The organism is Nitrosomonas supralitoralis (assembly GCF_003011925.2).
Classification (GTDB): Bacteria; Pseudomonadota; Gammaproteobacteria; order Burkholderiales; family Nitrosomonadaceae; genus Nitrosomonas; species Nitrosomonas supralitoralis.
This window is the reverse complement of the sequence record NZ_PXXU01000012.1, coordinates 1-57,671: the sequence shown is the minus strand read 5'-3', so window position 1 is coordinate 57,671 and position 57,671 is coordinate 1. Positions and strand designations below refer to the sequence as shown.

Here is a 57,671-nt window from a genome sequence, read left to right as displayed (position 1 = left end):
AGAATCACAACGCCAAACGCTATTGATGTGAGAACAAAGAGTGTAAAACGTCCTGCCGCCCCAAAATAACCATTCTTCATCGCCGTCAACGCTACGATGCTGTAAATAAAGGCGCCAATGAATGTCGATAGCGCATTTTGTGATCCATCATCACTGATAACCAGACTGAAAGCACGCGGTGTTGCAGAATTGCTTGCCGAGGCATAGGCTGACACCATGGAGGTCACTGCGAAAGTGGCAATGACCAGCATGCTTGCGGCCATAATGGAAAGCATGGTTTCAACAGGTTCGGGTTTAATTGCAGGAAGGATTGATCCCAGCTCAGTGCCGTCTGCGAGTTTGGCGGCGAGAGCTGCAGAGATCGACAGCAGGCAAGCCAGCAACGGCTTCACCCAGAGGCGTTCATGCAATCGATTGATCAGAAATCTGAGTTGGTTTGGCGAAATAATAGATGGCATCTTGTGCTCCCTTGTGCAGTTGACGACGTCGTAGCTAAACCCGATATTTTTAGATTTGAATTCACATGCAAATAAATTCATTATAACGCCGAAAGCCTTCGTGTTTTGTAAGTTGTTTAGTGCTGTACAATTTCAGTATTTACTCGTCAATTGCGCCAAAGCAATCTTGCCCGATCAATTTTCTGAATATTACGAAAATAGAGATTTATCTGGAATTTTATCATTCCGAATCAACTGGAGATTAGTGGTTAGGCGTGCGTATGCATACGGACAGACTTGTCGTAAGCATGGATGTTTCTGTTATGAGTCCGAGACATGACTTGTGTCATTTTAATCGCAAAGATTTGACATCTCTATGGTTTTGAGCTGATCAAGCACGCTTATATTGCTTTGTGTCGTGTCGAAAAACGAAACCTATCCTAATCAGTCCTTAACAATCTATACCGGCTAAAAACCAGTCGGCTCATGTCGTTCGATACCATTGAGTTCATGGCGAACACGCGAAGAAGTTTCGTACACTGCTTTTCGCACTCGATTAATTCCTCCCAGCGGTTGATGATCAAGCACGGCGTGCCAGGGAGTGAAAGATAGATCTTCGCAGAATTTCTGTTGTTCGGGCGTATCGAACGTTTGTGCTGGAATGGTGATTTTTGCTACAGGAATAAAGGAGGAATCTTGTTCGTTCCATTCGATGGTGGGGTCTTCGATGGGCATTTCTAATGGTTTGGTACGTAATTGCACCATGAAATCAAAACATGCATCATTGTCGCTCAGTTGTTTTTGCATATTGCTACGCAAAAAATTAGGAGAAGTGGTCTCGGCAGATGAAGAATGAATGGCCTTGGCGCAAGGACGTGCAGAAAATTTTATGGCAGTATCACCCATGCGGTAAGGCGTTGTGCTCCAATACTGAGTATCCAGCGGATTGTCAACTTTCCTGCTGCGGATTGCGATGGCAATCGCAAGTTCCTGTAGGCGGAAATTCAATGGATTAAAACCAGGGAAAAAGAATTTGTAAGCGGCATCCTGCGCAACTGTTTTTTGAAATTCAATATAATCTGCTGCATTTTTAACGAAAAATACCGGATGGTTGATCATCACGAAATCTTGTGTGCCGGATTGGCTGGATTTAACACCCATGAGTTTAATGGCCATTCCACGACCATCGCCGATCGAATCATCCTGCACTTTCCCGGAGGCATTGGAATAACGGATCCAGGCAGGATACTTGCGTGCTTCAGCGAAGATTCCAACGCTTAGCGCATCAGGTAGAGTGAGGATACTGAATTCCGCTTTCACACAGCCATGAGCTTTAAAGTGGACATCCCGGTGAGCAGAGCCATTATTCTTGGCTTCAGTTCGAATAGTTTCCTCAACGATCTGTGAGATCTGTTGTATCGCTAATGCTTCATTCTTAGGTACCAGCTCATTATTCAAGGCACTTATTGGCATAGAAAGTAGCAGAACCAGGAACAAAAATATTCCTTTGATTAACATTGCAATGTGCCTCCTGAATAGACACAGAAGCAATCGTGAATGATTGTATTCATTCACGAATGACTTGCTATGTTGTCATTACATTATTGAAATAATAGCGTCATTAGTAACTTAGGCATCAGTGAAAACTATGGTAAAAGCTTTGCGTCTTATTTGAGATGCAGGCTGTTTTTCACAGACTTAACGCCGCCAACACTTCGCGCTACTTCCACTGCTTTGTTAATACTGGCTGAGGAACTTACAAATCCGCTTAATTGAACGACGCCTTTGAAAGTTTCTACATTGATTTCAGTAGCTTTCAGCGTTGGTTCATTCAGTATGGCGGCTTTTACTTTAGCGGTAATGACGGTGTCATCGAAATATTCACCCGTTCCCTCGCGACTCTGCGTTGATGCGCATCCCATGGCGGTTACCAAGGTGAAAGCCAAAAAAGAAGCAAAAAATAATTTCATAAAATATTTCATGATCAAATCTCCTATTAATTGTTATTAAATAACTATCCTTCCATTCATACTACATCAATAGCAATTATCATAATATACTGATATTCGTCATGGGCTGACAGCTTCAATGCCTTTTTTAAACACTCTGCAAACTTGGCAAAGATTCCCCGATTCCTTAATTGGGTTAATATATTAATCTGCCAACCAATTGCAGTCTGCGCGGTAGCGTACATTAGAAGCAAAATAAATCGTTTCTATTTCTTTAAGTCAAGGTTTTTGCTCTGAATTGAATGAGAGAGTCTGGTTCCAAAAATCAGCGGTGACAAGCCTTACTTGTTATCTCTCAGCTTTTTCTACAATCTAACTAGCAATAGCACAATACAAGCAAAATTCGCCTGCTAAATTTATCATTGTTTTCTTTGTGTAATCATCAATTTGATACAGCAAGTCGATTATCCACTGCTGCTCTGTTTGTGTATCATAATCGTGGCATTATTCAGACAATTGCTGCGGTGTGACACACTATTCGTAAGAGGAATTTGTGATGTTCCAATCTCAGTTCAGTGACATATTCTGGTCAAAGCTCTTGCGAAACGTAATAAAAGCGCTTTCTGCTAAAGCGCCCAATGAGCAGACTTGAATATCCTTGAACTCGGGGTAGAATGTTTAAACAATTTTTTCTCAACTCAGAATCTTCGGTTACCGGCTGGCCGACTTGTTCCTGTTACAAACTATTTCGCTGGTATTATTATCACAATAATCTGAATGTTCCTATTGTAAAGCCATGATTGAAACCTTTGCTGCATTAGCACGGTGGTCACAGTTGACTGCCAATTTAATCTTATTTGGAAGTTGTGTTTTTCTGGTAATTATTGGTCAACAGAAAACATTAGTTGAAGCCACGTGGATTGCTCGACTGGAAAAATGTTTTCCATGGATGGCTGGTGTCGTTTTGCTTGGGTTGATTGGCATTCTGTCCACCACGACGGGTGAAGCAACAGGAGTTGCTGCTAACGTATGGAACCCATCAGCCTGGATGGAAATCGTGCTGAAAACACAGATTGGTTATATTTGGGTGGCTCGTACGCTACTGGCAAGCGTATTATTGATTTTTATTCTTTATTTCAGACGTGGTAAGCGGGAGCGATGGCATTATTTTTTATGGGCTGTTGCCGCTTCGCTGCCTTTGGTAGCGGGTACGCTGATGAGCCATTCCAGTGCGGATGAGATGTCATTTGCTGCGATTGCTCCGTATGCGTTGCATATATTGCTGGCAGGTGCTTGGTTCGGCGCGTTACCGGCTGTTCTTTTTATTTTATACAGCAATCACAAGGAATCCGATAAAGCGCAGAGTTTGACAACTGCAAATTATCTGAAAAAATTCTCTGCTGCTGCATTGCCTGTGATACTGTTACTAGCCATAAGCGGTCTGATTGTGACCGATCGCCTGGTTGAAACTTTTTATCATACCCTGGTTGCCAGTACTTACGGTTGGTTGTTACTCGCCAAGTTGAGTGTTTTGGCGATCATTCTGGTGATTGCATATCAAGCACGATATCGATGGCTTCCCATGCTTTCTAAGAATGATTCTGAACTAAATAATCGCAGTGCCAAACATTTAAAACATTGGATCGGTATCGAATTCTTTTTGGCATTATTGCTGGTGCTGCTTGCAACCGTTTTGGCCAATACGCTGCCTGCCAAGCATACGATGATTGAAAACTGGCCTTATCCGTTTCGTTTTTCGATCAACGCAACGTGGGATGAGCCGTATGTGCAGGAAATGGTATGGTCTGGGTTTGGGTTGTTTTTCATTGCATTGGGTACTATTTGGCTGGGTAAAAAGAATCACTGGAGCAGGATGGTTAAGATTTTAGTGCCAGGTTTGCTGGGCATTAGTTCGATGGCGATTGCTTTGCCGCCTTTGGCCATTAAAGCTTATCCAGAGACTTATCTGAAATCGACGGTTCCTTTTGATGCGATTTCCATTGCTAATGGTTCCAAGCTGTTTGCAGAAAATTGCGCTAACTGTCATGGTCCGCAAGGCAAAGGCACACAGCCTGTTGCTGATCTCGACGCACGTGACCCTACCGATCTATTGACGCAGCAACATACGGCAAAATATACCGTAGGTAACGTTTTTCATCTGCTAACGCATGGTATCCCGGGAACGCAGATGCCGGGTTATGCAACAACTTTATCCGAAGATGATCGCTGGGATTTGATTAATTTTCTCCATGCATTGTCGCGTGGTTTTGATGCGCGCTTATTGGGAAGCATGATTTTACCTCAGATGCCTGTCATCGCATCGCCGGTGTTTAATTATTCAGCGGATGATGGTTCTAGTGGCAATTTAAAAGATTTTCGTTTACAAAAGAATGTGTTGTTAGTGTTGTTTTCATGGCCCCAATCGAAAGATCGTTTTTTTCAATTGGCTGCCTCTTATGACAGAATCAAGGCGCTTGATACCGAGATTCTGGCGGTTCCAATTCATGACCTGAAGCAATCGGATTTGGAGCAAGTTGCTGAAATTGCAAATTTCCCTGTGATTGTAGAAGGCTGGTCAGAGATCAAAGATACTTATTGGCTCTACCGGCGGGTTAGAGCCGTTCCAGATTTGTCGGGCAAAGGGATGTTTCCTGGACACATGGAATTTATTACCGATCGTTTCGGCTACTTGCGTGCGCGATGGGTGGTTCAATTCGAGGGATTCGGTTGGCAAAATCTGGATGCTTTGACACTGCAATTGAAGCAGCTTAATCAGGAAGATGAAATCATGCCACCGCCAGGTGAACATGCGCATTAATGTTTTTACAAGGAGCCTAAGATGAACGATATGAAATGGAAAAATTTAAGGCAGGGTTGTTTTATTCGAAGCTTCATGTTGTTTTGGATTGCCGCGTTATTATGTATTGCGGCATCGCACGGATGGGCTGGCGGTTCGGAAAAGCAAACTTTAGAAACGGTTGAAATTGAGGGGATTTCAATTAATACGCCACTGGAAAAGATTGCGGGCATTCTACAGGCGCGAGATTACACGCAACTTAAGGAATCGCTGTATACAAAGCAGGAGTATGCGGATAAAGGACGGAGTACCATTTCTCGTGTGGAAATCGATGAAAGTCCGGCATTTCGTCAAATCACCTACTATCGAGGCATGAGTGGCGGGCGGATCAAAAGCCCCACATCGCGTGATGCGCCGATACCTGAGTCCGATCTCGATATGGCACAACAACTTTATCGTTTAGTTTGTACGAATGTTTCAGAAGCGCTGAAAGATGAAAGAGCTTGCGACCCTCTTACTCTGGCCAATGTCAGATTCGGTCATGGACAATGGGTTCAAATAGACGAGCATTTTGCAGCTATATTGATCGCATCGGATTCGAATGCTACTATTGGAGTAAGATTTGCAAGAGACTGATATCAAATAATTATTGTATCTTTTGAATGGATGTGGTGCATTTTTTATTGTTCCCCTCAATTCATTTACTTACTTCGAGTAATGGTTTGGCATTAATCCACAACAAAATTTATTTGAATGGCTTGTATAAAACACTGTTACTAGAGTATAGTTCGCACTCAGCCATTTGAAGTCCAAGCAGGAGAGCGCGCTAATTATATTGAAGCGCCGCCGAAGGCGTAACCCCCCCGGAATCGCTCAGGCATGGTCAAGTCAGACTTGTTCCTTAAGAACCGCTTGTGACGGGCAATCTGGAGAGCGCCAAAAAATTATCGTTGGCCACCGAAGGGGCACACAGATGCTATCTGTAAATCTCTCAGGTAAAAAGGACAGAGGGGTACGAAGTCATCTGAGATGACTTTTTTTTATTTCCGGGAGAATAATCCGTGCTGAAAATGACACCCCTTAATCAAACCCATCGCGAAATGAATGCCAAAATGGTGGATTTTGGTGGCTGGGATATGCCATTGCATTATGGCTCACAGTTAGACGAACACCACAAAGTCCGCCAGGATGCGGGTATGTTTGATGTCTCACATATGTTGTCAGTTGACATTAAAGGCGATAATGTGCGCGATTTTTTACGTCGACTGGTGGCAAACAATGTTGATAAATTGACGCTTCCTGGTAAGGCGTTATATTCCTGCATGCTGACTCCGCAAGCAGGAATCATTGATGACCTGATCATTTATTTTCTGTCCGAGACCTGGTTCCGTATCGTGGTCAATGCTGGCACAGCCGATAAAGATGTCGCCTGGATGCTCAAAAAACGTGATGAACTAGCGCCCAAATTAGAGATTACACCAAGACGCGAACTTGCCATGATTGCCGTGCAAGGCCCGAATGCCCGCACCAGAGTCTGGCAAATCATCCCAGGTTCCCAATCAGCAACCGAAGAATTAAAGCAATTTCAATCCGCAGTAGTTGATCAATATTTCATTGCGCGTACGGGCTATACCGGCGAGGATGGCTTTGAGATCATTCTGCCCGCTGCGGATGCGCCAGTATTCTGGAAAGCGTTGCATGCTGCCGGTGTCGCTCCTGCCGGATTGGGAGCACGTGATACGTTACGCCTGGAAGCCGGCATGAATTTATACGGTCAGGATATGGATGAAACCAAGAACCCGCTGGAATCGGGTCTGGCTTGGACGGTCGATCTGAAAAGCGAACGAGATTTCGTTGGCAAACAAGCATTGTTGAGTACTGCCGTGACACAACAGCTGGTTGGGTTGGTATTGGTTGATCGTGGAGTGCTGCGAGGCCATCAGCAGGTTGTCGGACAGAAAGACGGCATTGAATACCTGGGTGAGATTACCAGTGGGGGATTCTCGCCTACCATGAATCAATCAATTGCTCTGGCACGCATACCGGTGCAAATAACTATCGGTGATGAAGTCGATGTCGTGGTGCGCGATAAAAAGCTGCGTGCCAAAGTGGTAAAATATCCCTTCGTGCGAAATGGCAAAGTATTGGTTTAACTAACAATTAATTAGAAAATATTACATTACCTTAATCTGGAGTGAAAACAATGAATATTCCAACAAATTTAAAATATAGCAAATCTCATGAATGGGTGAAACCTGAAGCTGACGGCACTGTGACTGTTGGTATTAGCCATCATGCACAGGAATTACTTGGGGATATGGTGTTTATTGAATTGCCAGAAGTAGGGCGGGTCCTTAAACAAAAAGAAGAATGTGCAGTTGCAGAATCAGTTAAAGCAGCTGCAGATGTGTATTCGCCCATTTCAGGTGAAGTCACTGCGGTGAATTCTCCATTGATCGACGAACCGGGAAAAATAAACGAAGATGCCTATTCTGCCTGGCTGTTTAAATTAAAACCGAGCAATACGGCAGAACTGGATGGATTACTGGATGCAGCTGCTTATACCGACTTGGTTGAGCACGAAGATCACTAAAATCATCCTGGAATCGAAATGTGTTTTTGTTCGACTATTTTAATGCCTTATTTCTTAAAGTTTTTTAGATAAATCATGCCGTTTATTCCACATACCAAAGAAGATGTTGCCGAAATGCTTGCTAGCATTGGTGCGAAAACAATTGAAGAGCTTTTTGATGAAATTCCAAAAGAATTAATCAGCGGCGAGCTAACAGGCGTTCCTCCCGGACTCAGCGAGATGGAAATCTCTCGACTGATGATGGAGCGTGCCACCCAGGATGGGTTTTATCAAAACTTCATTGGAGCGGGCGCTTATGAGCATCACATACCCGCTGCGGTGTGGCAAATTACCACGCGCGGTGAGTTTTATTCTTCCTATACACCTTACCAGGCGGAAGCCAGTCAGGGAACCCTGCAGTTATTGTATGAATATCAATCGATGATGGCTTCACTGACCGGCATGGATGTCTCTAACGCCAGCATGTATGACGGTGCTACTGCTTTGGCTGAGGCCGCTTTGATGGCGGTTCGTTCACATAAAACGTCACGCCGCATTTTGATTCCTAAAACTGTGCATCCGGTATATCGGCAAGTGGTTCGTGCTATTGTCAGTAATCAAAAGATTGAAGTGATTGAAATGCCGTTTAATACGCAATCTGGGCAAATTGATCCGAAATCGTTATCCGATTTTGCCAGTGAAGACTTTGCCGCATTGGTGATCCCGCAACCCAATTTCTTTGGGGTATTGGAACAAGTTGATGCATTGACCGATTGGGCGCACAGTAAAAATGCTTTTGCTATCGGTGTCGTCAATCCAACCGCACTGGCATTACTGACTCCTCCGGGAGAGTGGGGTAGCAAAGGTGCCGATATTGCTGTCGGTGAAGGTCAGCCACTTGGAATACCATTGTCCAGCGGTGGCCCGTACTTTGGATTTATGGCCTGCAAGAACGAATTAGTGCGCCAGATGCCGGGGCGTATCATTGGCCGTACTACGGATTTGGATGGCAAAGAAGGGTTTGTGTTGACTTTACAAGCGCGCGAACAACATATCCGTCGCTCCAAAGCAACATCCAATATTTGTACTAATCAAGGATTGATGGTGACTGCCGCCACTATTTTTATGTCATTAATAGGACCGGAAGGATTGCGCAGGGTGGCAGCACAATCTCACGCCAATACGTTGGAATTGGTCGATCAACTGGGGAAAATTGATGGCGTAAAAAGAGCTTTCAGTGGGCCCATATTTCACGAAGCTGCACTAGTATTGTCCCAACCTGTTGCAGATGTTCTGAACAAATTGAAGCAGAGAGGCATCCTGGGAGGATACAATCTGCACGGACATTATCCCGAATTGGGTAATGCTCTACTCGTTTGTGCGACGGAAACCAAGATTGACTCGGATTTGCAGAATTATGCTGCTGCCATGCAACAAGCACTTGGCTAATTAGTTCCGCTTTACTAAGAACCTATTACTTTTCAACTTTATCGTTAAGGAAAAATTATGGTTACTCTCAAAGGAAACCCCATCAAAATTGAAGGTACTTTCCCCAAGGTCGGTCAAAAAGCGCCGCCTTTTTCATTAGTCAATCGAGATCTGCAGGATACTACATTGGCTGATTTTGCCGGTAAAAAGAAAGTTTTGAACATTGTGCCCAGTCTGGATACGCCGGTATGCGCGATTTCGACACGCAAGTTCAATCAGCAAGCGAGCAATATGGACAATACCGTAGTATTGATCATTGCCGCTGATCTGCCTTTTGCCATGAGTCGATTCACCGATGCCGAAGGGTTGGACAAAGTGATTACACTGTCGACCATGCGCGGTGCCAATTTCATGAAGGATTACGGTGTTTTGATCGCCGATAGCCCATTCGGAGGTATTACAGCACGTGCGGTAATTGTGTTGGACGAATCTGACAAAGTAATTTATGTCGAACTGGTTCCGGAAATTGCGGACGAACCTAATTATGAAGCAGCCTTGGCTGCCTTAAAGCAATAAATTGAGATTGTGAACCCATAGACCATGTTGATATTTGAACACTCGCGCCCAGGGCGTCTTAATTATTCCCAATCACCGGCAAAACCGGCAAGTAAGACTGCGATTCCGGAGAATCTGCTGCGCAAATCGAAAGTGCTTCTACCGGAAGTTTCCGAGATGGATACGGTACGTCATTTCACCCGTTTATCGCAAAAGAATTTCTCGATTGACACCGAATTCTACCCACTGGGTTCTTGCACGATGAAATACAATCCGCGTGCGTGTAACTCGTTAGCCATGTTACCGCAGTTTATATCCCGGCATCCGCTGGCACCGGAAGATACCGGGCAGGGTTATCTTGCTTGCATGTATGAATTGCAGGAAATTCTGAAATCAGTCACAGGTATGGCTGGCGTCAGTCTGACGCCGATGGCGGGTGCGCAAGGAGAGTTGATCGGTGTCATGATGATTCGCGCCTATCACGAATCGCGCGGCGATTTTGACCGTACCGAAATTATCGTACCCGATGCGGCGCATGGCACTAATCCGGCGACAGCCGTAATGTGCGGCTTCAAAGTGGTGGAGATTGCCACCGATAAAGATGGAAATGTCGATCTGGCCGCACTGAAAGCTGCCGTTGGACCTAAAACGGCCGGATTGATGCTGACCAATCCATCTACATTAGGCGTGTTCGAAAAAAATGTCGCTGAAATGAGTCGTGTGGTGCATAAAGCCGGAGGATTGCTGTATTACGACGGTGCTAACTTGAATGCGGTATTGGGTAAAGTGAAACCTGGCGATATGGGATTTGATGTGATTCATATCAATCTCCACAAAACCTTTTCGACTCCACATGGCGGTGGTGGCCCAGGTTCTGCGCCGGTAGGAGTGGCCGAACGCTTGTTGCCTTTTATGCCGATTCCAATTGTTGCCAAGGAAGGCGATTCCTATCGCTGGGTGACTGAGAAAGACAAACCGCAATCCATTGGCCGGCTATCCGCACACATGGGAAATGCCGGGGTGTTGCTTCGGGCGTATATTTATGTTCGCTTGCTGGGATTGGATGGCATGCATCGTATTTCCGAGTTCGCAACACTGAATGCTAATTATTTGATGGCAGAGTTGCGCAAAGCAGGATTTGAAATTGCTTACCCTAATCGTCGTGCCAGTCATGAATTCATTGTTACGCTGAAAGATATCAAGGATAAAACCGGCGTAACCGCTATGAATCTGGCCAAACGCTTGCTCGATAAAGGATATCATGCGCCGACAACGTATTTTCCGCTGCTGGTGCCCGAATGCTTATTGATTGAACCAGCCGAGACAGAATCTAAAGAGACACTGGATGCTTTTGTCACATCGATGAAAGAAATTTTGCATGAAATCGAGTCGCAACCTGATATGGTGAAAGGTGCGCCGCATACCATGCCGGTGCGTAAATTGGATGATGTCAAGGCTGCGCGTGAGCCCGATTTAGCCTGGAAACCGGATGCTTGATTCAATAATTCGGCATTGTTAATCGAAGTGGAAACCGAATAATGCGCACATTGATATGTGGTTCTATCGCGTACGATAGTATTATGGTTTTCCGTGATCGTTTTAAGGATCATATTCTGCCGGAAAAAATTCACGTGTTGAATGTTGCATTTCTGGTACCTGAAATGCGTCGCGAATTCGGCGGTTGTGCTGGTAATATTGCATACAACCTAAAGATGCTGGACGGGAACCCCGTCATGATGGCCACCGTAGGGGATGATTATGCGCCATATGCAGCGCGTTTTGAGCAATTAAGTCTGACTCAGGAGCACGTGCTGCATGTTGCGGGTACCTTTACTGCGCAAGCTTTCATCACTACTGACCTGGATGATAATCAGATCACCGCATTTCATCCCGGTGCAATGAACTTCTCTCATCTCAATTCGGTGCAAGAATGCCGCGATATTCGGTTAGGCATTATTGCGCCAGACGGACGCGATGGCATGTTGCAACACGCCCGTGAATTTCACGAAGCCGGTATTCCGTTTGTTTTTGATCCAGGGCAGGGGCTACCGATGTATAACGGGGAAGAACTGCTCGATTTCATCGATAAAGCCGATTACATTGTCGTCAACGATTATGAAGGCCAGATGTTGCAAGACCGTACAGGAATCAATCTTGAGTCTTTGGCGAGCAAAGCCAAGGCACTGATCATCACTCTGGGAGCGCAAGGCTCCGTTATTTACGCTGATGGCAAGAAATTTGAAATTCCCAGCGTTAAACCGAAGGAAATCGTTGATCCAACCGGTTGCGGCGATGCCTATCGCGCTGGGTTGTTGTACGGCATCTCTAATAACCTGGATTGGCAAACCACCGGGCAATTGGGTTCCCTCATGGGTTCGTTAAAAATCTCCCAGCGCGGCGGGCAAAATCACCAATTTTCTCGTGATGAGATCGATCAGTATTATTTTGAGTATTTTGGTGTCCGAATTTTCTAAAAAGACTGAGTTTCTCCAACGACGCGAATCAAATAACGAGAGTCATTTTCAGCATATTCGCAATTATTGCAAGATAAGTTCCATCCATTTTTAAATTGAATTAGCTAAAAGTATTTCACCCAAGCTCAACCCACACCGGTTGATGATCCGAGGCTTCTGTTTCAGCATCAATGCCATGTACTTTGAGATACTTCACTAATCCATCGGTAATCATCACAAAATCGTAGCATTCCGGACGATCAACAAAATCCACCGGGCGTATACCTACGGTTGGTGCGTGTGGTATGCCGGGATTCAGTACCGACCAGGCATCATGAAAGTTCGATGTGCCATCGTTGAAAGGTGCAATAATTTGCGCATGTTCAGGTCCAGTTGCTGGAAAATTGAAATCGCCGCACATAATAGCTTCTGGGGGTCTGGGAAAGACTTCGAAAGCTCCGCCTCGTTCCTCAGCTAGAAATTTTCGTTGTGACATGGCGCATGCCTCGCGATGCAGTTGGCGGATAGTATTTATCTGAATCTCGCGTTGGCGTTGCGAGTAGTATTCCAGGTGTGTGGTCATGATACGCAGCGGTCCGATATCAGTTGTCACCACGGCTTCTAATAATATACGCTGCATGCTGGGTGTATTCAGTTCCGCTTGCCAAGGCAACAAATGACGCCAAATCTGACCGACAGGCAGACGGGTAAAAATGGCATTGCCAAACTGGTTGCGGTTGCCACGGTCATTCGGGACATCAGTGGCTATGCCATAAATTGTGGTGTAGCCGGGCAATTGCGCTGAAATTACAGCAACCTGATCCTCACCGAGGCTGCCAGGCAAGCCAGGAAAATTGACGGCGACTTCCTGCAGGCAGATGACATCAAAATCACCCAGTTGGCGGACCGTGCGGATGATGCGCGCGAGGTCGACTTGACCATCCATTCCACGCCCCCATTGGATGTTCCAGCTCAATAGCTTTATGATTTTTCTCCACTTTGTTAGCTAGCACATAGCACTATCCGTCTTTATGGAAATATGCCAGTGACACGATTTGTATTTTAACTGGTTTAATCTGAGATCGCTCGTATTGAGACTCTGAGCTTATTTGAGTTGCACTACTGTGAGAGTTTGTTTGCGCATGACCTTATCAACCAAACATCAGCAAAACAGCCTTGAAGTAGTTACCGGATGAGTTAACGATACTCCAAGGCTTGGTTTTGGTTATTTGGGCTTGTGGATCAGTAATCAACAAGCCTCTGTTTTCTTACCTGCGGCAGACCCTAGTAGCATGAGCTACTGTAAATCCTTGCTCGTTGATAAGTTGACCAGTTACTCGCCCTTGAACGAAAGTACGGACGATTCGAGTAGCACCAGCAGCAACATCTCCAGGATCGCTACTAAAATCAAATTCTATTTCATCACCTACAGTATGTTTAGGGGGGGATTTTTTTGTGTGACTGCCCGATATAATTTTAGCGATGTAGTTTCCTGCTACCATATTATTACCATCTACAGAAACTTTTGATTGGTTTCCTCTTGCGTCACATTTTACGCGTATGTTTGCAGCATTTGCATCTACTACGGGTAATGATGTAACTAATACTGTTAATACGGCACCCAAAACTGTTGAGGATTTCATAAACGTTAACTTCATGATTATTCTCCTGAAAAATAAGTATTCTTTAATTCTTTTCTTCATTTTTTTATACTTTAAAAAATACGCGGGAAAAATACCCACATACAATTGAACTCTATATGCGGAAATTGTATATGTCAAGAATTTTGTATGAATTTATTTATGACCAAGTATGATAATTAATAACTTGCTGTTCTATATATAATTATTGCGATTAAAAGCTTATGTTGTTTTGATTATTCGTGCATAAGCTTTGATGTTTGTAACAGCGTGCAGATTCGATCTGAATGCATCTGAGCTTTCAGGTCTCATTTCAGAGCTGAAAGTACCGTCGAGTTCCAGAAACTTAAATAAGTTCGGATAAAATTCTTACTTAATCCGATTAACGTAGCTATTCAAATTCTTTTTTGTTAATCCATATTCTTTAAGCGGCGATTCGATTGGGCAACCGATGATGTTGATGAGGTGTCCGAATCCAGATGTGTCAGGTGTTGTTGGTTGATCTCCCGGAAAGTATTTTTTGCTACCGAGCGTTGCAGATAGTGCATTGATATCTTGCTTGCTGAGTGCAAAGATTTCTTGCTCTTGAAGTCTGCTGGTGCCATGACCGTTAATTTGTCGCTGGATTTTTCGACGATATCCCTAATAACAGGTTGTAATCCACTAAAATGTGGTTCAGCATCCCACGTTAAGCTCCGGGGTGTTTAGCCGGCCGTTGAAAAACTATCTGTGTTGCTGCTACGGAGTTAAAAACAGGCTCAAAATGCTCATTAATTAAGAATAAATTGCACTTTTTCACCTGTTTTTGCCTTGTATCGGCTACCTCGAAAACATTTTTCAACGACCGGTTAGCTAGGAAGATTATGCAGTGGGCTCCGGCTTTTCCCCAGCCTCACGATTTTGTGTCGCAGCAATATTGTTTTCTAACAGCATAACTCGGGACTCCAGTCGAGCAATCAATGCCTTGGTCTCAGGAGATTCAACCGGAGATTGCGGCTTTGCTGCAGAGGTATGAATTTCCAGAGCTTCGACACGCGTTTGCAGTTGCTCCGGAAGTTTTTCTGTCTCAGGACCAGCAAGATGTGTAAATTCTACGCTATCTTCATAAGGCTCACGAGTGGTGCCGGTTGCCTTGATGATGGCGCCTGCGATCAAGCCACCTACAATCGCGATGATAAGCGTTATCATTATGCCATTAAACTGCGCAATTGCGATACCGGGAACTACCAGGAATGCACTGAGGCCGCCTAATAATCCGGGCATGCCGTGCAAATTGTGCACACCGCAGGTGTCTATAATTTTAAATTTTGACTCCAGTAATGGTTGCAAAATGACATAGCCCAGAACGGAGAGTATTCCGGCGAGCAAACCGATACCGAATGCTCCGGTAGGAGATACTACATCACATACGGAGCCGATAGCTACGCCACCAGCCAATGCAGCATTAGCCATGTCTACCATGGAGGTTTTGCCGTGATGCAATTTGGAGCTTAGGAAATATGTAGCGATGGTTGCGCCAGACAATGCTAACAATGTGTTAACTACCGTTTGTGGCATATTCTCTAATGGCACTAGCGCAGTGGCAAAACTGGGCCAGAACAGCCATAACACCATAGAACCCAACATGGCGAACCGATCAGAAGTATGATCGGATTCAATCAACTTGCTGCGTTGGTACTCAGTGGTCAGGACGATTGACATACTCAGACCAAAATAAGCACCAAAAGCATGAATCACCACCGAACCGGCAGTGTCCTGAAACCCAGTGGTATAGCCGATCGCATCATCAAGTACGATCCATTCGTTCAATAAATAAAGCGGAACAATTAAAGCTGCCAGCAATGCGTACTGAAACACACGTAAACGGCCCAAGACCGCACCCATGGCGATAAGGGCTGTGGCGACGGATAATTCAGCAAATAACAGAGAATCAAGTGTATGAGGCGATAGCTGGTGTCCAAAAATTCCGTTTGCACGTAACAGAATGTAGAGTGGAAGCCCTACCGCGACAACCAGATAAGTTCCGGTTACTGCACCAAAGCCATATCGGCGCACAAATACCATTAAGAAACCAAAGCCAATCAAAAGCATGGCTAAAATATGAATGATGTAATTATATTGCGCGACAACACGCGCTTCACTTAAAACGGGCGCTTCTGCACTGACTAAGCCGCTGAAACTCAGGAGAAGCAGACTGATTGCTCCCGATATTATCGAATTAAAGCTTTTATTCATGTGATTCTTCCTTATTTTAGTGATTTCTCGGGTTTATCCTCGACGAGATTCAGAGGAAGGGGTGTAAGATGTTAAGACAATTAGAAACCCCAAAGGGAGTGTGAACTTTAATTACCTTAAAGACAATAGGGATTAGGGAAATAATTAAAGACTGCGCCACACAAACCTACTGGCACAGAAGAAAAGCCATTGTTTATTGGAATAAAGATTACTGAAAGATATTATATAATATCAATAAGATATGAGTTTTAACTTCACTCTTTAACGGAAAATGTTGCGATGTATCCCGGCTTTTAGAGCCTGAATCGCGTCTTCTGTGCTACTTACAATTTGTCGATGCGGGCAAAAGATATTTTTGGCCAACTCACGCTGTGCGTTAAATTGCCGGACCAATTCAAGCTTTTGCCACTCCGATTCGCGGGGTTGTATCCAGGTTTTATCATCTCTACCGAGCGCATACAATTTTCGTTCGCTGGTAGCGCAGCGTATGCCTTCGTAACTGACATTGAGGGCACCTGATGACGATTTGACGACTAAAGTAAAGCGAATCACGCCATCTTCACCAATACTAATGGAATTTCTGTCAACCAAATAATGATTGCTGGAGACAGCTCCTGTGTCGAACTCCATCAGGTCTGTGGCATTCGGATAAGCAGGGAGTTGAGTTAATTGCTCAATCCATGGCTTATCGCTTTCAAATTGATCCTTGAAAGGAGGCTTGGCACAGGCAAACAATATGGCGCAGAGTAATAAGCAAATCCGTTTCATGCGCCTGATAAGTCTTTCAACAATGAGGTGAGAACATGACTGTCAACAGAATCTATGGATGCTTGATAGGCGGGATGATCAACGCCAATACTTAAGACTGCACCATGATGAAGCGATTGGATCATTTCGGAAGTGAGTTCAAAGCGAAGAAAATGAACTGATGAGGTTTTTTCACTATTTTCCCGTTCCAGGTCTTCGTCAGCAATGGCATATACGGGTGTATGCCCAGCAATGCTGACCCACACTTTATCTTCTATGCCAATTAAACCGGCCAGTTTAACGGCGCGTACTGCAGGATCTGGATATTCAATCAACATCGTAGCCTTCCAGTTATGTCCATCAGGAATCAACGGTGTGTATGTTTCAAGTTCGTGCATGATTTCATCTTCGTGAAAGATGCGTTCGACGTACAACATCTCTTGAATTTGATAGCGAATGGTGACAGCGTCCTCGAAGATAATCGTAATATTTTCTCCCAGGGAAATTTTGCGCTTTTTTTTATGTGCCATCACTTGAGCGCGAAAATCCTTACGAATCTTGGAATAGGCTTCCAGTGTCAACAAATCTTCACGAGTAATTGTAGCCATGTGTTTCTCTATTAAAAATGAACTTAGGTAATCGGTTTAAGGTCTTCGGTGGGCTGCATTTCAGCGTCAGCATCGTAAGCTATGCGCAACAAAGTAAGTGGGTGTAGCTTCTCTGCTTTACTTTCACCAATACCTTGCTCTATATGCCGCGCAGCAATAGCGCAGTCTGAGCTGATGTAATTTGGATCCGACGCAGCCATTTGTTTGAAGACGGGGCGGCCTATTTTCATGGAATCTGCAAAATGCTCGCTTTTAACACCCCAGGTGCCATCATGCCCTGAGCAGCGCTCAACGGTATTTATGGTTGTTTCCGGAATGAGTTGCAGTATATCGCGCGTTTTTTTTCCAATGTTCTGTACTCGTTGATGACAAGGGATATGATAAGCCACAGTGCCAAGGGGTTTCTTGAAATCCTTTTTGAGTAAATTATCCTGATTCCTTAATACCAAATATTCAAACGGATCAAACATTGCAGCAGCAACTGTATGCACTGCTTCATCATCTGGAAATAATAGTGGCAATTCTTGCTTATACATCAGCGTGCAAGAAGGCACTGCAGAGAGAATGGCATATCCCTCTTGAGCGAGTTTTAATAAATGTGGAATGTTTTCATTTTTAAGCTTTTCTACCGCTTCCAAGTCACCCAATTCCAGCTTAGGCATTCCGCAGCAGGCTTCTTTTTCTACCAAGCAGGTGAAGATTTCGTTATGTTCCAGGATTTTTAATAAATCGTGTCCAATACCGGGTTCGTTATAGTTAATGTAACAGGTTGCGTAAATAGCAACTTTTCCAGGGGTGCGCATTCCATTGATAACGGGGAAAGCAGGACCAGGCTCAGCACTTGAGCGAAATGTTTTGGTCGCATATTCTGGCAATTTTCTATCGGCATGAATGCCCAGCATGCCATCCATTAACTTGCGAGTAATAGGCGTTTTGTTCACTGCATTTACTGTTTGAACTACGACAGGAATGGTGGCCAATTTACCCATTAAATCGGTATTTGAAAGCAGTCTGTCACGAAATCCTGCACCTTTGTACTTATATTTGACTGCTTTTGCACGGAGCATTAAATGCGGGAAATCAATGTTCCATTCGTGTGGCGGCACATAAGGACATTTAGTCATGAAACACATGTCGCAGAGATAGCAGCGATCAACCACTTCCCAGAATTGTGTTTTATTGACACTATCCAATTCACCTGTCGCACTATCATCAATGAGGTCAAACAGACGTGGAAAGGCTGTACATAAATTGACGCAGCGCCGGCATCCCTGACAAATATCAAAAACCCGTTCCAGTTCCTGATTTAGGCTGGTTTCATCATAAAAATCAGGATTCTTCCAATCGATTGGATAACGTTTGGGAGCTTCGAGACTGCCTTCACGGGTGGTCATAATGTTTTTTTCGTATCAAAAATTTCGAATAAAGTATTGGCGGGATTTAACCAGAAGCTCAATCTGTCAAACCCCGCTGACTCTGACTAGGAACGATGTGATAGCGCAATGAATTAATCAGTCAAGCTATCTAATGCGCGCTGGAATCGATTGGCGTGTGAACGTTCAGCCTTAGCCAGTGTTTCGAACCAGTCGGCAACTTCGTCAAAACCTTCGTCGCGAGCTGTTTTTGCCATGCCGGGATACATGTCGGTATATTCGTGCGTTTCACCGGCAATGGCGGTTTTTAAGTTGTCACGTGAGGCACCGAATGGCATGCCGGTAGCCGGATCACCGCAGCTCTCAAGATATTCCAAATGACCATGTGCATGACCGGTTTCGCCTTCAGCGGTAGAACGAAATACAGCAGCTACATCATTTTGTCCCTCTACATCCGCTTTAGCTGCAAAATATAAATAACGCCGATTAGCTTGAGATTCTCCAGCAAAAGCGGCCTTAAGATTGCTTTCAGTTTGAGATCCTTTAAGTTCCATCATTTTCTCCTTTTTAAATTAATATATTATTGTGGTTGATTCGATGAAATGAATGTATTTTACGTATTGCACAAAACCGAGGTTAGCTGATTATGGAAGGCATGAGATAATAGTTGTGGCACTTTGACAACACTTTCTTCAATTTATTCAGAACATGGTGAGTGTGCATAAATACAAAATCCAATCTGTGCATGGAGACTATCGAAGGACTTGGGGATTGTCAACTATCCGTATCTTCCTGAAAAGAGGAGTATCGGGATTGGAGTCAACGTGATCAGAAAAAGTAGTGTTATGTTTTTTAGGTTTGGATCCCTAGCGTCTGCAGCAAGATAGAGTAAATTGAAACCCTAAGGATCAAAATTCCTGTTTCTTTGGCTGGAGTCGTTTGAAAACAAGCAGATGGAATCGCGTTGGAATTCCTTCTGCGGGTGAGGCTACAAGATTAATAAATACCTACAGTGCGTATCAGCAGGGATATGCCACGTTCCCGTTCAATCATAGACTTACCGCTACATGATTCTGCAGATGAAAAATCTAATTTTAGCTTCTCAGGACTTAATCATAAAAAAAGTCGTTACAATTTCAACTTCCGCTCTTCGTTTAAACTGGGTTTGCTACCTGTTTGATTAAGTGAGATAACTTTCTTCAAAGCATGTCGCTCAATTCCATTATTATAATATTTGCGCAGAATTTCGCTGCGCTCGCGAAGGTTGAATTACTTGCCTGCCACGTTCATGCAGTGTCTTGTCTTTAATGATTCTTGCGTCAATTTATGGTTTGCAGAATCATTAAAAATTAGAATTATTTATTGAGCGGATCTATAGGATTTAAAGTTTTTCTTTCGAAGATGCCGAAGGCAGTGCTTCGAAAACCGAAATTGAATAATCGAGGAATTTTTCAATTTTCTGCTTGAGGTCGTGGGACATAGTAATTCGCTTAGATCGCAGATCCTCTGAATCCGTATGCTCTAAAAGCAAACCGTGATCGATTGCAATCTGTACATATTTGACGGCTGTTCGCTGGCTGATATTAGGCATAAGCGTGTATAGCTCAGATTTTCTGAATGAATCGTTGGCAGTTGTGTTGACCCTCAGCCACATTTGTGTAAAAAGATCGTAATAATTAAGATCATGGAAGATCTTGTTTCCGAGCACATTTACCCAGTATCCATCAACATTGCTTAACAACTGAATGAACTGGCATCTCCTTGTGTTCGATTGCTTAGGATGTGTATCCATCTGCTTTTCTTGTTTTTCTCATCATATGAAATAAAAATAAATTGTTCAGTGGGGGATCATACTATATAATTGCATGCAAAATTGCATGTATAATTACTGTTTAAAAAATGCGTGACAAAGTTTTCGATTGCTTAAAGGTTACATTTTAAATTTATTCTGTATTCATGTTGGTTTGAGGAGCGATAGATCATGTTAAATAAGCTTGAGGGGTCATTCTTTCGGTATAAGGGAGGCTTGCGTCCATATGTTGCAGCCATACTATATTGCCAATTAGCCTATTTCGGCGGAGTCGTGCTCATTCTGTCCTCGAACCCCATTTGGATGATAATCGGCACGCTTTTTTTGACGCATGGTATGTTGATTGCGGCTTATCTGATTCACGACTGTGGACATAACGCTTTATTCAAGTCGCCTCATCATAATGCCTTCATCGGAAGCGCATTGAACTGGCTTACCGGTGGTTGTTATGGTTGTTATCAAGATTTACGGATAAAGCATATGATGCATCACATGCATAACGCAGATATCATCGAGTTTAATTATAGGGATTACCTTGCTCGTCATCCGATACAGCGCAAATTAGTGGAGATTTTGGAGTGGTTTTATATACCGGCAATAGAAGTTATCATGCACGGAATCCTTATTATCGCTCCGTTCGTTTGTGAGCATAAAAAAGATCAGCGGCTACGCGCAGCTGCGGTAATCGTTGTGCGATTCAGTTTGCTTCTAACATTATTTCTGTATTCGCCAATCGCCTACGCATGCTATTTGCTCGCCTATATGATGTTTTTAACGATTTTACGTTTTATGGATGCGTTCCAGCATAACTATGACATAGTTATGCGACACGATAATAAACCGGATTTAATGATGCATAGAGGTGGGCATGAGTATGAGCAGACTCATACGTTCAGCAATCCGATTTCAATCAACAATCCATGGCTGAATCTGTTTACGCTTAACTTTGGATATCATAATGCCCATCATGCAAGGCCTACCACTCCTTGGTATGAGTTGCCGAATCTTCATCAATCACTGTATGGCAACGAGACGAATTTTATCGTTCCGTTTCGACAACAATTGTCGAGTTTTCACAAAAACAGAGTGATTCGAGTGATGGGTGATGAGAGCGAAATACATGGAAATCACTTCGCGCAGCGCCTACAGAAGGGCGAGGCCGTTGGAATAAATGGCGTATCATTTCTGACTCCGTTTTAAGTTCGGCAGTATGAGCAGAAAATGGATCAAAAATCGACCTCCAGATTCTGGCGATAACGTGCGTGATGCCCAATTTATTACAAGGAAATATCGGATGTAGGTATGCAAAGCACATCCACAAATCATACTGAGGCTCAAATATTCTAACATGACCGAATGGATTATTATTGTTGTGGCGGGAATTCTGGGAGGAATGCTTAATGCATTGGCCGGAGGAGGTAGCTTTATCACGTTTCCCGCTTTAATCCTGGTAGGAGTGCCGCCAATATTAGCAAATGCAACCAGTACCGCAGCACTTCTGCCCGGATATATCGCCAGTACCTGGCGATTCAAGCGTGATATTGAATTTCCTGCCGGATTAAGTTGTGCAGCTATGGTGATGGTTACACTGTTCGGCGGCAGTCTGGGTGCAGGTATTTTGCTCCATACCAGTGAACAAGTATTTTCAACTTTGATACCTTGGCTCATCTTGTTCGCCACGATCTTATTTGTTGTCGGTCCGCGCGCAAATGACAGCAGAATACATTCATTGCAGAGGCCAACGAATTCCCGTCCAGGATTATGCTTAAGAAAGCCGCTAGCGATATTCTGTCTGTTTGTCGTGTGTGTTTATGGCGGTTATTTTAATGGTGGCTTAGGCATTATCCTGCTTGCTGTGCTTGGATTGATGGGTCAAACAAATCTGCTTGGTATGAACGGGCTCAAGAATCTTGTTTCATCTTTTTTAACTGCTATCGCAGTCATGGTCTATGCCATTGGTGGCGTAATAGTCAGCAAACAATTTCTGGTGATGGGTGCGGCTGCGATTGTCGGAGGATATTTTGGTGCGGCATTGGCATATCGTATTTCTAAACAGGCCTTGCAAGTTATTATCGTATCCGTCGGCCTATTCATGTCTGTAAGTTTTTTCTTAATGAAGCCCTAAGATCGTCCAGAACGAGGTTTCATGCATGAGAGCGGACAAATTAACTGGTCAATTTCTAATCGAAATTTATGTGAGCATAATTTACTCGTATCGGGTAAAAGTGTTACAAAAATACTTTGCTTAAATTCGTCGATGGTTTGTATTGTTATAAAATTACTTGAATTTGATTGCACTAGATTGTTTAGCTGCTATTCTTTGATTTACTGAGTTTTACAGATCCATATTTCGACAATCTTTTGTTTAATCGCTGTATCAATTTTTCCACAGTATGCCATCACTTCCTTATTGGCGCCTTTCAGGTTTCTATTTTTTTTACTTTGCTTTTATTGGTGCTTTTGCACCGTATTGGAGTCTGTATCTCCAGTCATTATCGTTTAACGCACTGCAGATCGGTATTCTGATGTCTTTATTGCTAGTTACGCGTATTTTTTCACCGGCTGTCTGGGGATGGCTGGCCGATCATACAGGCAAGCGAGTATGGGTGGTGCAGATCGCGGCAATAAGCGGTTTTGTGAGTTTCTGCGGTTTTTTCGCAGGAGAATCTTTTACCTTGATCTTTATCGTCATGCTGCTGATGAGTTTCTTTTGGAGTGCTTCACTGCCTCTGATGGAGGCGATTACATTGTCTCATCTGGGAGATTATACCGACAAGTATGGACGGATTCGTTCTTGGGGGTCAGTCGGGTTCGTTGTGGCAGTGATCGGAATCGGTTATCTGCTGGAAGAAGTGGAAATTATCTGGCTGCTTTGGGTGCTTTTAGGACTTAAACTGGGTATTGTGATTTTTTCTTATCAAATTCCAGAAAAAGAAATCATGCACTATGCCACAGGATTGCTTTCGATACGGCAGATCTGCCTGCGCCCAGAAGTTATGGCATTTTTATTGTCCAGCATGATGATGTTGTTTGCGCATGGCGCATACTACACATTTTTCTCCATTTATCTGGTTGAGCATGGCTATGACAAAGGATTTGTCGGATGGTTATGGGCGATTGGCGTGATTTGTGAGATTGGAATCTTTTTTATCATGCCGTGGTTAATGCGGCATTTTCGATTAAAGCATATTCTGATTTTTAGTTTTGCTTGCGCCATACTTCGTTTTGTATTAATAGGTCAATACGTCGAATGGCCGGTGGTTATTGTCATGGCGCAGATTTTACATGCAGCAACCTATGGGGCGCACCATGTCGCAGCCATGATGGTGATTCATCAATTCTTTCGGGGGCGTCATCAAGCGAAAGGTCAAGCGATTTATACTAGTATCGCTTATGGAATGGGTGGAGCGTTGGGAGCGGTATTCAGCGGTTATACTTGGGATTGGTTGGGGGCGGACAACACTTTCTTTATGAGTGCCGCCGCAGCGCTGGCAGGTTTGATTCTAATTACATGGAAAATGAAGTCTTCAGTCGCTAATATCGAATAGTATAGTTAGTTTGTTGAATCAGTATACTTTATGGGATAATTGCACGTTTAGAACCGATTTTAATTTTTAATTACTGATGCAAACGTTATACGACAAGCTTTGGAATCAACATGTAGTGCATACTGAATCTGACGATCCGGGCAGTATGACGCTGCTTTATATTGACCGCCATTTAGTGCACGAAGTAACCAGCCCGCAAGCGTTTGAGAGTCTGAAACTGGCCGGCCGAAAGCCTTGGCGCCTTGATTCTATACTTGCTGTTGCAGATCACAATGTTCCGACTACCGATCGTAGTCAAGGTATTCATGACCCTGTTTCCCGCTTACAAGTCAGTACGCTGGATCAGAATTGCGATGAATTGGGTATTACTGAGTTTAAGATGAATGACTTGCGTCAGGGTATCGTGCATGTCATTGGTCCTGAGCAAGGCGCGACCTTGCCGGGCATGACGGTGGTTTGCGGAGATTCACACACGAGTACTCATGGCGCATTTGCATGTTTGGCAGTTGGTATTGGCACATCAGAGGTAGAACATGTATTAGCAACGCAATGTTTGTTGATGAAAAAATCTAAATCTATGCGCATCCTGGTGGAAGGAAAGCTGGGGTTGGGGGTTACTGCAAAGGATATTGCTTTAGCGATCATCGGTGAAATTGGTACTGCGGGTGGAACTGGTTATGCAATTGAATTTGCAGGCAACGCTATTCGCGCGTTATCGATGGAAGGACGAATGACGCTGTGCAATATGGCGATTGAAGCAGGCGCACGTGCGGGTATGGTGGCTGTCGATGATACAACCATCGATTATATCAAAGATCGACCGTTTGCTCCCAAAACCGAACTATGGGATAGCGCCGTTGCATATTGGCGCACACTGCATAGCGATACCGATGCAGTGTTTGACCGAACAGTGACATTAGATGCTGCTAAGATCAAACCTCAGGTGACTTGGGGTACCTCCCCTGAAATGGTAACAACAATTGATGGAATCGTGCCTGATCCTTCGCAAATTGCTGATGAAGTAAAACGTCATGATATGCAGCAAGCGTTGAACTACATGGGACTAAAAGCCCATACCCCGATTCAGCAGATTACTCTGGATAAAATTTTCATCGGTTCCTGCACCAATTCGCGTATTGAGGATTTGCGCGCAGCGGCACACATTGTCAAAGGGAAACATGTTGCGGCTAATATCAAGCAGGCACTGGTGGTTCCAGGCTCAGGCCTGGTTAAGAAACAAGCTGAACAAGAGGGATTGGATCAAATTTTTCTCGCAGCTGGATTTGAATGGCGTGAACCTGGGTGTTCTATGTGTTTAGCAATGAATGACGATCGATTGACTGCAGGTGAGCGCTGTGCTTCAACCTCCAATCGAAATTTTGAGGGCCGTCAAGGACCCGGAGGCAGAACGCATTTGGTCAGCCCAGCAATGGCTGCTGCTGCTGCAATCGCTGGACATTTTGTTGATGTGCGTAACTTAGTAACTAATAATGAATAGCAGTTTTGCAGCTATTTACGAGCCACAATTACGATTTGATAACTACGATTAAATCAATGGAAAAATTTCAAACAATGACTGCTCTGGTGGCACCAATGGATCGAGCGAATGTTGATACCGATGCCATCATTCCGAAACAGTTTCTCAAATCAATTAAACGCTCTGGTTTCGGTCAAAATTTATTTGATGAATGGCGCTATCTGGATCATGGCGAACCGGGAATGGATTCGTCGCAACGTAAACCGAATCCAGAGTTCGTATTAAACCAACCTCGTTACCAAGGCGTGCAGATATTGCTGGCACGAGCAAATTTTGGTTGCGGATCAAGCCGTGAACACGCCCCTTGGTCGCTCCAGGATTATGGTTTTCGCGTCATTATTGCTCCCAGTTTTGCTGACATTTTTTTTAACAATTGTTATAAGATCGGCTTGCTGCCTGTTGTCCTTGATGCAGCTGTACTGGATTACTTATTTGAACAAGTAAAATCAACAGAAGGGTATCGTTTGACGGTAGACCTCCTAAATCAAACCGTAATTACACCCCAGAATGAGGAATTTACATTCGAAATTGATACTTTCCGCAAACACAGCTTGTTAAATGGTTTGGATGATATTGGCCTAACCTTGCAGCACGCGGAAAAAATTAGTCAGTTTGAGCAGAAACGACGTATTGAACAGCCTTGGCTGTTTTTGTGAGCGTCAGTGTTGAGAGTGGGATAGAAATGAAAATTGCTGTGTTAGCGGGCGACGGTATTGGACCGGAAATTGTTGCTCAAGCTGTGCGTGTATTAGATGCTTTAAGAACTGATGGTTTGGGTATCGAATTGGAGTATGGACTGGTCGGAGGCTGCGCAGTTGACGCTACTGGGGAGCCGTATCCTGAAGCGACCCATCGGTTAACCAGCCAAGCGGATGCAGTTCTTTTAGGCGCTGTTGGAGGCCCGCAATATGATGCTTTGCCGCGCGAGCAACGTCCTGAGCGCGGCTTGCTTGCGATTCGCAAGAAGCTTAATTTATTTGCTAACCTGCGTCCCGCGATACTGTACCCCGAACTTGCCAATGCCTCAAGTTTAAAATATGACGTAGTTGCAGGTCTCGATATTATGATTGTGCGTGAATTAACCGGGGATATATATTTTGGCGAACCGCGTGGGATCGAAATGCGTAATGGAGAGTATGTTGGGTTTAATACGATGATTTACAGTGAAACTGAAATACGACGCATTGCGCACGTAGCATTCCGAGCTGCTTTGAAACGTCAGGGTAAACTGTGCTCAGTCGATAAAATGAATGTGTTGGAATGTACACAATTATGGCGTGATGTTGTTACTGAGGTCGCCAAGGAATATCCGCAAGTGAGTTTATCGCATATGCTGGTGGATAATGCTGCCATGCAATTGGTTCGAAATCCAAAGCAATTCGACGTCATAGTTACCGGAAATATGTTTGGCGACATATTATCTGACGAAGCTTCAATGTTAACTGGATCGATTGGCATGTTGCCTTCCGCTTCGTTAGATGACAATAATAAGGGATTGTATGAACCTATTCATGGTTCAGCGCCCGATATTGCCGGCAAAGATGCAGCGAATCCGCTTGCGACAATACTGTCAGTAGCCATGATGCTACGTTACACATTCAATCAGGAAGAGGCCGCTAAGCGCATAGAGAATGCAGTTAAAAAAGTTTTAGCGGCGGGCTACAGGACGAAAGATATCGATGAAGCCGGTATGAAATCTGTAGGTACAAAAGTCATGGGTGATACGGTTCTGGCAATGTTGTAAATGTGCTTACTTAATAACAAATTAGTGCATGATTAGGAAATAAACGGGTAATTGATGCGTTAATCTTTTTGTGGCCTTTTATAAAGTAAGTTACTATTTAAGCGTTATTTTATATTTGATCAACGGATTGTCAATTTTAGAGAAAGAGATAAGCAATGAAGCAAGTTGGTTTTGTGGGTTGGCGAGGGATGGTCGGATCTGTGCTAATGCAGAGAATGCGGGAAGAAGAAGATTTTTCTCTGATTGATCCTGTTTTCTTTACAACTTCACAAAAAGGTGGCTCAGGCCCTGAGATTGGTAAGGAAGTGCCCCCACTAAAAGATGCTTTTGATGTTAATCAGCTTGGCGCGATGGATATTATCATTTCCTGTCAGGGAGGAGATTATACCAATCAAATTTTTAAACAATTGCGTCAGTCGGGCTGGCAGGGATATTGGATAGATGCTGCTTCCGCATTGCGCATGGAAAAAGATGCTGTGATTATATTGGATCCGGTCAATAAGCCTTTTATTGAGCAGGCGCTTCATGAGGGGGTAAAAAATTATATTGGTGGCAACTGCACAGTTAGCTTGATGCTAATGGCAGTTGGCGGTCTTTTTGAGAAAAACATGGTGGACTGGATGAGTGCCATGACTTATCAAGCTGCCTCGGGTGCTGGAGCTAAAAATATGCGTGAATTGCTGCAACAAATGGGTGAAGCGCATCGAGTTGCAAAAGATTTACTTGATAATCCCGCTTCCAGTATTTTAGACATTGATCGTGAAGTCGCAGGTACACTACGTGATAAAAAATTCCCAACGGGAAATTTCGGTGTTCCGCTAGCGGGCAGTTTGATTCCATGGATTGACAAGGAGGTCGCTAATGGACAAAGTCGAGAAGAATGGAAAGGACAAGCCGAAACCAACAAAATTCTAGGAAGAAGTGATCAGCAAGTTCCTGTTGATGGTATTTGTGTACGTGTCGGTGCAATGAGATGCCATAGTCAAGCGTTAACCATCAAGCTAAAACAAGATGTACCGTTAGATGAAATAGAAGAAATTATTGCAAATTCGAATGATTGGGTAGAAATCGTTCCCAATCAGAGAGAGGCAACAACCTCACAATTAACGCCAACTGCGGTAACGGGTACTTTATCAATACCGGTAGGGCGATTACGCAAACTGACAATGGGTGGTGAATACTTATCTGTTTTTACCGTAGGCGATCAATTACTTTGGGGTGCCGCAGAGCCATTGCGTAGAATGCTGCGCATACTGATTGCACACTAAATATCTTTTATCGATATCATTAATTCAATAGCCAAAGTATTTTTAGTATTTCCGGGTTTAATCTTTCGATACTACATTGGCCAGTATTGATAGATAGAACCAGCAGCTTGAAGTGCATATAATTTGCAGCTTGCATTTATTTAGTGAGGTGTTTTTTTCTAGTATGAGCTTGTTTAAAATGAATTAACCTATAATTTGAGGCATAATCGAAGTTTGTGTGAGTATGTTGTAATGCTAGCTTTTCGATATTTATTTCCAAAAAACTAGAGAGGGTACTTCGGTGTATAAAACATCTTTTAAAGTAAGCTTGTTTGCAATTATTCTGATGTTATCTTCAGTTGCGGTTCAAGCAGCCGGACTCGGAAAGTTAACCCTCAATTCAGCGTTAGGGCAGCCCTTTAGCGCTGAAATCGATATTGTAACGACCAATAGTGATGAAATTCCATCTCTAGAAGCCAGCGTGGCTACTCGTGAAGCATTTGTACAAGCCGGTATCAATTATGAATCTATCTTATCGGCTTTCAAAGTTTCAATCGAATCGAGGGCAAATGGTAATCCCTATATCAGATTGACTTCGCCTCAAGCTGTCAATGATCCGTTTTTAATGTTATTGATGGAGTTAAATTGGTCTTCAGGGCGCATTTTGCGGGAATATACCATTTTACTCGATCCTGTTGAGTCACAACCCCGGAATCTGGTAGCTGCAAATACAAATTCCACATCCATAATTGGTACGTCAGGATTTGATACAGAAAGGTCGTCTGGTATCGAAAAAAATAATCCGAATACAAATTCGATTCAATCGACTGCCGATACCTCTAGTCGATCTAAAAAGACCTATGGTCCGGTTAATCGGGGAGATACCTTATCATCGATTGCGCAACAGGTGCTTCCGGCTGGTGTCGATCTTAATCAAATGCTGGTTGCGCTTTATCGAGCTAATCGCGATGCCTTTATCGCTAACAATATGAATTTACTCAAGGCAGGCGCAATTTTGAAAGTGCCTGAGAAAAATGAATTAATAGCAATTGATCCATCAATTGCTAGAGCTGAAATAAAAACGCAAATAGCGGATTGGCGTAATTATCGGGAACGACTGGCAACAATCAATAAAGAATCTTCAGCGCCTCATACAATCAGTCAATCAGATCAGGGGCAGATCACAACCAGTATTGATAAGAAGTCCGAGTCTACTCCGGATGCACCCAAAGAAATTCTGAAACTTTCTAGCGGAGCACAGTTACTAGATGAAGATGGTCAAATTACTGAGTCTACATTGGTTGATCGTCTTCGTATGATGGAAGAGGATGCGATTGCACGAAATCTTGCATTAAAAGAAGCTAATGAACGTGTAGCCATGTTGGAAAAAAGTGTTGAGAACTTGAAGCAATTATTAGAGTTGAAGGATTCGGTATTAGCTCAGGCACAAATTAAGGCGGAATCTATTCCAACAACAACCAGTGAACCAGAATCACAATCTCATACAGATGGGGTTTCGGTAAATGAAATTGTAGAATTGGATTCTACATCGATGCAGCACGAAACAGCGAAAACTCAACCAACCGTGGAAGAATCTGCGATCAATCCGTCATTAATACCTGATCAAGAGGCAGATCAATCCTTGATTGATCAGGCGTATGAATATATAGAATATATTGGTGCAGTATTAATTCTTCTGCTGTTACTTGTTTTGTTAATTGTAAAAAAACGCCGCAACCAATCACAAGACGATGAAGATGTAGGTGGTAATGAAGAAAAATTTTCTTCAGCAATGCGTTCTCGAATAGCCTCAATGGCTGCCGCAAAGGCTGTACCTGTTACTGAGGTAGATCAAGCTTATGAAAATATGGATCATAACCAGTCTTTCCAACATGCTGACTCATACTCTGAAGCAGAAGATTCAGAGGGGTTTGATAAAGATGTTGATTTGTCATCTGATGAACATAGTACCGAGTATGCATTGCCATCTGAGTCTGAAACTGAATCGATCACGGAATCGCTGGTCAACGATGAGACTATTTCGGAAGATTTAGATCAAAATGGCAATGCTATCGACAGAAACTTAAAGGAAGATTCTGAAGAGGAAAATAGTCCATCGATTGATTCCACAAAAGATAAAAATTCTACCGGATTTGCAAATCAAATTGATTTTGATTTGAGTGATGAAGCTAATGAGATTGTGGCGAGAGGAAAAACTGAACTTAGTGATGGCAAGGAATTAAACGAAACTGAAAAAATTTCTGATTATTCGGTAGAGATTAATTTTGATGAGCCAGATCAATCTCTTGACTCTGTCAACCTAAAAGACAAAAATGCAGCAGAAAATAATGAAGATTTTGAGTTTTCTCATTCAGAGATTGACCTGACAGATAGCCAAAACCAAAACGAGATTGAAATTACTGCGCTCAGTAATGATATTAGCAGCAGCGATACAAGACAGCCTGTTTCCGATCATGATCCCTTGGAATTCGATCCATCTCCAGATATTGAACAAAATGCTAAAGAGTCAAATTCATCACCGATAGTCCCTGAGCTTGATTTGACCGCCATTAATTTGGATCTTGAAGATTCTGGAGTAAGCGAAAATAAAAATGAGGATTTAGGCGATCAAAATGAGCTGTGGCAGGAGGTTGAGACCAAAATAGATTTGGCAAAAGCTTATCAGGAAATGGATGATAAGGAAGGCGCTAAAGAAATGCTTGAAGAGGTTATTCGAGACGGTGATGCAAAACAAAAAAAAGCTGCAAAGAAAATATTAAAAGATCTGCAATGATTGTTCTTTAGTTTATTGTAGTTTATTTGTAAAGGCAGTTTTTATTTGTGCGAATAATTTTGGTTCTAGAATATGATGGTAGTCGTTATTGTGGATGGCAAAGTCAACCGGAAAATTGTTCGATACAGGATGCGCTGGAAGCTGCCTTATCCAAAATAGCACAGGAAAAAATACGCGTAATCACTGCAGGAAGAACCGATGCAGGTGTTCATGCGCTCTATCAGGTGGTACATTTTGATACCTTTGCTCAACGCTCTATCAATGCGTGGGTGCGTGGTGTAAACGCGCTTTTGCCTGACGATATTGCTATTTTGTGGGCGTCTGAAGTATCCGCCAAGTTTCACGCTAGGTATAGCGCACTTGAGCGACGTTATCTCTATTTGTTACTTAATCAGCCAGTGCGTCCAGGGATTAATCATAAAAAAGTCGGATGGTTTCATCAGCCGTTGCAATTGGAAGTAATGCAGCAAGCCGCTAATATCTTGATTGGAGAACATGATTTTTCTTCGTTCCGGGCAGCTGAGTGTCAAGCAAAATCTCCTGTACGTATAATTACACAGTTAAAAATTGTTCGCCATGGAAATTTATTTATTTTTGATTTGTGTGCCAATGCATTTTTGCAGCACATGGTGAGAAATATCATTGGTTGTCTAGTTTATATTGGAAAGGGGAAATATTCCTCAGAATGGATGCTTGAGTTGCTAGAAAGCTGCGATCGAACATACGCTGCACCGACTTTCTCTGCTGCAGGTTTATATTTAAAAGGTGTGAGATATGACCCCAGTTGGGGTATGCCAGAATTAGCTGAAATGCCCATTATTCCAAACCTATTCTTATATAATTAAATATTCTAAGCTTATTAATCACTGTATGTCAGTACGCGTAAAAGTGTGTGGAATTACTAGATGTGAAGACGCCGCAGCAGCAATTCAATCAGGTGTTGATGCTGTCGGTTTTGTTTTCTGGCCCCAGAGTACACGTTATATTGATCCTAATTTGGCGCGCCATATAGCTTCAAATATTCCGCCTTTCATTTGTACTGTTGGTGTTTATGTTGATCCAGATATTGCCTGGGTTGAGGAAACTGCTCGAGTAGCCAAGTTAAATCTGCTTCAATTTCATGGCGATGAGACACCAGAATTTTGTAATCAATTTTCCCAACCTTATATTAAAGCAATTAGAGTAAAACAAGGTACAGATTTGTTACAATATGCTGAACGATATAGCACCGCAAAAGGTTTATTGCTTGATACTTATGTATCCAGTATGCCGGGAGGTACCGGACATGCGTTTGATTGGGATCTCATCCCCAAACATCTGCCTTTGCCGCTTATCCTTTCTGGTGGCTTGAATCCGACCAATGTGTCTATGGCAATTCAAAGGACCCAGCCATGGGCAGTCGATGTTTCCAGTGGAGTGGAAATCTCTAAAGGTATTAAAGATGAAAAAAAGATTTTTGCTTTCATGCAAGGAGTAAAACAACTGTGAGTGTTTATGATCTTCCAAATAAAAAAGGTCACTTTGGCCCGTATGGAGGTGTGTTTGTCGCTGAAACATTAATTTCAGCGCTGGAGGATTTGCAAAAGCAATATGAATTTTATCGTAATGATGCGGATTTCCAGTCGGAGCTTTCTGATGAATTAAAACATTATGTTGGGCGTCCTAGCCCCATCTATCACGCTAAGAGATGGTCTGAATATTTAGGCGGCGCACAAATACTGTTAAAACGTGAAGACCTGAATCATACCGGGGCGCATAAAATAAACAACACAGTCGGGCAGGCTCTATTGGCTCGACGCATGGGGAAAAAGCGTGTTATCGCGGAAACCGGTGCTGGTCAGCATGGTGTGGCTAGTGCTACGGTTGCGGCGCGTTATGGCATGGAATGTGTGGTCTATATGGGTTCTGAAGATGTTAGACGTCAGGCAACCAATGTTTATCGCATGAAACTTCTGGGAGCGACCGTGGTGCCAGTAGAATCGGGGTCGCGAACATTGAAAGATGCATTAAATGAGGCGATGCGTGACTGGGTTACTAATGTTGAAAATACCTTTTATATTATTGGTACAGTAGCCGGCCCTCACCCGTATCCGATGATGGTGAGGGATTTTCAAGCTGTAATAGGAAATGAGGCTAAAACTCAAATGCAAGAAGATTTCGCTCGACAACCGGATGCGCTTATTGCTTGCGTCGGTGGAGGATCAAATGCTATTGGTTTGTTTTATCCCTATATTGATGATGTCAATGTTCGACTGATAGGTGTCGAGGCGGCGGGAAAAGGGATCGATACCAATCAACATGCGGCAACCTTATCGATGGGCAAGCCCGGGGTATTGCATGGTAACCGCACTTATCTTATTCAAGATGACAATGGTCAGATTATTGAAACGCATTCAATTTCTGCCGGTCTGGATTATCCTGGTGTAGGGCCAGAGCATGCTTGGCTTAAAGATTCAGGACGTGCTGAGTATGTTGCAATCACTGACGATGAGGCGCTAGCAGCATTTCACACATTGTGCCGGTACGAGGGTATTATGCCAGCACTGGAATCAAGCCATGCACTGGCTTACGTAGCCAAATATGCACCTACTTTGCCTAAAGACAAACTGTTGCTAGTTAATTTATCGGGTCGTGGTGACAAGGATATGGCAACAGTTGCACAAATGTCCGGTTTAACGCTGTAATCAATTTGCCATCAGGGTCGTTAATTAGTAATTTTTCTAAAAAAAGAATTGAGAGCGGATTGAGCAGATGAGTCTAGATAGTATTAAAAATTTACTAAATCTTTTTAATAGGCAAGGTGATACTAAAAGAACTAATCGCATTGCTAAAACATTTGCGGGATTAAAAGAACAAGATCGAAAAGCCTTGATTCCTTTCATTACAGCAGGCGATCCTCATCCTAAGTATACCGTTCCATTGATGCATCAACTGGTTCAGTCAGGTGCTGACATTATCGAATTAGGTGTTCCTTTTTCCGACCCCATGGCAGATGGACCTACTATCCAAAGATCTTCCGAACGTGCGCTAAAACATCATGTCAGTCTGAGCGATGTGTTGAAAATAGTAGCTGAATTCAGAAAAACAAATACCAGTACACCGATAGTGTTGATGGGATATGCAAATCCTGTTGAAGCATTAGGTCATGCTTCATTTGCCGCTAAAGCAAGAGATTGTGGCGTGGATGGTGTTCTTATTGTCGATTACCCACCAGAAGAGTCAAGTGAATGGGTGCAGTGTTTGGATCAACATGAAATTGATGCGATCTTTCTATTATCTCCCACAACGCATCAACAGAGGGTTGAGCAAGTGGCAAAGATGGCGAAAGGATTTATTTATTATGTTTCTCTTAAAGGAGTTACTGGAGCATCGCACTTGGATCTGCAAGATGTCAATACTATGTTGATGCAATTGCGTCAGTACATTTCGCTTCCGATTGGCGTCGGATTTGGCATACGCGATAGCGCGACAGCCAAGGCGGTAGCAGAACTGGCGGATGCCGTGGTTGTAGGTAGTTGGATTATTGAGGAGATCGAGAAATGTTCTGAGTCAGAATTATTGAATAACGTCGGAAGTCTGATAAAAAAAATACGTGTTGCTATTGATGAAATTCAAAGAAATGTTGACAATACATTGTAGGGAACAGTTTTCATGAGTTGGTTCCAGAATATAATTCCACCCAAAATTAAACGCAAAGAAGCCGGTGAAAAGAAGATAGTTCCAGAAGGTTTGTGGAGTAAGTGTAAGACTTGCGAAGCAGTCTTATACTACACAGATCTGGCAAAGAATCTAAATGTTTGCCCTAAATGTGATTTTCATAACCGTATTTCTGCAAGATCTCGTCTTGATCAGCTGCTGGATCACGAAGGGCGGTCTGAAATTGGTGTCGAAGTGGTTGCGACCGATGCATTGAAATTCAAGGATAGTAAACGTTATGTCGATCGCTTGGCGCAAGCCAAGGAAAATACGGATGAGGATGACTCTCTAGTAGTTATGCAAGGAACCATAAAAACAGTTCCAGTTGTTGTTGCGGCGTTTGAATTTGGTTTTATGGGGGGGTCGATGGGTTCTGTAGTAGGCGAAAGATTTGTTCGGGGTGTTAAGACTTGTGTTGATAACCATATGCCGTTTATTTGTTTCAGCGCGAGTGGTGGTGCGCGCATGCAAGAAGGACTGTTTTCCTTAATGCAAATGGCTAAAACTACTGCTGCATTAACGCGATTGAGTCACAATAAGCTCCCATTTATTTCTGTTCTGACAGACCCAACCATGGGTGGTGTATCGGCAAGTTTTGCTTTTATCGGGGATGTTGTAATTGCGGAGCCAGGAGCACTTATTGGTTTTGCTGGTCCTCGTGTGATTGAGCAAACTGTTCGACAGACACTTCCAGAAGGATTTCAACGCGCTGAATTTTTATTGCAACATGGCGCGATTGATATGATTGTCGATCGAAGGCAAATGCGCGACAAAATTATCAATATTTGTACACAACTGATGCGTATCCCAACACCAATATCTTAATTTCAGATCAATCAAAAGCAATGGATACGCCAGGTAAACTCCCTGTTTCAGTTGCGGATTGGTTAAGTTATCTTGAAGTGTTTCATCCCCAAACGATTGAATTGGGACTGGATCGAATCAGTCGCATTCAATCAGAGCTTGCATTGCACCCGCAATTCCCTATTATTATTGTCGGCGGAACTAATGGTAAAGGCTCAGTCTGCGCAATGCTTGAATCCATATTACATTGCGCAGGCTATGAAGTTGGTTGCTACACTTCTCCTCATTTGCTGCACTATAATGAGCGGATACGCATCGGTAAAAAAGACATTGATGATAAAAAACTGTGTAATGCCTTTGCGCAAATATTAGCAGCTTGCAAGTCCCGGGCTATCTCGTTAACCTATTTTGAATTTGGCACATTAGCCGCAATGTATTGTTTTGTCCAGGCAGGCGTCAATGCGGCAGTTTTAGAAGTTGGGTTAGGAGGGCGTCTTGATGCGGTTAATATATTTGATGCTGATTGTTCAATCTTGACTAGTGTCGAGCTTGACCATGTTGATTACCTGGGTGAGACGCGGGAAAAAATAGGTTATGAAAAAGCCGCGATTTTTAGAAAAAACAAACCGGCAATTTGCGCAGATATTGATATACCACAATCCGTTATTCAGCAGGCTGAGAAGAATGGTGCCAATTTATTTCAGATTAACGAACAATTTGGTTTTTCAAAGCGAGAGATACATTGGGATTTTTGGGGATCCAGAAATAGATGCTATTCTCTGCCATTCCCTGCTTTAAGAGGGGAAAAACAACTACAAAATGCTAGCGCCTGTCTGGCGGCCTTAGATACGTTGAGGGAAGTACTACCCGTCAGTATGAATAACATACGCCAAGGTTTGATTGAAGCAGTTATTCCAGGGCGATTTCAAGTCGTGTCAACTCAACCGCTGATTATTCTGGATGTCGCGCATAATCCTAGTGCGGCAATGGTGCTGTCACAAAACTTACGAGCAACAAGGACGACTGGACAAACTTATGCAATTATAGCTATGTTGCAAGATAAGGATATCTATGGTGTTATCAACGTATTGAGAAATGATATTGATCACTGGCTCGTATCTTCCGCCAACTCTTCTCGAGCTGCTACGGCGGATTATCTGATTAATGAAATACATAAGGCTGAGGCTTCACGAGCTGCTACAGTAGATTGTCTGACTAATGAAGTCCATAGGGTTGAGACTTCACAGGATGAAAATATTCGAAAATTTCCCAACACTGTTTCCGCCTTTGTATTTGCCTGTGAACAGGCGGGTAAAAATGATAGAATCTGCGTATTTGGATCTTTCTATACGGTGAGTGACGTGTTGCAATATCTAAACACGCATCAGAGCAAGTAATAATTGGGTTTGCTTATGACTAAAAATATCACTGAAGAAGAATTATTACTTCGAAAACGTGCTAGAAGACGTTTGGTTGGCGCAATAGTTCTGGTTCTTGTTTCCATCATTGTTTTACCAGCCATATTCGATGAGCCTAAACCAGACAATGAGATGCATGAAATTGCCATAAATTTACCAGGAGTTAATAAGAGTGCTATTGTTCCGAGCACAGAACAAATGATTCGAGAGACATTTAATGAATTGGATGCAACCACTGAGTTACAAAATGAACCTGAAATTTATACTCAAAATATAGAGGAAATTATTGAATCACCCACTTCTGGGAAAAGAAGTATCCCGATTCCTGGCATTAAACCAAAATTTGACAATCGGCCCGCTGCAATATTAAGTACGAACAATGTAAATTCTGCGCATACGGCCATAAATACACAAACTGCCGCGACAACAAACGCAACTGAAACAGAAAAAATCCCTGCAGATTTAGCAAAAGGATTTGTTATACAGTTAGGTGCATTTTCAGATCAATTAAAAGCCAAACAACAACATGCGAATTTAATATCAAATGGTTTTAAGGCTTATACCGAAACACTTCAAACTGGCACTAACGAAGTAACACGTGTACGAGTTGGACCTTTTGCGACTCGAGGTGCAGCTGATAATGAAATGAAAAAATTAAAAAGAATTGGATTGGACGGCGTAATAATTCCCAGGTAGCACATAAGTCATAAATTTTATGATATTAATTAGATCTACTTATTTAAATAAAATTATTCAAGCGAATTGTATTTATTTTGATCAATGACTGTTTTTGACTATGTTGTTCTCAGTATTTTTCTTGTATCTATAATTTTAAGTGTTTTTCGCGGATTTGTTCGAGAGTCATTAGCGATTGCAGGTTGGGTGGTTGCTTTTATTGTGGCTGGTGCATATACATCTTTTTTTGAACAATTTTTACCTACTGAAATAACTGGAGAAACGCTAAGATTTTCCATCACATTTGTTTTAACTTTTCTTGCTGTGTTGCTAGTTACGGCATTGATTACCATGTTATTGGCCGCCTTTATTAAAGGTATTGGGTTAGGATTTATTGACCGACTATTAGGATCAATATTTGGGTTTTCCCGGGCATTAATTATTGTGATGCTATTAGTTTTGATTGCGGGCTTAACAACGATTCCAAACCAGGTTTTTTGGCAGCAAGCAGTTTTGAGTAAGCCATTGGAGGCAATAGCATTGCAAATTTTACCATGGTTACCCAATGACTTATCTAAGCATATAAGTTATGAACGAAAAGAAAGCTCTTAGAATGAACCTATACCAGTAAAATTTTATCTTACTTGCAAATATTTGTTTCATTAAGCAAATTTATCCCCATTTTTAATCTGATTAAAGCAGAATTTACGGAGTATTTCTATGTGCGGAATTCTCGGCATTGTTGCAAAATCACCAGCTAATCAATTGCTTTATGATGGCCTATTAATGCTGCAGCATCGCGGACAAGATGCGAGCGGAATTGTAACAGCGCAGGGTAATACCTTTCATATGCATAAAGGGCTTGGTCTGGTAAGGGATGTATTTCGCACGAGAAACATGAGAGCTCTAACTGGGAATATGGGCATCGGCCATGTGCGTTATCCTACTGCGGGGTCTGCACGTTCTCCAGCGGAGGCTCAACCTTTTTATGTGAATTCTCCATTTGGTATTGTACTGAGTCATAATGGGAATCTGACGAATGCGGAGCAGCTTAACCAAGAATTATTTAGAACTGATCTCAGGCATGTCAATACTAATTCCGATTCAGAAGTGCTTTTAAATGTTCTTGCGCATGAATTACAGGAGAGCACACGCAATTGTCAACTTGATCCTGCAGCCGTTTTTGCTGCAGTGGCCGGCGTACATAAGCGATGTAAAGGTGCATATGCGGTTGTTGCTATGATTGCCGGATATGGATTGCTCGCTTTCCGTGATCCTTACGGGATACGTCCTTTGGTATTTGGATCTGCAGAAAATGAAATGGGTGATGAATATCTGGTTGCCTCTGAAAGTGTTGCTTTGGATACACTTGGATTTAAACTGATACGTGATATAGCACCTGGGGAAGCTATCTTTATTGACGAAGACGGTAACTTTTATAATAAGCAATGTGCTGACAACTTTTCATTAAACCCTTGTATTTTTGAATATGTATACTTAGCCAGGCCTGATTCTGTAATTGATGGTATCTCCGTTTATGAAACCCGGTTAAATATGGGAGAACATCTGGCTGAAAAAATTAAAAGATCAATGTCTCATTTAAATATTGATGTGGTTTTTCCAATACCAGACTCAGGTCGTCCCTGTGCTTTACAGTTAGCTAATTGTCTGGGAGTTAATTTTCGCGAGGGCTTTGTTAAGAATCGATATGTTGGTCGAACTTTTATTATGCCAGGACAACAACAACGACGTAAATCGGTACGGCAAAAATTAAATGCAATGGGTATAGAATTTCGCGGTAAAAATGTTTTGTTGGTCGACGATTCCATTGTACGGGGCACTACAAGTCGTGAGATTGTACAGATGGCGCGCGAAGCTGGCGCAAACCAGATTTATTTCGCATCCGCAGCACCTCCGGTAAGATATCCCAATGTGTATGGTATCGACATGCCAACCCGCCAGGAATTAATCGCAACCGACCGTGATACGGATGAGATCTGTGCTGAAATTGGTGCTGATTATCTAATTTTTCAAGATCTGAATGCGCTCAATCATTCCGTTTCAATTGTTTCTCAGGATGTAAAAAAATTTGAGACTTCATGTTTTGATGGAGATTATATTACTGGAGATATAACACCAGAATATTTAAATTCACTGGAATTTCAAAACGATTCCAATCGGCAATTGAATTATACTAGGTCCAAAACTCAACTGGACTTAAGTTTGGTTTTTTCCGAATAGCTTGTTTGAGAACAATAAATAAAATCACCTGATATTTTGATTAAAATCCGGCCAGCTTCAATCTGCTAAAATATTTTTTTAAACGTAATTATTGTCTGAGGTTTTGCTTACATGTCCGACCACCTACAGCCAGAAACACTTGCACTACATACTGGTATTCATCGCAGCCAGTTTAATGAGCATTCTGAAGCTATGTATTTAACCTCAAGCTTTGTATTTGATAGCGCTGCGCAAGCCGCTGCGCGTTTTGCCGGGGACGAACCTGGTAATATATATTCACGATTTACTAACCCTACCGTAACAGCATTTGAAGAGCGACTTGCTGTACTGGAAAGCGCCGAGACATGTATTGCAACATCTTCTGGAATGTCAGCAATACTTGCATGTGTTTTGGGATTGTTATCTGCCGGCGATCACATCGTGGCATCACAGAGTCTATTTGGCGCAACAGTAAATTTATTCAATAACATACTTAAGAAGTTTAATATTGACACGACTTTTGTATCGGCTACCGATGTACATTCTTGGCAAGCTGCCGTACAACAAAATACCAAGCTATTTTTTCTGGAAACACCTTCTAATCCATTGACAGAAGTATCTGATATCTCAGCGTTATCTGAGATTGCGAAAAGATCAAGCATTTGGCTAGTTGTCGATAACTGTTTTTGTACTCCTATCTTACAAAAGCCACTTGAGCTTGGTGCAGATATTGTCATTCATTCCGCTACCAAATATTTGGATGGGCAAGGCAGAGTGTTAGGAGGCGCTGTTCTAGGTAGACGCGATATATTGATGGACGGTGGCATATATGGATTCTTACGTACGGCTGGACCGACGCTTAGTGCATTCAATGCGTGGGTTATACTTAAAGGGCTAGAGACACTTAAAATTCGTGTAGAGGCTCATTCCAGAAATGCTTTGTTAATGGCCCAATGGCTTGACTCTCATCCAAATGTGACGCGTATTTTTTATCCCGGCTTAATGTCTCACCCGCAATATGAGTTAGCAAAACAACAACAAAAGTCTGGCGGTGGAATTGTTTCCTTTGAAGTTAAAGGTGGTAAAGAAGCTGCCTGGCGCGTTATCGATTCGACGCGCTTAATATCAATCACTGCCAATTTGGGCGATGCGAAGAGTACATTGACACATCCTGCAACGACAACTCACGCGCGGATTGGCCAAGAAGCGCGAGATGCGGCAGGAATAACCGATGGATTGTTACGTATTGCAGTAGGATTAGAGTCAGTGCAAGATCTTCAAGCCGATTTAGCTCGAGGTTTAGCGCTATAGCTTCAGAATTTAGCACTCAGATCAGTCAAAAAGGATGATGGCGCAATTAAATTACTTCAGCTTTTTGGATAATAACATCTTCAACGGGAACATTCTGATGTCCGGCGTAATTTCCAGTTTTAACTTTCTTGATCGCGTCTACAACTTCCTGGCCCTCGACCACTTTACCAAAAACGCAGTATCCAAATCCGCGTGATGATGAATCTTTATAATTCAGAAATCCATTATTGGCTACATTGATGAAAAATTGTGCAGTCGCAGAGTGCACATCGGCCGTACGTGCCATCGCTATGGTATAAGTATCGTTTTTGAGTCCGTTAGCTGCTTCATTTTGAATAGGCGCGCGCGGTGTTTTCTGTTTCATTTCAGTTTCAAATCCACCCCCCTGAATCATGAAGTCATCGATAACACGGTGAAACAATGTATTGTCATAGAATCCACTGGTTACATAATCTAAGAAATTCTGTACAGTTTCGGGTGCTTTTTCGCTATCAAGCTCAATTTTTATCACACCTAAATTGGTTTGTAATCTAACCATTAGTTATCCTTTGTTAATTTGCGATTGTAATTATTGAATATTAATGGGTAATTTAATAATATCTTCTATAATAACATTGCTCTTGGGTACATCGGTTGGGAAAGGACCCTTTGAACCGGTTGGCATTGATGCAATTTTGCTGACGATTTCCATGCCGGAAATCACTTTGCCAAATACCGCATAACCGTAGCCGCTTTGACTAGGTGCCTTAAAATCAAGAAATTTGTTATTGGAAACATTAATAAAAAACTGTGCTGTTGCAGAATGAGGATCCGATGTACGCGCCATTGCGATCGTTCCGGTTACATTCTTTAAATCACTACCAGCCTCATTTCGGATAGGCGCTCGTGTCGGTTTTTGGTTTAATTCGATATCGAACCCTCCGCCTTGAATCATGAAGCCGGGTATTACTCGGTGGAATATCGTATTTTTGTAAAAACCATCGTCAACATATTGCAGAAAATTCTCAACGGTTTTGGGCGCTTTGTCTGGATAAAGCTCCAGAACAAAATTTCCAACATTTGTTTTTATTTCGACCTTAATATTTTCCGCGTTAGCATACAGCGGAAATGAAAATAAAAAAAGGAAAATCAAGATTTGACGAAAATGCATTGCTAGGTGTCCTAATTGTTAGTGGTAAACAGAGATTCAAAACTACATTATGTTATACTCATCGACCATTCGGGTTTCATCCAAGAAGGTTCTGGATTCTATCAAGAAGACAAGTAATTCCAAAATTTATCCATCAGTTTTATGCTCAAAATATATAACTCAATTGCTCGTGAAAAACAAGATTTTGTTCCGATCACACCTGGTAAAGTTAAAATATATGTGTGCGGGATGACAGTTTATGATTACTGTCATCTCGGTCATGCGAGAGTTCTGGTTGTATTCGACATGGTTGTTCGTTGGTTTAGAGAGAACAATTTTGATGTCAGCTATGTACGAAATATTACAGATATCGATGATAAGATCATTAAACGTGCAAAAGAAAATAATGAATCAATTGAGTTACTAACGCAGCGTTTTATTCACGCTATGAATGAAGACTGTGCGGAATTGGGAGTTTCATCGCCTACTCATGAACCACGAGCAACAAACCATGTTGAAAGCATGATTGGTATGATTAGTACGCTGGTTGAAAAAAAACTTGCCTATCGAGCTCATAATGGAGATGTTTATTATTCGGTTCATAATTTTCCTGACTATGGCAAGCTTTCCGGTAAATCTTTAAACGATCTGCGAGCAGGTGAGCGAGTCGAAATTGATTCAAACAAAAAAGACCCATTAGATTTTGTGTTGTGGAAATCAGCAAAATCTGGTGAACCTTTCTGGGAATCTCCTTGGGGGCCGGGACGACCTGGGTGGCACATTGAATGCTCTGCTATGTGCGAGCAATTTCTAGGCGTCCATTTTGATATTCATGGAGGAGGGCAAGATCTACAGTTCCCGCATCATGAAAATGAAATTGCTCAAAGTGAGGGTGCACATAACCATCCATTCGTGAACTACTGGATGCATAATGGCTTTGTTCGTGTTGACAATGAAAAAATGTCAAAATCTCTAGGTAATTTCTTCACTGTCCGTGAAATATTGAAATTATACCAACCTGAGGTGGTACGCTTTTTTATCTTACGTGCGCACTATAGAAGTCCCTTAAATTATTCGGATTATCATCTTAAAGATGCAAAGCTTGCATTGGATCGTCTCTATATCGCATTAAAAGAAGTTGAGCTTATTGATAATGCCTCAACGATAGATTGGGATAACACTTATGCGAAAAAATTTAAAGATGCAATGGATGATGATTTTAATACGCCGGAAGCTATCGCTATCTTGTTTGAACTTGCAAGTGATATCAATAAAACGGGTTTAGTCGAACACGCGGGTTTACTTAAGGCACTAGGTGGCTTGCTAGGTCTTTTGGAACAAAACCCGCAAGACTATTTGCAAAATAAAACTGTCTCTAATGAATTAAACACCGTAGCAAACGATGAAATCGAACAGTTGATCCAGAAGCGAATAAGTGCGCGTCAAGAAGGGCGGTATCCAGATGCCGATGCGATACGAAAAAAGCTTCAAGAACAGGGCATCATTCTTGAGGATAGTTCGCAAGGAACTACCTGGCGTCGTATATAGGTCATCGAAATCTAAATTCTAATTTTCCAAAGATATAACGTAGAGTTAGAGAAATCGTCGAGCTTGATACTTTTGTCAGGCGGTATATCAGGAATAATAAAAGTATTACTGATTAGAAAACTACCCGGGCGCATTTCTTTGGTGGCTTTCTGCCAAAGCGATGCCATTGGAACCGGAGACAAATAAGCATAAACAACGTCATAGCTCGAGAAATCATGGTTCCAGAAATCACCCCAAACTATTTTGCTGGTCGAACCGGAAAATATACTTCTTAATTTACTGATCAGAAAAGGTAAGGGCGCATATTCGATGCCATAAAACAAACCATTCTTGTGAGTATTTGCCAGGTTGTTTACTAATCCTCCGCACCCGCTTCCAAGATCAATAAAGGAAAAAATACCTTGTTGGGGTAATAATGTTGTTAACGCCTGGTTCACGCTTTTACTGGATAGATATAACGGTACCTGGGTTTTATAGGTTTTACCGTAGATGGATAGTAAACAAAGAAATAATACTAAGAACCAATTTGATGAAATATTCAGTGCTAACACAGCAATTGTTAGAGGCATAAAAATCAAATGGATCGGAATCCACCACATTGGCATTCTGAGAAAGAGACTCACCAACCCAGCCAGCAATCCCTGTAAGATAGCCCAATCGAGAATGCTTAAGTCTATGACTGATTGGAATCCAATCGAGAAAGCGATCAAGAATGATGTGAATATCTGGATGAGTAAGGCGATAGTAACTGTGTGCTTTATTTTGGACATAATTGAAGAATCACTGATAGTTTTATGATTAATCGGTGCCCGGATTTTGTAGCAGCTTTTTAGTGGGTGCTTCCTGCATATCAATATCAACGGTCTGGTTATCCATAGTGATGGCTTTCTCAGCTTTTTCATTCATTACAACAATGCTGATCCGCCGATTAATCGGGTTAAGCGGATCATTCTTGTCAAATAATACTGCGGAAGACAATCCAATAACTTGCAGCATTTTGTTGGCATCCATTCCGCCTGCGATCAATTCTCGTCGTGAAGCATTGGCACGATCAGCGGAAAGCTCCCAATTGCTGTAGCCTTTGTCACCGGTCGGGAAAGGCTTCGCGTCCGTATGCCCGGAAAGACTGATTTTGTTAGTTACTTCGTTAAGCATTTTGCCGATTTCACGTAAAATGATTCTGGTATAGGGTTGTAATTCGGCTTTTCCCAGGGCAAACATAGGGCGGTTTTGCTCATCAACGATTTGGATTCTCAATCCCTCAGATGTGATGTCCAGTAAAAGTTGGTTTGCAAACCTTTGCAACTGGGGATTGGCTTGAATAGCTTCCTCTATTTTCTTTTTCAATCCTTCGAGCTTCTCTAACTCAATCCGCTCTTTGATAACTTTTATTGCTTGCTTATTGGCAGGGTCGTTGGTGATAATTTCTCCATTCTTAACTTGGCCATGCTGACGCGTTAGATCTGTACCGCCTCCCTTAATTAAACTGTTGGTTTCTCCAATGCTGGAGCCACCCATAAAGGCAATTTTTAAGGGTGTTTTAAAATATTCAGAGATACCTTCCAGTTGACTCTGAGTCGATGATCCCAATAGCCACATCAGCAAAAAGAAAGCCATCATGGCAGTTACGAAATCTGCATAGGCAATTTTCCAGGCACCGCCATGATGACCGCCAGCTACCTTCTTAATCCGTTTGATAACTATTGGGCGCTGTGAAAGATCATCAGCCATAAATATTCTCGTAAATTAAATTGGATGTTAGGGTGGGAAAATTATTAATTACCTGGATTTACTTTGTTTAACGTGTTCTTCCAGTTCCATGAAAGAAGGTCTTTCGGTAGTAAATAAAACTTTCCGGCCGAATTCCACCGCAAGCACCGGTGAATAACCGTTTAAATTGGCTAGCAAGGTAATTTTGATGCATTCAAACATTTTGCTGGATTCATGGAGATTGTGCTCGAGCTTGCCGGCCAGGGGGCTAACAAATCCGTATGCCAGTAAAATTCCCAAGAATGTACCCACTAGAGCTGCCGCGATCAGAACGCCTAATTCCGCAGGTGGAAGATGAACGGATTCCATCGTATGCACTACGCCCATAACTGCAGCCACAATACCAAAAGCAGGTAGCCCGTCACCCAGTTTTGCGACTACATGGACGGGCACTTCTCCTTCCTGATGATGCGTTTCCAATTCGCTGTCCATGAGACTCTCGATTTCCAGAGAATTAAGATTGCCGCCTACCATTAACCGTAAATAGTCGGTAATAAATTCGGTGATATGATGATCAGCCAAAATATCTGGGTATTTGGTAAAAATGGGACTATTCGATGGATCATCTACATCTCCTTCAATGGACATCAGTCCTTCTTTCCTAATCTTACCAAGGACTTCATAGAGCAATGTCATCAGATCCATATAAAGCGCTTTATTGTATTTAGAGCCTTTGAAAACTGTAGGCAATGCCTTCAGGGTGGACTTAATCGCTTTATTTGAGTTACCGACTACGAATGCACCAATGGCGCCACCGCCGATCATGAGAATTTCCACAGGCTGCCATAAAGATGCCAAGTGACCTCCCGCTAATGCAAAGCCACCAAATATTGAAATAATAATAATGATATAACCAACCGATACGAGCATTGCGATGACTCCCTAGAATGTAATTACGCAATTGTTTGATGGCAAATTCTGAAGTGAGAAGTTAGCACATCACGAGATTAATCATTCTTGAAGAAAAGGTTGGTTTTCCCAGTGTTTTTCTTTTTTTATACTTGTAATGTGAAAAAAAGGATTCAGTTGTTTATAAGAATCAATTCATCAAGTAATTGATAATAATTGATTTGTTGGCAATAGCAACATGGGCGGTTAGCTAATAGTTAAATTTTGTTGCACATTTTGATGGATTGCCTCTTGGCGTTGTAATTCCCACATGCGCGCATATTGACCGTTTATTGCCAGTAACTGCTGATGCGTGCCGCGTTCAATGATGCGCCCTTGATCCATGACCAGAATCTGGTCAGCATCAACAATTGTGGATAATCGATGCGCTATGGTCAAAGTTGTGCGGTTCTTTGCAATGCGCTTTAATTCAGCCTGAATACGTTTTTCCGAGTTTGAATCCAACGCCGATGTAGCCTCGTCAAAAATCAGTATAACTGGATTCTTTAAAATGGTACGGGCAATGGCCACGCGCTGTTTTTCACCTCCGGATAGTTTCAAGCCGCGCTCACCGACGATGGTTTCATATTTTTCCGGAAGAGTTTCAATAAAGTCATGGATATGCGCTGATTTGGCTGCTGCATGAACTTCATCCGCAGTGGCTTCCGGCCGTCCATAAGCAATGTTGTAATAAATACTATCGTTAAATAGTACCGTGTCTTGCGGTACGATACCCATGGCAGTACGCAGGCTTTGCTGAGTGACATCACGGATGTCCTGATTATTGATTAGGATACAGCCTGACTGCACGTCATAAAAACGAAACAACAAACGGGCCAGCGTGGATTTGCCTGAGCCACTGTGACCTACAACGGCGATATTCTGTCCGGCAGGAATATCAAAGCTGACATCAAACAGAATTTGACGATTGGGTTCATAGCTAAAATTGACGTGATCAAAATGGATCGCTGCATTTTTAGCATCAAGTATTTGTGCTTCTGATTTGTCCTGAATTTCCTTGTTTTCCTCCAGTAAAGTAAACATGCGTTCCATATCTGCGAGTGAATGCTTGATTTCACGATACACAAAACCGAGGAAATGTAATGGCATATAGAGTTGCAGCATAAAAGCATTGATCAATACCAGATCACCCAAGGTCATATGGCCGTCAATTACCTGATCAGCTGCCAATAGCATGAGCAGTGTGACCCCAACAGCAATAATTGCGCTTTGTGCTGCATTCAGTGTTGCCAGCGAAGTCTGGTTGCGTATGGCGGCTTTTTCCCATGATTGCAAATGCTCGTCGTAACGCCGAGCTTCCCACGATTCATTACCAAAATATTTGACTGTTTCGTAGTTCAGCAAACTATCGATTGCCTGAGTGTTGGCTTTTGAGTCCATATTATTCATGGTGCGGCGGAAAATCATGCGCCATTCGGTGACGATCAGTGTCAAAGCGATATAAGCCAGCAAGGTCGAGGCAATGATGATGGCAAACCAGATGTCGTACTTGCTGATAAGTATGGCCAATACCAGGCCAATTTCCAGCAGTGTCGGCAGAATATTGAACAGCATAAAGTTCAGGAGGAATGAAATGCCACGTGTGCCGCGCTCGATGTCGCGCGAAACGCCGCCAGTTTGTCGTTCCAAATGAAAACGCAATGACAGTGAATGCAGATGAGTAAATACTTTGTTAGCTACGCGCCGAATAGCTCGTTGTGTTACTTTGGCGAAGATGGCATCACGCAACTCGCCAAATAAAGTACTACACAGACGTAATACACCATAACAGAGCAGCAAAAAAACGGGTAGCACCAGTTCAGCGCGAGTCTGATCCAAAGCATCAACAATTTCCTTTAGAACCAATGGAACAGAAACATTGGCTATTTTTGCCAATATTAACAGGCATAGCGCTAGAACAACTCTGACTTTGAATTCCCATAAATAGGGTAACAGTGAAGCAATTGTTTTCAGATTGCTGCGGGTGGCCGCTGGCTTCTCAAGGCGGGTAGGGCGCATCAAATGTTATTTTGCCAGCAAATTAAAGTAATAATAAATAGGTAATTGAACATCCAGATAAAGCGGCAACGCCGAGCCAGCACCAAATCCACATCAGTTTTCCCGGACGATACTGATCGGGCATATTTTTACTAAATACGGCCTGCATGTTTAATACGGCGAAAATGGGCGCTGCTACGAAAGATACTATGGTGGCAATTTTAACCAAGTCGCGCATTGAAGCGAGATAAAAGAATAAGATGAATAACGTTCCTGTAATAATAATCAATAGCCAGACCAGATAGGTTTTCTCGTTATTCAGCAGTGATTTTTTGGGAAATATCAATTCCAGAGCAGCGCTGATTGAGCGCGGGAAAGCGTCAAGTACGGTTAATGTGGTGCTGAACATGGTTGCCAATGCTGCGATGGCAACAATTGGATAAGCCCACTGACCTAACGCCTGTTCGTACATATCAATCAATTGTCCTGCAAAAGCTGCGCCACCAGCCGCAAAAGGGATATTGCTGCCATACATCACCAGCGCTCCCATTAATAGAAAGCAGATTGCCAAAAAAGCCGTTCCAATATAACCCACTCTAAAATCGAACAGAGTGTCTTGCATACTGGTTAGCTTACCCACACTCTCATTTTTGCTTTTGGCCCAAATGGAATGCCATACGGAAAGATCAAGAGGTGCCGGCATCCAGCCAAGAAATGTTGCCAGAAAAATTAAATGTACGGTATCTGAAAATGAAAAAAACACAGTTGCGGATTTATAGTGTCCGGGATTGTTAAATAACAACATAATCACAGCAGCAATCGATGTGACGGTAAGCACCAGGATAATTATTTTCATTAATTTATCCAGTAGCTTATAGTGGCCACTTACCAACAGGATCAAAGCAAGTAACAACAAGATACTACTGATTATAAATGCAACTATTTGTGGATCATGCCCGCCAAGTCCTTCAAGGCCAAAGATATTTGTAATTAAACCTGCTGTTACTACCGTGATAGCGGCTTGCACGATGAACATGGTTGATATCGACAGGAATAGATAGAGCCATATTGCCCATTTTCCCAATCTTAGATATCCGTGCAAAATATGCTGCCCAGTTGCTGCGGTATAACGCGGGCCAAATTCAAAGAAAGGATACTTGATTAAATGAATAATAATAATCGCAATAATTAACTCAAATCCAAACATGCCACCGGCTTGCGTGGATTGAACCAGATGAGAGACACCGACAGCTGCGCCTGCATAGAGTAATCCAGGCCCCAAGCGTGAAATAAAATGTTTAAAAAGTTTGTGCAGTGACATGGTTCATTCTTGTTGTAGGCCACAGAGAATACTTGCTCGGTCAAAAAACTTGCTTCTTGGCTTAGTTGATGAAAAAATTATTGCCGATCACCTTGAGTTCCTGAATTATCGGCGGTAAGGTAACACAAGTATGGATATTTTTCTTCTCAACTGCATAGTTGAAAGTATAGATCTCTAGCAAGCCGTTGAAAAACTATCTGCATTGCAGCTGCGGTATTAATCAGTTGCCTCGAAAACGGTTTTCAACAGCCTGTTAGGGTAATATCTAACTCTAAAATACTTTATAGCTAGGACAATTATGGAAATTACCTGTTATCGTGATCCTGAGATTTATCGAGAGATTCGTCACTTACCTGCAAATACGTATAATCTAGCCATCACTTTATTAAAGCGCTGCTCGACTCGGCATCTGTTTGTACCTGTCCGTGCGATGCAGTATATGGCCATTATTGATAACGAAGAGTTTGTGTTTATAGATGGGGAGCGTAAATGCTGGATTGATATCGCCTGGTGCAATTTCAGACGGGAAGACCGTGATGCATTGAATCAGCCGGTCGCTTATGAAACAATTTATTATCGTGAGAACATGTCAGAAATTATGACACGATTGCAAAGGGAACTGCCCCTTGCATTGCAGAGCTTGGTCAACAAAACCAAGCTGGATGGTCCGGCACGAATCATTCATTTTCCGGCAAATCGTTAGTCATCTTCATCCAACTCGGTGTCCCAGCCTTTCTTTTTCGCGTTTATAATGGCTTGTTCATATAGTCGTGCATGTTTTTCACGTAGCTCATCTGGTAAACGGCTAGGCAGATGTGCATAGGGTTCCCAGGCAGCGTAGACTTTTTCATACAAAGATTGCATTTGCGCACCACTCCAGCCTGCGCAAGTTTCGGATTCCGGCAAAATACTGAACACCCAGGCATCACGCACGATGCGACCAAGATGGGTGAGCCCCTCATTTTCATCAAGATCAATACCTACATATATCTGTTCTATCATTACGTCGATCTCATTATTGTTGGAATTATTATGTAAACAATTCTACTTGGTGTTTTATTGTGTCCGTTTAGGTTTTTGTATCAAAGCGTTGCAATATATGATGAGTCATGCTTTTAGCAAGCTCCTCTTCACTGAAAAATACGGTGCCAACGTTGTCCTTGCGAAGCAATGTTGTTTCATCTACATTGCGGGTACGTAATACAATTTCGATTGCAGGATTTAAGGTGCGCGCAGTATCAATCATTTGACGAATATTTAATGGATCAGGGGTTGCAATAACCAGCATTGCCGCATCTGTAATATGTGCCTGGATTAATACCGAAGGTTCTGTCGCATCACCGGATACTGCATTAATATCCTGCTTTCGCAAATCCTGAACCAGTTCACGATTTTGCTCAGCAACGACAAACGGAATATCCTGGTCTTTAAGGGCCTGTCCAATGCGCTCACCTACGTGGCCATAGCCGACGAGAACAACCTGACCCTGCAGGTATTTGCGCTCGGTACTCATGGGCAGTTCAGCATATGGATCATCGCGACTTTCATATTTGCGTGCCACGGCAGAATGTTTCAAAATCCAATTACGGACGGGCACAATAACCGCGAATGCAATCGGATTAAAAGCGATAGAAATTAACGCGCCAGCAAGCACCAGGCTCATTCCTTCAGCTGGCATCAATTCAAGTGATAACCCCAATCCTGCCAGAATAAATGAAAATTCTCCAATTTGCCCGAGACTGGCAGCCACTGTTAATGAAGTATTGAGCGGATATCGCAGTATCAGAACCAGCAACATGGCGGCTATTGACTTTCCCACAATAATTATCGCGACCACAGCTAAAACCCGCATAGGCTCATCGATTAATACGGCAGGATCAAACAACATGCCAACGGAAACAAAAAACAACACAGCAAAAGCATCACGTAGTGGTAGAGATTCTTCCGCAGCGCGATGGCTGAATTTTGATTCACGCATGACCATACCTGCAAAAAAGGCACCTAATGCAAATGACACATTAAATAATGCTGCAGCACCATAGGCAATACAAATGGCGGCGGCAACAACAGCCAGCGTGAATAGTTCGCGTGAACCCGTACGAGCAACCTGCCATAACAGCCAGGGCAATACGCGCAACCCAACAATGAACATGAAAGCGATAAAAGCTGAAACCAGCAGCAAAGTGATTCCAATCGTTTGCCACATAGGCTCTGCTGCAGTTTCAGTTCCGTTTGATCCTCCCAACAGAGTTGCAAATGATGGCAGAAGCACTAGAATCAGGACCGTCACTAAATCTTCAACAATCAACCAGCCAACCGCAATGCGGCCGGTCATGGTGTCCAGTAATCCTCGCGATTCAACTGCTTTAAGGAGCACGACCGTGCTGGCACAGGATAGCGATAAGCCTAGAACCAGTCCTGCGCCAAAATCCCAGCCCCACCAATCAGCCAAAGCGATACCCAGTAGAGTCGCAACAGTCATTTGCACTATTGCACCCGGCAGAGCGATGCGCTTGACAGCTAATAGATCACTCAAGGAAAAATGCAACCCGACACCAAACATCAGCAACATTACACCGATTTCGGCTAATTGTGAGGCAATGCCGATATCTGCGACAAATCCTGGTGTTGCAGGACCGATTGCAATTCCGGCCAATAAATAGCCAACCAGTGCAGGTGTTTTTAGCTTTTCAGCAATAAAGCCAAAAATCAAAGCTAAGCCAAAGCCTGCTGCAATTGTAGTGATCAGGGTAATGTTATGTTCCATTCAGGTTCAAGGTCAATATTAGATAAATAAGCGTTTTTGGATTCAGAAAAACTTCAGGGCGCTTGAACTTCAATCATGTCATCGGAGATTTCATCCAATAAAGCCGGGGTGCTTAAAAACTTTTCAAATTCGATGCGCTCTTCCTCAATGGCTTCAAGGATTTGATGTTTAAATTCCTCGCGTGAAAATGCTTCCTCAAGCATCAAGAGCAATTTCTCGACCGTTAATCCAATAGTAATCCCGCCAATGATACCACCGATGGCTGCACCAATGGCGGTGCCAATGCCGGGAATGAATGAGCCAAATGCCATGCCGGTGGCGGCTCCGGCTGCGGCTCCGCCTAAAGCACTGACTGCTTTGCCGGCAGTTACTTTGATCAAAGCTTGTGCGCCCAGCTTGATGATGCCCTTTCCGGCGACTTTCGCTGTAATTTTTCCGGCAATCGCACCAGTGATTGCACCCGCAGTGCCTATGCCGCCGGAAATCAGCATGCGATTTTCCAAATTAACAATTACACTGTGCGTAGGCGGTTCTTTCAGTGCACTCAGCGAGGCTTGCCGGACAATTTCAAGTTGTGAATTGTCGATGTGATCGACGCGGTTTTTAATGAGTATTCGCTCAACTTTCTGCAAATGCTCAGCGCGCAATTGGAGATTATTATGTAATACCTCTTCAATGGATTGTTGAACAGGACCGAATGCATTGCCTTTCATTAGATAGCTCTGCAGTTTCTCTGTCATCCAGTTTTCGAGTACGCCGGTCGCCAGCGCCACAATACGCTCATACTCACCTGGCAAGCTATAGTACCAGTCGAGATAATTGTCCACATTATCGGTCATTTGCTTAAATCCGAGATCGGCGGTCTTGCGCAATTGATTGATGGAAGTTTCCAGTTTGTACAAGCTTTCGAGATAAGCTAGTTCAATCTGTTCTGCAGTTCCGGGCTTATAATAATCATCTCCAATCTTTTCCACTGATTGAATAACAGCTTGCTGGGAGGTGCGCAGCTCTTCCATAGTTTCAGGATTGGATCGCATCCAAGCATCGACGTAGACAGTCGAGGGTACGTAAATAAAGAAAACAAAGAAAGTGGCAAACGCTGACGTGATTCCCCAGGCCCAAGGTGAAACCGCAGGTGGACTATCGCTATCCTGTATCGGAGCAAATACGCGACGGTATTCAGATAAAGGAACCATGAAGCTGGAAACGCCCAACGCCAGATTGAAGAAAAACACTAAGCTACCCAGGTAAACTGCGCCTACATACAGCATATTGCTGCGGGAGTATAAGCTGCTTAATGCAAAACTTTTTACTCCTTCGATAAAACCTAATAACCGATTGGTTTCGAGAATTAATATACTATTTGTTGTTCCATCCAATTTCTTGCTTTCCGTCGCAACCGCTTCAGTCAGTGATGCATATTGATGATTTACATCGCTATGGTTGATGAACACTACAAAGATTAACGCCATAAGAAATGAAGTTACCCAACGTGACCAGGATAAAGATTTGTGCACGGCAATGTACGGTTTGTATTCACGTGCAGCCAGTGGGAAGAAAACAGCATAAACGATGGCGAATGCAGGAATTGTGGCGAAAAATGCAAGCCATTCCTGTTTATCAGCTGAACCGAGATAAAACAACAATAAAAAAGCAAAGATGACTGACCACAGTAACCACCAGATATACGCTAAAATTCGTCGAGTGAACAACCAATGCAAAATACCGGGTTTCTTGAACTGACTGGACAGATAAATTCTTTGTATTGTCACCGCATAAATAGCAGCAAAATAAATTGGTAAGCCAAATACGAGCGTTACCAGCAAGGCAAACCATAATTGTTGATCCGGAATCAATCGTCCGAAGAAGTAAGCAAATGCGAGCCAGCTTACAGAAAATACCAGATAACCGAGCGTTGTTATGATATTGAAATTTGTAAATACAGAAAACACCGCAATGATTCCTTCATGATCAACAACCGGAGATGAATTTGAGCTGTAACGAGATGGTATAAAGCCTGACAGCCTGCTGATAGTAGACTTTATTGACTTTTGACTGTCAAGATATTGATGAGATACCTTGTTATTAACATGATAATAGTATTCTAAATACATAGAGTAATGGAGGGTGTTTGCAAATGAGTTTTATACGTTGATAAACTGTAGCTTTACTCCCACTGCGCCATTAAATGGAAGTGTGTGAGAGCGATAGAATCTCAAAGAGGTGTTTGAGTAACTGCACCAAATTAATTTGCCTGCAAGAAAATAAAATTTGGCATTAATTTACAATCAATATGTGACATGAACAATGAAGAATCCCTGAAAAAACTTGACGAACGCACTGACAAGCCTAATTCTGATATACAGAAAATGATTAACTGAATGCATATCAATCAGAATGGCCCCGTAATACTGCGTTGCGGGGTCTACTAAAACAGGAGATGAAAATGTTAGATTCCTTTAAACAAGTCGGAAAGAATATTAGCCGCGAACTAAGCCGTACATGGGAAAATCTTACTGAAGGTTGGCATGAGCTGCTGAGCCGTAGTAATGAAGCGCTTACACATTTTGCTCGTAAAAGAGATGAAGAAAACGTAGAAAGCAGTCACCCGCTTCCTGGTTTTCCAAGCTGGAGCTTGCTGGCAGGAGAAGTGGAAGAAACAGATAAAGACATTGTCGTGCGGATAGAAGTCCCGGGTATGGAAAAGGAAGATTTACAAATTACGATTGATGGCAACATGCTTTGTCTGAGCGGTGAAAAACGCATTGAGCGTGAATCTAAGCACAGTAATTACCATATTATGGAACGTGCATATGGATCATTTCAGCGCACTATCCCACTGCCACGCAATATTGACGCTGATGAGGTCGAAGCAAGCTACAAGAATGGAGTGCTAAAAATTCATCTGCCAAAAATGACGGCTGGAAAAGTTAAAAGCATTCCATTGTCCTGACTGTGCTATAGATAGGGAGAACAACTGCTTATGTGGTTTGTTTGATTACTCAATGCTCAACGGGCATTCGATGTAACGATGCATAGAACCAGCATAGATCTCAATGATAATTGAATTTATAGACAATCCTATTTCCGAGAGGATGTAATGAGAAAAATTTTTATCATACAACTATTTCTTTTCTTGATCTGTTTTGTTGCATTTACAGCATATGCGCAAGACGGCGGAGTCGAGAACTTGAAGCAGACGGGCAAGGCCTTTGCATCAGTGGCAAAGTCTGTTTCCCCCTCGGTAGTGTTTATTCAGACTGAATCTAAAGTATCAAACTCGACGATTACACGATTTTCTTCACCATTCGGCGATGAATGGCCTTTTGGCGACGATATATTTAAACGTTTCTTTGGCGATGATTTTCCGGGTATTCCTCGTGGGCCGCGTTCTGAAACATCTCCAAATGAACGTCAAGCCATAGGGCAGGGATCAGGGTTTGTGTTTGCAACCAAAAGAAGCATGTTGTCTGACAACAAGACATACATCCTTACCAATAATCATGTAATAGCGGATGCAGATCGAATCCTTGTCAAATTTCAGGACGGACGTGAATATGAAGCCAAAGTCACAGGGCGTGATCCGCAATCAGACATTGCCGTCATTGAAATCAATGTGGATGGAATGCCGCCGCTTTCGTTTGCAGATTCCTCCAACTTGGAGGTTGGTGAATGGGTAGTAGCGATCGGCAATCCATTCGGCCTCAGTCACACGCTTACGGTCGGTGTGGTTAGCGCTACAGGACGAACTAGTCTTGGCATCAATGATTATGAAGATTTTATTCAGACTGATGCAGCTATCAATCCGGGTAATTCTGGCGGGCCATTAGTAAATTTGGATGGGGAGGTAGTGGGAATCAATACGGCCATTTTCAGCCGTAGTGGTGGTTACATGGGTGTGGGCTTTGCTATTCCAATCAATCTTGGTAAAACTATTGCTAATCAGCTGATTGAGAAAGGAGAAGTGACTCGTGGCTATATTGGAGTTATGATTCAGCCTCTTACCACTGAGCTTGCCGAATCTTTCAATATCGATTCTGTTCAAGGCATACTCATTGCTCAAGTAACAAAAGATTCTCCAGCCGATAAGGCGGGCTTACACCAGGGAGACGTGATTATTGCTTATAACGATAAATCTGTGAAAGATATAGGTGGTTTCAGAAATCTAATTTCACTGATGCCTCCAGGCAGTCGGATAACGTTAACGATTCTACGGGAAGGGAAGAAAAAGAACGTGACAATAGTCGTTGGTAACCTTCCCAAGAATAATCAAGTAGCACAGGGTGCAACTCAGAGTACCGCTGATATCGGCTTAACTGTCCAGACGCTTACGCCGCAGTTAGCAGAGCAATTCGATGCGAAACCGGGTGAAGGCGTGGTAATAACCAAGGTTCAACCTGGATCAATCGCTGCCATGTCGGGTATAAAGGCTGGCACAATCATCCTTCAAGTGGATCGCAAGGCTATTGATAATGCGGAGGAATTTCAACGGGTCGTTAAGGCAAGCAGTGGTGACAAGAGATTATTGTTATTGATCCGAGAAGGTAATGCCCAACGCTATATTGCGCTACGCTGGTAGTAGAAGGGATATATTCACTATTGGTTTATTCATCAGATTTCAATCAAGATGGGTAAAAGTATGCAATTAATTT

At 42.8% G+C, this 57,671-nt stretch carries 52 protein-coding genes and 1 riboswitch (1 of these 53 running past the window's edge); of the genes, 30 read left to right on the top strand and 22 right to left on the bottom strand.

The features are described from left to right. The 3 genes from C7H79_RS05845 to C7H79_RS05835 form a co-directional block, all read right to left on the bottom strand. Positions 1-458, bottom strand: partial view of a DUF2254 domain-containing protein gene (locus C7H79_RS05845; protein WP_106706356.1) — the beginning only. It extends 874 nt beyond the left edge of the window; 458 of the gene's 1,332 nt are visible here — the first part of the coding sequence; it begins with the start codon at positions 456-458; the stop codon falls past the left edge of the window. A 447-nt stretch (positions 459-905) separates the two neighbouring features. Beyond that, on the bottom strand, positions 906-1,955 hold the full coding sequence (locus C7H79_RS05840) for a catalase family protein (protein WP_106706355.1): 1,050 nt from the start codon (positions 1,953-1,955) through the stop codon (positions 906-908). Positions 1,956-2,104: 149 nt separating this feature from the next. Further along, positions 2,105-2,419: a BON domain-containing protein gene (locus C7H79_RS05835; RefSeq protein ID WP_106706354.1), complete on the bottom strand. Its 315-nt coding sequence runs from the start codon at positions 2,417-2,419 to the stop codon at positions 2,105-2,107. Between the two features lie 763 nt (positions 2,420-3,182). Here C7H79_RS05835 and C7H79_RS05830 point away from each other — a divergent pair. The 8 genes from C7H79_RS05830 (at position 3,183) to C7H79_RS05795 (ending at position 12,212) form a co-directional block, all read left to right on the top strand. Further along, positions 3,183-5,204, top strand: a complete 2,022-nt coding sequence (locus tag C7H79_RS05830) for a CopD family protein (RefSeq protein ID WP_106706353.1) — start codon at positions 3,183-3,185, stop codon at positions 5,202-5,204. A gap of 21 nt (positions 5,205-5,225) precedes the next feature. After that, on the top strand, positions 5,226-5,819 hold the full coding sequence (locus C7H79_RS05825; RefSeq protein ID WP_106706352.1) for a hypothetical protein: 594 nt from the start codon (positions 5,226-5,228) through the stop codon (positions 5,817-5,819). 280 nt (positions 5,820-6,099) lie between these two features. Further along, a riboswitch (glycine riboswitch) is annotated at positions 6,100-6,201 on the top strand. A gap of 43 nt (positions 6,202-6,244) precedes the next feature. Next, complete coding sequence (gene gcvT / locus C7H79_RS05820) at positions 6,245-7,336, top strand: glycine cleavage system aminomethyltransferase GcvT (RefSeq protein ID WP_106706351.1); 1,092 nt, start codon at positions 6,245-6,247, stop codon at positions 7,334-7,336. A gap of 50 nt (positions 7,337-7,386) precedes the next feature. Further along, the gene (gcvH, locus tag C7H79_RS05815) at positions 7,387-7,776 is read left to right on the top strand and encodes a glycine cleavage system protein GcvH (RefSeq protein ID WP_106706350.1); all 390 of its coding nucleotides are present in this window, start codon (positions 7,387-7,389) and stop codon (positions 7,774-7,776) included. A gap of 75 nt (positions 7,777-7,851) precedes the next feature. Then, on the top strand, positions 7,852-9,204 hold the full coding sequence (gcvPA, locus tag C7H79_RS05810) for an aminomethyl-transferring glycine dehydrogenase subunit GcvPA (RefSeq protein WP_106706349.1): 1,353 nt from the start codon (positions 7,852-7,854) through the stop codon (positions 9,202-9,204). Positions 9,205-9,261: 57 nt separating this feature from the next. Beyond that, the gene (tpx, locus tag C7H79_RS05805) at positions 9,262-9,759 is read left to right on the top strand and encodes a thiol peroxidase (protein WP_172592367.1); all 498 of its coding nucleotides are present in this window, start codon (positions 9,262-9,264) and stop codon (positions 9,757-9,759) included. A 24-nt stretch (positions 9,760-9,783) separates the two neighbouring features. After that, positions 9,784-11,235, top strand: coding sequence for an aminomethyl-transferring glycine dehydrogenase subunit GcvPB (gene gcvPB, locus C7H79_RS05800; protein WP_106706347.1), 1,452 nt, complete (start codon positions 9,784-9,786; stop codon positions 11,233-11,235). 41 nt (positions 11,236-11,276) lie between these two features. Then, entirely contained in the window at positions 11,277-12,212 is a 936-nt protein-coding gene (locus tag C7H79_RS05795; protein ID WP_106706346.1) for a carbohydrate kinase family protein, read from the top strand. A 115-nt stretch (positions 12,213-12,327) separates the two neighbouring features. Here C7H79_RS05795 and C7H79_RS05790 read toward each other — a convergent pair whose 3' ends face one another. The 9 genes from C7H79_RS05790 to C7H79_RS05750 form a co-directional block, all read right to left on the bottom strand. After that, a complete protein-coding gene (locus C7H79_RS05790; protein ID WP_242447162.1) occupies positions 12,328-13,167 on the bottom strand; it encodes an endonuclease/exonuclease/phosphatase family protein in 840 nt (279 codons plus the stop codon). Positions 13,168-13,459: 292 nt separating this feature from the next. After that, a complete protein-coding gene (locus C7H79_RS05785) occupies positions 13,460-13,849 on the bottom strand; it encodes a hypothetical protein (RefSeq protein WP_106706344.1) in 390 nt (129 codons plus the stop codon). A gap of 351 nt (positions 13,850-14,200) precedes the next feature. Further along, positions 14,201-14,383, bottom strand: coding sequence for a glutathione S-transferase C-terminal domain-containing protein (locus tag C7H79_RS05780; protein ID WP_242447165.1), 183 nt, complete (start codon positions 14,381-14,383; stop codon positions 14,201-14,203). Between the two features lie 309 nt (positions 14,384-14,692). Continuing rightward, on the bottom strand, positions 14,693-16,066 hold the full coding sequence (locus tag C7H79_RS05775) for an ammonium transporter (RefSeq protein ID WP_106706343.1): 1,374 nt from the start codon (positions 16,064-16,066) through the stop codon (positions 14,693-14,695). Between the two features lie 261 nt (positions 16,067-16,327). Then, a complete protein-coding gene (locus C7H79_RS05770) occupies positions 16,328-16,834 on the bottom strand; it encodes a CNP1-like family protein (protein ID WP_106706342.1) in 507 nt (168 codons plus the stop codon). Further along, the gene (locus C7H79_RS05765; protein WP_106706341.1) at positions 16,831-17,421 is read right to left on the bottom strand and encodes a DUF3501 family protein; all 591 of its coding nucleotides are present in this window, start codon (positions 17,419-17,421) and stop codon (positions 16,831-16,833) included. Before C7H79_RS05765 ends, C7H79_RS05770 begins: the two co-directional genes overlap by 4 nt. 23 nt (positions 17,422-17,444) lie before the next feature. Beyond that, positions 17,445-18,815 (bottom strand): heterodisulfide reductase-related iron-sulfur binding cluster, encoded by a 1,371-nt coding sequence (locus C7H79_RS05760; RefSeq protein WP_106706340.1) that lies wholly within the window; start codon positions 18,813-18,815, stop codon positions 17,445-17,447. Positions 18,816-18,928: 113 nt separating this feature from the next. Beyond that, positions 18,929-19,348 carry a rubrerythrin family protein gene (locus C7H79_RS05755; protein WP_106706339.1) on the bottom strand — a complete coding sequence of 140 codons (420 nt, stop codon included), beginning with the start codon at positions 19,346-19,348 and terminating at the stop codon, positions 18,929-18,931. An 827-nt stretch (positions 19,349-20,175) separates the two neighbouring features. Next, entirely contained in the window at positions 20,176-20,586 is a 411-nt protein-coding gene (locus tag C7H79_RS05750; RefSeq protein WP_172592366.1) for a MarR family transcriptional regulator, read from the bottom strand. Between the two features lie 189 nt (positions 20,587-20,775). On the opposite strand from C7H79_RS05750, the gene C7H79_RS05745 reads away from it, so the two are divergent. From C7H79_RS05745 to C7H79_RS05660, 18 genes are all read left to right on the top strand, one after another. Then, complete coding sequence (locus C7H79_RS05745) at positions 20,776-21,804, top strand: fatty acid desaturase family protein (RefSeq protein ID WP_106706338.1); 1,029 nt, start codon at positions 20,776-20,778, stop codon at positions 21,802-21,804. 148 nt (positions 21,805-21,952) lie between these two features. Continuing rightward, positions 21,953-22,729 carry a sulfite exporter TauE/SafE family protein gene (locus C7H79_RS05740; protein ID WP_106706337.1) on the top strand — a complete coding sequence of 259 codons (777 nt, stop codon included), beginning with the start codon at positions 21,953-21,955 and terminating at the stop codon, positions 22,727-22,729. A gap of 268 nt (positions 22,730-22,997) precedes the next feature. Next, on the top strand, positions 22,998-24,152 hold the full coding sequence (locus tag C7H79_RS05735) for an MFS transporter (protein ID WP_106706336.1): 1,155 nt from the start codon (positions 22,998-23,000) through the stop codon (positions 24,150-24,152). A 76-nt stretch (positions 24,153-24,228) separates the two neighbouring features. After that, positions 24,229-25,650: a 3-isopropylmalate dehydratase large subunit gene (gene leuC, locus C7H79_RS05730; protein WP_106706335.1), complete on the top strand. Its 1,422-nt coding sequence runs from the start codon at positions 24,229-24,231 to the stop codon at positions 25,648-25,650. A 56-nt stretch (positions 25,651-25,706) separates the two neighbouring features. Next, positions 25,707-26,345 (top strand): 3-isopropylmalate dehydratase small subunit, encoded by a 639-nt coding sequence (gene leuD, locus C7H79_RS05725; protein ID WP_106706334.1) that lies wholly within the window; start codon positions 25,707-25,709, stop codon positions 26,343-26,345. 26 nt (positions 26,346-26,371) lie between these two features. After that, positions 26,372-27,433 carry a 3-isopropylmalate dehydrogenase gene (leuB, locus tag C7H79_RS05720; RefSeq protein WP_106706369.1) on the top strand — a complete coding sequence of 354 codons (1,062 nt, stop codon included), beginning with the start codon at positions 26,372-26,374 and terminating at the stop codon, positions 27,431-27,433. A 155-nt stretch (positions 27,434-27,588) separates the two neighbouring features. Next, complete coding sequence (gene asd / locus C7H79_RS05715) at positions 27,589-28,701, top strand: aspartate-semialdehyde dehydrogenase (protein ID WP_106706333.1); 1,113 nt, start codon at positions 27,589-27,591, stop codon at positions 28,699-28,701. Between the two features lie 280 nt (positions 28,702-28,981). Beyond that, the gene (locus C7H79_RS05710) at positions 28,982-31,474 is read left to right on the top strand and encodes a FimV/HubP family polar landmark protein (RefSeq protein ID WP_242447161.1); all 2,493 of its coding nucleotides are present in this window, start codon (positions 28,982-28,984) and stop codon (positions 31,472-31,474) included. Positions 31,475-31,521: 47 nt separating this feature from the next. After that, a complete protein-coding gene (gene truA / locus C7H79_RS05705) occupies positions 31,522-32,319 on the top strand; it encodes a tRNA pseudouridine(38-40) synthase TruA (RefSeq protein WP_106706331.1) in 798 nt (265 codons plus the stop codon). Positions 32,320-32,344: 25 nt separating this feature from the next. Continuing rightward, positions 32,345-32,962: a phosphoribosylanthranilate isomerase gene (locus tag C7H79_RS05700; protein WP_106706330.1), complete on the top strand. Its 618-nt coding sequence runs from the start codon at positions 32,345-32,347 to the stop codon at positions 32,960-32,962. Continuing rightward, complete coding sequence (trpB, locus tag C7H79_RS05695) at positions 32,959-34,158, top strand: tryptophan synthase subunit beta (RefSeq protein WP_106706329.1); 1,200 nt, start codon at positions 32,959-32,961, stop codon at positions 34,156-34,158. Before C7H79_RS05700 ends, trpB begins: the two co-directional genes overlap by 4 nt. Positions 34,159-34,225: 67 nt before the next feature. Continuing rightward, a complete protein-coding gene (gene trpA, locus C7H79_RS05690) occupies positions 34,226-35,113 on the top strand; it encodes a tryptophan synthase subunit alpha (protein ID WP_106706328.1) in 888 nt (295 codons plus the stop codon). A gap of 12 nt (positions 35,114-35,125) precedes the next feature. Further along, positions 35,126-35,995, top strand: a complete 870-nt coding sequence (gene accD, locus C7H79_RS05685; protein WP_106706327.1) for an acetyl-CoA carboxylase, carboxyltransferase subunit beta — start codon at positions 35,126-35,128, stop codon at positions 35,993-35,995. Positions 35,996-36,015: 20 nt separating this feature from the next. Then, positions 36,016-37,371, top strand: coding sequence for a bifunctional tetrahydrofolate synthase/dihydrofolate synthase (gene folC / locus C7H79_RS05680; RefSeq protein ID WP_106706326.1), 1,356 nt, complete (start codon positions 36,016-36,018; stop codon positions 37,369-37,371). Positions 37,372-37,386: 15 nt separating this feature from the next. Next, positions 37,387-38,088, top strand: coding sequence for an SPOR domain-containing protein (locus C7H79_RS05675; protein ID WP_106706325.1), 702 nt, complete (start codon positions 37,387-37,389; stop codon positions 38,086-38,088). An 84-nt stretch (positions 38,089-38,172) separates the two neighbouring features. Beyond that, the gene (locus C7H79_RS05670; protein WP_106706324.1) at positions 38,173-38,679 is read left to right on the top strand and encodes a CvpA family protein; all 507 of its coding nucleotides are present in this window, start codon (positions 38,173-38,175) and stop codon (positions 38,677-38,679) included. A 108-nt stretch (positions 38,680-38,787) separates the two neighbouring features. Then, positions 38,788-40,308, top strand: a complete 1,521-nt coding sequence (purF, locus tag C7H79_RS05665) for an amidophosphoribosyltransferase (RefSeq protein ID WP_106706323.1) — start codon at positions 38,788-38,790, stop codon at positions 40,306-40,308. 111 nt (positions 40,309-40,419) lie between these two features. Continuing rightward, a complete protein-coding gene (locus C7H79_RS05660) occupies positions 40,420-41,598 on the top strand; it encodes an O-succinylhomoserine sulfhydrylase (protein ID WP_106706322.1) in 1,179 nt (392 codons plus the stop codon). Positions 41,599-41,644: 46 nt separating this feature from the next. Here C7H79_RS05660 and C7H79_RS05655 read toward each other — a convergent pair whose 3' ends face one another. Continuing rightward, complete coding sequence (locus C7H79_RS05655) at positions 41,645-42,136, bottom strand: peptidylprolyl isomerase (protein ID WP_106706321.1); 492 nt, start codon at positions 42,134-42,136, stop codon at positions 41,645-41,647. A 30-nt stretch (positions 42,137-42,166) separates the two neighbouring features. Then, the gene (locus C7H79_RS05650; RefSeq protein WP_106706320.1) at positions 42,167-42,748 is read right to left on the bottom strand and encodes a peptidylprolyl isomerase; all 582 of its coding nucleotides are present in this window, start codon (positions 42,746-42,748) and stop codon (positions 42,167-42,169) included. Positions 42,749-42,889: 141 nt separating this feature from the next. Between C7H79_RS05650 and cysS the strand changes: the two genes are divergently transcribed. After that, the gene (cysS, locus tag C7H79_RS05645) at positions 42,890-44,275 is read left to right on the top strand and encodes a cysteine--tRNA ligase (protein WP_106706319.1); all 1,386 of its coding nucleotides are present in this window, start codon (positions 42,890-42,892) and stop codon (positions 44,273-44,275) included. A gap of 11 nt (positions 44,276-44,286) precedes the next feature. Here cysS and C7H79_RS05640 read toward each other — a convergent pair whose 3' ends face one another. The 5 genes from C7H79_RS05640 to C7H79_RS05620 all read right to left on the bottom strand — a co-directional run bounded on the left by C7H79_RS05640 (position 44,287) and on the right by C7H79_RS05620 (position 50,252). Continuing rightward, the gene (locus tag C7H79_RS05640; protein ID WP_106706318.1) at positions 44,287-45,045 is read right to left on the bottom strand and encodes a class I SAM-dependent methyltransferase; all 759 of its coding nucleotides are present in this window, start codon (positions 45,043-45,045) and stop codon (positions 44,287-44,289) included. A gap of 28 nt (positions 45,046-45,073) precedes the next feature. Continuing rightward, positions 45,074-46,006, bottom strand: coding sequence for a flagellar motor protein MotB (gene motB, locus C7H79_RS05635; RefSeq protein ID WP_106706317.1), 933 nt, complete (start codon positions 46,004-46,006; stop codon positions 45,074-45,076). 48 nt (positions 46,007-46,054) lie between these two features. Further along, positions 46,055-46,915: a flagellar motor stator protein MotA gene (gene motA, locus C7H79_RS05630; RefSeq protein WP_106706316.1), complete on the bottom strand. Its 861-nt coding sequence runs from the start codon at positions 46,913-46,915 to the stop codon at positions 46,055-46,057. 225 nt (positions 46,916-47,140) lie between these two features. Continuing rightward, complete coding sequence (locus C7H79_RS05625; RefSeq protein WP_106706315.1) at positions 47,141-48,952, bottom strand: ABCB family ABC transporter ATP-binding protein/permease; 1,812 nt, start codon at positions 48,950-48,952, stop codon at positions 47,141-47,143. 22 nt (positions 48,953-48,974) lie between these two features. Continuing rightward, a complete protein-coding gene (locus C7H79_RS05620) occupies positions 48,975-50,252 on the bottom strand; it encodes an NRAMP family divalent metal transporter (RefSeq protein WP_106706314.1) in 1,278 nt (425 codons plus the stop codon). A 298-nt stretch (positions 50,253-50,550) separates the two neighbouring features. On the opposite strand from C7H79_RS05620, the gene C7H79_RS05615 reads away from it, so the two are divergent. Beyond that, the gene (locus C7H79_RS05615; RefSeq protein WP_106706313.1) at positions 50,551-50,955 is read left to right on the top strand and encodes a hypothetical protein; all 405 of its coding nucleotides are present in this window, start codon (positions 50,551-50,553) and stop codon (positions 50,953-50,955) included. On the opposite strand, the gene C7H79_RS05610 is transcribed toward C7H79_RS05615, so the two are convergent. The 3 genes from C7H79_RS05610 to C7H79_RS05600 form a co-directional block, all read right to left on the bottom strand. Next, complete coding sequence (locus C7H79_RS05610) at positions 50,952-51,254, bottom strand: hypothetical protein (RefSeq protein WP_106706312.1); 303 nt, start codon at positions 51,252-51,254, stop codon at positions 50,952-50,954. The two genes, C7H79_RS05615 and C7H79_RS05610, sit on opposite strands and share 4 nt — an antisense overlap. 67 nt (positions 51,255-51,321) lie before the next feature. Further along, positions 51,322-53,019, bottom strand: a complete 1,698-nt coding sequence (locus C7H79_RS05605) for a cation:proton antiporter domain-containing protein (protein WP_106706311.1) — start codon at positions 53,017-53,019, stop codon at positions 51,322-51,324. A gap of 53 nt (positions 53,020-53,072) precedes the next feature. Beyond that, positions 53,073-54,971, bottom strand: coding sequence for a hypothetical protein (locus tag C7H79_RS05600; RefSeq protein ID WP_106706310.1), 1,899 nt, complete (start codon positions 54,969-54,971; stop codon positions 53,073-53,075). Positions 54,972-55,465: 494 nt separating this feature from the next. Here C7H79_RS05600 and C7H79_RS05595 point away from each other — a divergent pair, with 494 nt between their 5' ends. Both C7H79_RS05595 and C7H79_RS05590 read left to right on the top strand, forming a co-directional pair. Continuing rightward, positions 55,466-55,972, top strand: coding sequence for an Hsp20/alpha crystallin family protein (locus C7H79_RS05595; RefSeq protein ID WP_106706309.1), 507 nt, complete (start codon positions 55,466-55,468; stop codon positions 55,970-55,972). 147 nt (positions 55,973-56,119) lie between these two features. Next, the gene (locus tag C7H79_RS05590) at positions 56,120-57,598 is read left to right on the top strand and encodes a DegQ family serine endoprotease (protein WP_106706308.1); all 1,479 of its coding nucleotides are present in this window, start codon (positions 56,120-56,122) and stop codon (positions 57,596-57,598) included. The last annotated feature ends 73 nt before the right edge of the window (positions 57,599-57,671 follow it).

Coding starts and splice junctions, on each gene's coding strand:
- C7H79_RS05840 (WP_106706355.1), bottom strand. CDS start 1,955: ATGTTAATCAAAGGAATATTTTTGTTCCTGGTTCTGCTACTTTCTATG.
- C7H79_RS05835 (WP_106706354.1), bottom strand. CDS start 2,419: ATGAAATATTTTATGAAATTATTTTTTGCTTCTTTTTTGGCTTTCACC.
- C7H79_RS05830 (WP_106706353.1), top strand. CDS start 3,183: ATGATTGAAACCTTTGCTGCATTAGCACGGTGGTCACAGTTGACTGCC.
- C7H79_RS05825 (WP_106706352.1), top strand. CDS start 5,226: ATGAACGATATGAAATGGAAAAATTTAAGGCAGGGTTGTTTTATTCGA.
- gcvH (WP_106706350.1), top strand. CDS start 7,387: ATGAATATTCCAACAAATTTAAAATATAGCAAATCTCATGAATGGGTG.
- gcvPA (WP_106706349.1), top strand. CDS start 7,852: ATGCCGTTTATTCCACATACCAAAGAAGATGTTGCCGAAATGCTTGCT.
- tpx (WP_172592367.1), top strand. CDS start 9,262: ATGGTTACTCTCAAAGGAAACCCCATCAAAATTGAAGGTACTTTCCCC.
- gcvPB (WP_106706347.1), top strand. CDS start 9,784: ATGTTGATATTTGAACACTCGCGCCCAGGGCGTCTTAATTATTCCCAA.
- C7H79_RS05795 (WP_106706346.1), top strand. CDS start 11,277: ATGCGCACATTGATATGTGGTTCTATCGCGTACGATAGTATTATGGTT.
- C7H79_RS05785 (WP_106706344.1), bottom strand. CDS start 13,849: ATGAAGTTAACGTTTATGAAATCCTCAACAGTTTTGGGTGCCGTATTA.
- C7H79_RS05775 (WP_106706343.1), bottom strand. CDS start 16,066: ATGAATAAAAGCTTTAATTCGATAATATCGGGAGCAATCAGTCTGCTT.
- C7H79_RS05770 (WP_106706342.1), bottom strand. CDS start 16,834: ATGAAACGGATTTGCTTATTACTCTGCGCCATATTGTTTGCCTGTGCC.
- C7H79_RS05765 (WP_106706341.1), bottom strand. CDS start 17,421: ATGGCTACAATTACTCGTGAAGATTTGTTGACACTGGAAGCCTATTCC.
- C7H79_RS05760 (WP_106706340.1), bottom strand. CDS start 18,815: ATGACCACCCGTGAAGGCAGTCTCGAAGCTCCCAAACGTTATCCAATC.
- C7H79_RS05755 (WP_106706339.1), bottom strand. CDS start 19,348: ATGGAACTTAAAGGATCTCAAACTGAAAGCAATCTTAAGGCCGCTTTT.
- C7H79_RS05750 (WP_172592366.1), bottom strand. CDS start 20,586: ATGGATACACATCCTAAGCAATCGAACACAAGGAGATGCCAGTTCATT.
- C7H79_RS05745 (WP_106706338.1), top strand. CDS start 20,776: ATGTTAAATAAGCTTGAGGGGTCATTCTTTCGGTATAAGGGAGGCTTG.
- C7H79_RS05740 (WP_106706337.1), top strand. CDS start 21,953: ATGACCGAATGGATTATTATTGTTGTGGCGGGAATTCTGGGAGGAATG.
- C7H79_RS05735 (WP_106706336.1), top strand. CDS start 22,998: ATGCCATCACTTCCTTATTGGCGCCTTTCAGGTTTCTATTTTTTTTAC.
- leuC (WP_106706335.1), top strand. CDS start 24,229: ATGCAAACGTTATACGACAAGCTTTGGAATCAACATGTAGTGCATACT.
- leuD (WP_106706334.1), top strand. CDS start 25,707: ATGGAAAAATTTCAAACAATGACTGCTCTGGTGGCACCAATGGATCGA.
- leuB (WP_106706369.1), top strand. CDS start 26,372: ATGAAAATTGCTGTGTTAGCGGGCGACGGTATTGGACCGGAAATTGTT.
- asd (WP_106706333.1), top strand. CDS start 27,589: ATGAAGCAAGTTGGTTTTGTGGGTTGGCGAGGGATGGTCGGATCTGTG.
- C7H79_RS05700 (WP_106706330.1), top strand. CDS start 32,345: ATGTCAGTACGCGTAAAAGTGTGTGGAATTACTAGATGTGAAGACGCC.
- trpA (WP_106706328.1), top strand. CDS start 34,226: ATGAGTCTAGATAGTATTAAAAATTTACTAAATCTTTTTAATAGGCAA.
- accD (WP_106706327.1), top strand. CDS start 35,126: ATGAGTTGGTTCCAGAATATAATTCCACCCAAAATTAAACGCAAAGAA.
- folC (WP_106706326.1), top strand. CDS start 36,016: ATGGATACGCCAGGTAAACTCCCTGTTTCAGTTGCGGATTGGTTAAGT.
- C7H79_RS05675 (WP_106706325.1), top strand. CDS start 37,387: ATGACTAAAAATATCACTGAAGAAGAATTATTACTTCGAAAACGTGCT.
- C7H79_RS05670 (WP_106706324.1), top strand. CDS start 38,173: ATGACTGTTTTTGACTATGTTGTTCTCAGTATTTTTCTTGTATCTATA.
- purF (WP_106706323.1), top strand. CDS start 38,788: ATGTGCGGAATTCTCGGCATTGTTGCAAAATCACCAGCTAATCAATTG.
- C7H79_RS05660 (WP_106706322.1), top strand. CDS start 40,420: ATGTCCGACCACCTACAGCCAGAAACACTTGCACTACATACTGGTATT.
- C7H79_RS05655 (WP_106706321.1), bottom strand. CDS start 42,136: ATGGTTAGATTACAAACCAATTTAGGTGTGATAAAAATTGAGCTTGAT.
- C7H79_RS05650 (WP_106706320.1), bottom strand. CDS start 42,748: ATGCATTTTCGTCAAATCTTGATTTTCCTTTTTTTATTTTCATTTCCG.
- cysS (WP_106706319.1), top strand. CDS start 42,890: ATGCTCAAAATATATAACTCAATTGCTCGTGAAAAACAAGATTTTGTT.
- C7H79_RS05640 (WP_106706318.1), bottom strand. CDS start 45,045: ATGTCCAAAATAAAGCACACAGTTACTATCGCCTTACTCATCCAGATA.
- motB (WP_106706317.1), bottom strand. CDS start 46,006: ATGGCTGATGATCTTTCACAGCGCCCAATAGTTATCAAACGGATTAAG.
- motA (WP_106706316.1), bottom strand. CDS start 46,915: ATGCTCGTATCGGTTGGTTATATCATTATTATTATTTCAATATTTGGT.
- C7H79_RS05625 (WP_106706315.1), bottom strand. CDS start 48,952: ATGCGCCCTACCCGCCTTGAGAAGCCAGCGGCCACCCGCAGCAATCTG.
- C7H79_RS05620 (WP_106706314.1), bottom strand. CDS start 50,252: ATGTCACTGCACAAACTTTTTAAACATTTTATTTCACGCTTGGGGCCT.
- C7H79_RS05615 (WP_106706313.1), top strand. CDS start 50,551: ATGGAAATTACCTGTTATCGTGATCCTGAGATTTATCGAGAGATTCGT.
- C7H79_RS05610 (WP_106706312.1), bottom strand. CDS start 51,254: ATGATAGAACAGATATATGTAGGTATTGATCTTGATGAAAATGAGGGG.
- C7H79_RS05605 (WP_106706311.1), bottom strand. CDS start 53,019: ATGGAACATAACATTACCCTGATCACTACAATTGCAGCAGGCTTTGGC.
- C7H79_RS05595 (WP_106706309.1), top strand. CDS start 55,466: ATGTTAGATTCCTTTAAACAAGTCGGAAAGAATATTAGCCGCGAACTA.
- C7H79_RS05590 (WP_106706308.1), top strand. CDS start 56,120: ATGAGAAAAATTTTTATCATACAACTATTTCTTTTCTTGATCTGTTTT.